The sequence below is a fragment of the Providencia sp. PROV_01 genome, from assembly GCF_053098325.1.
Genome location: NZ_JBRFKD010000002.1, coordinates 2392670 through 2450340, shown reverse-complemented (window position 1 = coordinate 2450340; position 57671 = coordinate 2392670). Strand labels below are relative to the sequence as shown.

General features: G+C 38.0%; 58 protein-coding genes and 3 pseudogenes (1 of these 61 cut by a window edge). 31 read left to right on the top strand and 30 right to left on the bottom strand.

Annotated elements, in window-relative coordinates; genetic code table 11:
• The 7 genes from ACU696_RS11990 to yegS form a co-directional block, all read left to right on the top strand.
• A protein-coding gene (locus tag ACU696_RS11990; protein WP_109912431.1) for an MdtA/MuxA family multidrug efflux RND transporter periplasmic adaptor subunit crosses the window boundary here: on the top strand, positions 1-595 show its 3' portion. Its footprint begins 650 nt before the window's first position; only the last 595 of its 1245 coding nucleotides appear in the window; its start codon lies off the left edge, out of view; it ends in the stop codon at positions 593-595.
• Positions 595-3717 carry an MdtB/MuxB family multidrug efflux RND transporter permease subunit gene (locus ACU696_RS11985; RefSeq protein ID WP_004911400.1) on the top strand — a complete coding sequence of 1041 codons (3123 nt, stop codon included), beginning with the start codon at positions 595-597 and terminating at the stop codon, positions 3715-3717. The genes ACU696_RS11990 and ACU696_RS11985 overlap by 1 nt, the downstream gene beginning before the upstream one ends.
• Positions 3717-6818 carry a multidrug efflux RND transporter permease subunit MdtC gene (mdtC, locus tag ACU696_RS11980; protein WP_447343116.1) on the top strand — a complete coding sequence of 1034 codons (3102 nt, stop codon included), beginning with the start codon at positions 3717-3719 and terminating at the stop codon, positions 6816-6818. The genes ACU696_RS11985 and mdtC overlap by 1 nt, the downstream gene beginning before the upstream one ends.
• Entirely contained in the window at positions 6808-8196 is a 1389-nt protein-coding gene (gene baeS, locus ACU696_RS11975) for an envelope stress sensor histidine kinase BaeS (protein WP_109912429.1), read from the top strand. The genes mdtC and baeS overlap by 11 nt, the downstream gene beginning before the upstream one ends.
• Positions 8193-8888 (top strand): envelope stress response regulator BaeR, encoded by a 696-nt coding sequence (gene baeR, locus ACU696_RS11970; RefSeq protein ID WP_109912428.1) that lies wholly within the window; start codon positions 8193-8195, stop codon positions 8886-8888. Before baeS ends, baeR begins: the two co-directional genes overlap by 4 nt.
• A gap of 128 nt (positions 8889-9016) precedes the next feature.
• Entirely contained in the window at positions 9017-10402 is a 1386-nt protein-coding gene (gene trhP, locus ACU696_RS11965) for a prephenate-dependent tRNA uridine(34) hydroxylase TrhP (RefSeq protein ID WP_110731980.1), read from the top strand.
• 462 nt (positions 10403-10864) lie between these two features.
• Positions 10865-11764: a lipid kinase YegS gene (gene yegS, locus ACU696_RS11960; RefSeq protein WP_004911418.1), complete on the top strand. Its 900-nt coding sequence runs from the start codon at positions 10865-10867 to the stop codon at positions 11762-11764.
• Positions 11765-11810: 46 nt separating this feature from the next.
• Here yegS and thiD read toward each other — a convergent pair whose 3' ends face one another.
• The 3 genes from thiD to ACU696_RS11945 form a co-directional block, all read right to left on the bottom strand.
• Complete coding sequence (gene thiD, locus ACU696_RS11955) at positions 11811-12608, bottom strand: bifunctional hydroxymethylpyrimidine kinase/phosphomethylpyrimidine kinase (RefSeq protein WP_196719472.1); 798 nt, start codon at positions 12606-12608, stop codon at positions 11811-11813.
• A gap of 194 nt (positions 12609-12802) precedes the next feature.
• Entirely contained in the window at positions 12803-13669 is an 867-nt protein-coding gene (locus ACU696_RS11950; protein ID WP_198634837.1) for a YjjW family glycine radical enzyme activase, read from the bottom strand.
• Complete coding sequence (locus ACU696_RS11945; RefSeq protein WP_196719470.1) at positions 13641-15197, bottom strand: YjjI family glycine radical enzyme; 1557 nt, start codon at positions 15195-15197, stop codon at positions 13641-13643. The genes ACU696_RS11950 and ACU696_RS11945 overlap by 29 nt, the downstream gene beginning before the upstream one ends.
• Before the next feature lie 665 nt (positions 15198-15862).
• On the opposite strand from ACU696_RS11945, the gene pagP reads away from it, so the two are divergent.
• Entirely contained in the window at positions 15863-16438 is a 576-nt protein-coding gene (gene pagP / locus ACU696_RS11940; protein ID WP_109912424.1) for a lipid IV(A) palmitoyltransferase PagP, read from the top strand.
• Positions 16439-16515: 77 nt separating this feature from the next.
• Here the strand turns inward: pagP and ACU696_RS11935 are convergent, their stop codons facing one another.
• Both ACU696_RS11935 and mgrB read right to left on the bottom strand, forming a co-directional pair.
• Positions 16516-17892: an amino acid permease gene (locus tag ACU696_RS11935; protein ID WP_117162299.1), complete on the bottom strand. Its 1377-nt coding sequence runs from the start codon at positions 17890-17892 to the stop codon at positions 16516-16518.
• Between the two features lie 230 nt (positions 17893-18122).
• A complete protein-coding gene (gene mgrB / locus ACU696_RS11930) occupies positions 18123-18269 on the bottom strand; it encodes a PhoP/PhoQ regulator MgrB (RefSeq protein WP_004911439.1) in 147 nt (48 codons plus the stop codon).
• A gap of 333 nt (positions 18270-18602) precedes the next feature.
• Here mgrB and ACU696_RS11925 point away from each other — a divergent pair, with 333 nt between their 5' ends.
• Positions 18603-18986 carry a helix-turn-helix domain-containing protein gene (locus ACU696_RS11925; RefSeq protein WP_109912422.1) on the top strand — a complete coding sequence of 128 codons (384 nt, stop codon included), beginning with the start codon at positions 18603-18605 and terminating at the stop codon, positions 18984-18986.
• A gap of 225 nt (positions 18987-19211) precedes the next feature.
• Positions 19212-20024: a sugar-phosphatase gene (gene yidA / locus ACU696_RS11920; protein ID WP_196718345.1), complete on the top strand. Its 813-nt coding sequence runs from the start codon at positions 19212-19214 to the stop codon at positions 20022-20024.
• A 59-nt stretch (positions 20025-20083) separates the two neighbouring features.
• Here yidA and yddG read toward each other — a convergent pair whose 3' ends face one another.
• A complete protein-coding gene (gene yddG / locus ACU696_RS11915) occupies positions 20084-20983 on the bottom strand; it encodes an aromatic amino acid DMT transporter YddG (protein ID WP_196719469.1) in 900 nt (299 codons plus the stop codon).
• A gap of 187 nt (positions 20984-21170) precedes the next feature.
• The gene (locus ACU696_RS11910) at positions 21171-22631 is read right to left on the bottom strand and encodes an alanine/glycine:cation symporter family protein (protein ID WP_004911454.1); all 1461 of its coding nucleotides are present in this window, start codon (positions 22629-22631) and stop codon (positions 21171-21173) included.
• Positions 22632-23213: 582 nt separating this feature from the next.
• Between ACU696_RS11910 and ACU696_RS11905 the strand changes: the two genes are divergently transcribed.
• The gene (locus tag ACU696_RS11905; RefSeq protein WP_004253462.1) at positions 23214-23462 is read left to right on the top strand and encodes a DinI-like family protein; all 249 of its coding nucleotides are present in this window, start codon (positions 23214-23216) and stop codon (positions 23460-23462) included.
• A gap of 379 nt (positions 23463-23841) precedes the next feature.
• On the top strand, positions 23842-24213 hold the full coding sequence (locus tag ACU696_RS11900; RefSeq protein ID WP_004911457.1) for a hypothetical protein: 372 nt from the start codon (positions 23842-23844) through the stop codon (positions 24211-24213).
• Positions 24214-24270: 57 nt separating this feature from the next.
• On the opposite strand, the gene ACU696_RS11895 is transcribed toward ACU696_RS11900, so the two are convergent.
• Positions 24271-24648 (bottom strand): hypothetical protein, encoded by a 378-nt coding sequence (locus ACU696_RS11895; RefSeq protein ID WP_004911465.1) that lies wholly within the window; start codon positions 24646-24648, stop codon positions 24271-24273.
• A gap of 284 nt (positions 24649-24932) precedes the next feature.
• Here ACU696_RS11895 and ACU696_RS11890 point away from each other — a divergent pair, with 284 nt between their 5' ends.
• The 3 genes from ACU696_RS11890 (at position 24933) to ACU696_RS11880 (ending at position 27091) form a co-directional block, all read left to right on the top strand.
• Positions 24933-25172, top strand: a complete 240-nt coding sequence (locus ACU696_RS11890; RefSeq protein ID WP_004911467.1) for a HEAT repeat domain-containing protein — start codon at positions 24933-24935, stop codon at positions 25170-25172.
• A gap of 175 nt (positions 25173-25347) precedes the next feature.
• Positions 25348-25653: a hypothetical protein gene (locus ACU696_RS11885; protein ID WP_447343115.1), complete on the top strand. Its 306-nt coding sequence runs from the start codon at positions 25348-25350 to the stop codon at positions 25651-25653.
• Between the two features lie 286 nt (positions 25654-25939).
• Positions 25940-27091, top strand: coding sequence for a pyridoxal phosphate-dependent aminotransferase (locus ACU696_RS11880; protein WP_164528754.1), 1152 nt, complete (start codon positions 25940-25942; stop codon positions 27089-27091).
• Positions 27092-27136: 45 nt separating this feature from the next.
• Here the strand turns inward: ACU696_RS11880 and ACU696_RS11875 are convergent, their stop codons facing one another.
• Positions 27137-27481: a DMT family protein gene (locus ACU696_RS11875; protein ID WP_109912416.1), complete on the bottom strand. Its 345-nt coding sequence runs from the start codon at positions 27479-27481 to the stop codon at positions 27137-27139.
• A gap of 134 nt (positions 27482-27615) precedes the next feature.
• Between ACU696_RS11875 and ACU696_RS11870 the strand changes: the two genes are divergently transcribed.
• Together ACU696_RS11870 and ACU696_RS11865 are read left to right on the top strand one after the other, a co-directional pair.
• Positions 27616-28107, top strand: a complete 492-nt coding sequence (locus ACU696_RS11870; RefSeq protein WP_123381886.1) for an N-acetyltransferase — start codon at positions 27616-27618, stop codon at positions 28105-28107.
• Between the two features lie 84 nt (positions 28108-28191).
• The gene (locus tag ACU696_RS11865; protein ID WP_123381885.1) at positions 28192-28974 is read left to right on the top strand and encodes a class I SAM-dependent methyltransferase; all 783 of its coding nucleotides are present in this window, start codon (positions 28192-28194) and stop codon (positions 28972-28974) included.
• A gap of 47 nt (positions 28975-29021) precedes the next feature.
• Here ACU696_RS11865 and ACU696_RS11860 read toward each other — a convergent pair whose 3' ends face one another.
• Both ACU696_RS11860 and ACU696_RS11855 read right to left on the bottom strand, forming a co-directional pair.
• On the bottom strand, positions 29022-29498 hold the full coding sequence (locus tag ACU696_RS11860) for a hypothetical protein (protein ID WP_004911484.1): 477 nt from the start codon (positions 29496-29498) through the stop codon (positions 29022-29024).
• A 73-nt stretch (positions 29499-29571) separates the two neighbouring features.
• Positions 29572-29910 carry a GlpM family protein gene (locus tag ACU696_RS11855; RefSeq protein WP_209101604.1) on the bottom strand — a complete coding sequence of 113 codons (339 nt, stop codon included), beginning with the start codon at positions 29908-29910 and terminating at the stop codon, positions 29572-29574.
• Between the two features lie 358 nt (positions 29911-30268).
• Here ACU696_RS11855 and ACU696_RS11850 point away from each other — a divergent pair, with 358 nt between their 5' ends.
• Both ACU696_RS11850 and ACU696_RS11845 read left to right on the top strand, forming a co-directional pair.
• On the top strand, positions 30269-31927 hold the full coding sequence (locus tag ACU696_RS11850) for a methyl-accepting chemotaxis protein (protein WP_109912412.1): 1659 nt from the start codon (positions 30269-30271) through the stop codon (positions 31925-31927).
• Positions 31928-32120: 193 nt separating this feature from the next.
• A complete protein-coding gene (locus ACU696_RS11845) occupies positions 32121-32963 on the top strand; it encodes an MBL fold metallo-hydrolase (RefSeq protein WP_004911498.1) in 843 nt (280 codons plus the stop codon).
• A gap of 101 nt (positions 32964-33064) precedes the next feature.
• On the opposite strand, the gene ACU696_RS11840 is transcribed toward ACU696_RS11845, so the two are convergent.
• Positions 33065-33454, bottom strand: a complete 390-nt coding sequence (locus ACU696_RS11840) for a nuclear transport factor 2 family protein (RefSeq protein ID WP_004911500.1) — start codon at positions 33452-33454, stop codon at positions 33065-33067.
• Positions 33455-33912: 458 nt separating this feature from the next.
• On the opposite strand from ACU696_RS11840, the gene ACU696_RS11835 reads away from it, so the two are divergent.
• The gene (locus ACU696_RS11835) at positions 33913-34938 is read left to right on the top strand and encodes an isoaspartyl peptidase/L-asparaginase family protein (protein ID WP_109912411.1); all 1026 of its coding nucleotides are present in this window, start codon (positions 33913-33915) and stop codon (positions 34936-34938) included.
• 176 nt (positions 34939-35114) lie between these two features.
• Positions 35115-35324, top strand: coding sequence for a hypothetical protein (locus tag ACU696_RS11830; RefSeq protein WP_447343114.1), 210 nt, complete (start codon positions 35115-35117; stop codon positions 35322-35324).
• A 55-nt stretch (positions 35325-35379) separates the two neighbouring features.
• On the opposite strand, the gene ACU696_RS11825 is transcribed toward ACU696_RS11830, so the two are convergent.
• Positions 35380-35598, bottom strand: a complete 219-nt coding sequence (locus tag ACU696_RS11825; protein WP_110731982.1) for a YdcH family protein — start codon at positions 35596-35598, stop codon at positions 35380-35382.
• A gap of 334 nt (positions 35599-35932) precedes the next feature.
• Here ACU696_RS11825 and ACU696_RS11820 point away from each other — a divergent pair, with 334 nt between their 5' ends.
• Both ACU696_RS11820 and tam read left to right on the top strand, forming a co-directional pair.
• The gene (locus ACU696_RS11820; protein ID WP_164528751.1) at positions 35933-36820 is read left to right on the top strand and encodes a PhzF family phenazine biosynthesis protein; all 888 of its coding nucleotides are present in this window, start codon (positions 35933-35935) and stop codon (positions 36818-36820) included.
• A 67-nt stretch (positions 36821-36887) separates the two neighbouring features.
• Positions 36888-37646 carry a trans-aconitate 2-methyltransferase gene (gene tam, locus ACU696_RS11815; RefSeq protein WP_164528750.1) on the top strand — a complete coding sequence of 253 codons (759 nt, stop codon included), beginning with the start codon at positions 36888-36890 and terminating at the stop codon, positions 37644-37646.
• A 53-nt stretch (positions 37647-37699) separates the two neighbouring features.
• On the opposite strand, the gene ACU696_RS11810 is transcribed toward tam, so the two are convergent.
• Positions 37700-38056: an MmcQ/YjbR family DNA-binding protein gene (locus tag ACU696_RS11810; protein ID WP_004911514.1), complete on the bottom strand. Its 357-nt coding sequence runs from the start codon at positions 38054-38056 to the stop codon at positions 37700-37702.
• A 293-nt stretch (positions 38057-38349) separates the two neighbouring features.
• On the bottom strand, positions 38350-38745 hold the full coding sequence (locus tag ACU696_RS11805) for a hypothetical protein (protein ID WP_447343113.1): 396 nt from the start codon (positions 38743-38745) through the stop codon (positions 38350-38352).
• 1094 nt (positions 38746-39839) lie between these two features.
• On the opposite strand from ACU696_RS11805, the gene ACU696_RS11800 reads away from it, so the two are divergent.
• From ACU696_RS11800 to panS, 3 genes are all read left to right on the top strand, one after another.
• Positions 39840-40163, top strand: coding sequence for a helix-turn-helix domain-containing protein (locus ACU696_RS11800; RefSeq protein ID WP_004911517.1), 324 nt, complete (start codon positions 39840-39842; stop codon positions 40161-40163).
• Between the two features lie 40 nt (positions 40164-40203).
• Positions 40204-40455 (top strand): helix-turn-helix domain-containing protein, encoded by a 252-nt coding sequence (locus ACU696_RS11795; RefSeq protein WP_004911521.1) that lies wholly within the window; start codon positions 40204-40206, stop codon positions 40453-40455.
• Positions 40456-41410: 955 nt separating this feature from the next.
• Positions 41411-42322: a ketopantoate/pantoate/pantothenate transporter PanS gene (gene panS, locus ACU696_RS11790; protein ID WP_110731983.1), complete on the top strand. Its 912-nt coding sequence runs from the start codon at positions 41411-41413 to the stop codon at positions 42320-42322.
• Between the two features lie 125 nt (positions 42323-42447).
• On the opposite strand, the pseudogene hmuV reads toward panS, so the two are convergent.
• The 5 genes and pseudogenes from hmuV to ACU696_RS11765 all read right to left on the bottom strand — a co-directional run.
• Positions 42448-42678 (bottom strand): annotated as a pseudogene (gene hmuV, locus ACU696_RS11785) (heme ABC transporter ATP-binding protein); the annotation flags it as partial.
• Between the two features lie 39 nt (positions 42679-42717).
• Positions 42718-43212 carry a heme utilization cystosolic carrier protein HutX gene (gene hutX / locus ACU696_RS11780; RefSeq protein ID WP_109913089.1) on the bottom strand — a complete coding sequence of 165 codons (495 nt, stop codon included), beginning with the start codon at positions 43210-43212 and terminating at the stop codon, positions 42718-42720.
• 11 nt (positions 43213-43223) lie between these two features.
• The gene (gene hutW, locus ACU696_RS11775; RefSeq protein WP_109913126.1) at positions 43224-44558 is read right to left on the bottom strand and encodes a heme anaerobic degradation radical SAM methyltransferase ChuW/HutW; all 1335 of its coding nucleotides are present in this window, start codon (positions 44556-44558) and stop codon (positions 43224-43226) included.
• Between the two features lie 4 nt (positions 44559-44562).
• Positions 44563-45417: a heme/hemin ABC transporter substrate-binding protein gene (locus ACU696_RS11770; protein WP_109913090.1), complete on the bottom strand. Its 855-nt coding sequence runs from the start codon at positions 45415-45417 to the stop codon at positions 44563-44565.
• Positions 45405-47555, bottom strand: a complete 2151-nt coding sequence (locus tag ACU696_RS11765) for a TonB-dependent receptor (protein WP_115167120.1) — start codon at positions 47553-47555, stop codon at positions 45405-45407. Before ACU696_RS11765 ends, ACU696_RS11770 begins: the two co-directional genes overlap by 13 nt.
• 428 nt (positions 47556-47983) lie before the next feature.
• On the opposite strand from ACU696_RS11765, the gene ACU696_RS11760 reads away from it, so the two are divergent.
• Positions 47984-48475, top strand: coding sequence for a glutathione peroxidase (locus tag ACU696_RS11760; RefSeq protein WP_447343112.1), 492 nt, complete (start codon positions 47984-47986; stop codon positions 48473-48475).
• 647 nt (positions 48476-49122) lie between these two features.
• Positions 49123-49329, top strand: a complete 207-nt coding sequence (locus tag ACU696_RS11755) for a hypothetical protein (RefSeq protein WP_004261484.1) — start codon at positions 49123-49125, stop codon at positions 49327-49329.
• Between the two features lie 85 nt (positions 49330-49414).
• Here the strand turns inward: ACU696_RS11755 and ACU696_RS11750 are convergent, their stop codons facing one another.
• Positions 49415-49807, bottom strand: a complete 393-nt coding sequence (locus tag ACU696_RS11750) for a YgiW/YdeI family stress tolerance OB fold protein (protein ID WP_164528748.1) — start codon at positions 49805-49807, stop codon at positions 49415-49417.
• Positions 49808-50233: 426 nt separating this feature from the next.
• Positions 50234-50698 carry an Hsp20 family protein gene (locus ACU696_RS11745; protein WP_004911545.1) on the bottom strand — a complete coding sequence of 155 codons (465 nt, stop codon included), beginning with the start codon at positions 50696-50698 and terminating at the stop codon, positions 50234-50236.
• A gap of 527 nt (positions 50699-51225) precedes the next feature.
• Here ACU696_RS11745 and ACU696_RS11740 point away from each other — a divergent pair.
• Positions 51226-51358 (top strand): annotated as a pseudogene (locus ACU696_RS11740) (integrase); the annotation flags it as partial.
• 111 nt (positions 51359-51469) lie between these two features.
• Here the strand turns inward: ACU696_RS11740 and ACU696_RS11735 are convergent.
• The 4 genes and pseudogenes from ACU696_RS11735 to umuD all read right to left on the bottom strand — a co-directional run.
• Positions 51470-51636: pseudogene (locus ACU696_RS11735) on the bottom strand (NADP-dependent isocitrate dehydrogenase); the annotation flags it as partial.
• A 404-nt stretch (positions 51637-52040) separates the two neighbouring features.
• Positions 52041-53648: a hypothetical protein gene (locus ACU696_RS11730; RefSeq protein WP_209101610.1), complete on the bottom strand. Its 1608-nt coding sequence runs from the start codon at positions 53646-53648 to the stop codon at positions 52041-52043.
• A gap of 370 nt (positions 53649-54018) precedes the next feature.
• On the bottom strand, positions 54019-54498 hold the full coding sequence (locus tag ACU696_RS11725) for a DUF4113 domain-containing protein (protein ID WP_447343111.1): 480 nt from the start codon (positions 54496-54498) through the stop codon (positions 54019-54021).
• Positions 54499-54509: 11 nt separating this feature from the next.
• Entirely contained in the window at positions 54510-54941 is a 432-nt protein-coding gene (gene umuD, locus ACU696_RS11720; protein WP_447343110.1) for a translesion error-prone DNA polymerase V autoproteolytic subunit, read from the bottom strand.
• A 180-nt stretch (positions 54942-55121) separates the two neighbouring features.
• On the opposite strand from umuD, the gene ACU696_RS11715 reads away from it, so the two are divergent.
• Both ACU696_RS11715 and ACU696_RS11710 read left to right on the top strand, forming a co-directional pair.
• A complete protein-coding gene (locus ACU696_RS11715; RefSeq protein WP_209101616.1) occupies positions 55122-55379 on the top strand; it encodes a hypothetical protein in 258 nt (85 codons plus the stop codon).
• The gene (locus ACU696_RS11710) at positions 55369-55581 is read left to right on the top strand and encodes a helix-turn-helix domain-containing protein (RefSeq protein ID WP_209101619.1); all 213 of its coding nucleotides are present in this window, start codon (positions 55369-55371) and stop codon (positions 55579-55581) included. Before ACU696_RS11715 ends, ACU696_RS11710 begins: the two co-directional genes overlap by 11 nt.
• A gap of 271 nt (positions 55582-55852) precedes the next feature.
• On the opposite strand, the gene ACU696_RS11705 is transcribed toward ACU696_RS11710, so the two are convergent.
• From ACU696_RS11705 to ACU696_RS11690, 4 genes are all read right to left on the bottom strand, one after another.
• Positions 55853-56272 carry a hypothetical protein gene (locus ACU696_RS11705; RefSeq protein WP_209101622.1) on the bottom strand — a complete coding sequence of 140 codons (420 nt, stop codon included), beginning with the start codon at positions 56270-56272 and terminating at the stop codon, positions 55853-55855.
• A 2-nt stretch (positions 56273-56274) separates the two neighbouring features.
• The gene (locus tag ACU696_RS11700) at positions 56275-56736 is read right to left on the bottom strand and encodes a helix-turn-helix transcriptional regulator (protein WP_209101625.1); all 462 of its coding nucleotides are present in this window, start codon (positions 56734-56736) and stop codon (positions 56275-56277) included.
• Between the two features lies 1 nt (position 56737).
• Positions 56738-57139 (bottom strand): hypothetical protein, encoded by a 402-nt coding sequence (locus ACU696_RS11695; RefSeq protein ID WP_209101628.1) that lies wholly within the window; start codon positions 57137-57139, stop codon positions 56738-56740.
• 279 nt (positions 57140-57418) lie between these two features.
• On the bottom strand, positions 57419-57671 hold a 253-nt coding region (locus tag ACU696_RS11690; protein WP_447343109.1), incomplete at its 5' end, for a phage tail fiber protein.

Sequence of the window (57671 nt, the reverse complement as noted above, 5' to 3'; positions counted from 1 at the left end):
CTTTATCTCTTCCGGAACCTCAACTCCTCTTGTCGTCATCACGCAAACTCAACCTGCAGATGTCCTTTTTGCGTTACCTGAGGGCGATATTCCCGCGATCCAGCAGGCACAATCCTCTGGTGAGAAAGTATTGATTGAAGCTTGGGACAGAAACAATATCGCGCTAATCGCAAGTGGTGAGCTACTCAGTACTGATAACCAAATTGATGCTGCGACCGGCACGCTGAAAATAAAAGCGCGCTTTACCAATGAAGAAGAAAAACTTTTTCCTAATCAATTTGTTAACGTAAAAATGCAAGTTGAAACGCTGCAAAATGCCGTGGTGATCCCAACCGCTGCACTGCAAATGGGCAATGAAGGCCATTATGTTTGGATACTGAGTGATGATAATAAAGTCAGTAAACACAATGTAACCGTGGGTATGCAAGATAGCCAACAAGTGGTTATTGAAAGTGGGCTCGCGGCAAATACCAAAGTCATCACGGATGGTGTTGATAAACTCACCGATGGCACAACGGTCGAAGTTGTTACCCCTGAAGGCATCGCTAAAAAAGAGCCCCGCAAAGGTAAACCTAATAGCGCGGAGAAAGCGTAATGCGGCCTGAAATGTTAAAAGGCGGTGGGCCTTCTCGTTTATTTATTTTGCGCCCTGTAGCAACCACATTATTCATGGTGGCTATATTACTCGCAGGGATCATCGGTTATCGCTTCTTACCTGTTTCTGCCCTGCCTGAAGTCGATTACCCAACGATTCAAGTTGTTACCCTTTACCCAGGCGCCAGCCCTGATGTGATGACCTCGGCAGTGACAGCACCACTGGAAACCCAGTTCGGCCAAATGTCAGGGCTTAAACAGATGTCATCGCAAAGTTCAGGAGGGGCATCCGTTATCACGCTGATGTTCCAATTAACCTTGCCTCTAGAGGTTGCCGAACAAGAAGTTCAAGCAGCGATTAATTCTGCCAGTAGCTTACTACCTTCGGATTTACCCTATCCTCCAATTTATAATAAGGTAAACCCTGCTGATCCACCTGTACTCACCTTAGCGGTCACCTCTGATGCAATGCCGTTAACGCAAGTACAGGATATTATTGAAACGCGAATTGCCCAGAAGATATCCCAAGTAAATGGAGTGGGCTTAGTGACGTTAGCCGGCGGCCAACGTCCTGCTGTTCGTGTGAATATCAACCCACAAGCCATGGCTGCTAAAGGGCTAGATAGCGAAACAATTCGCCTTGCCATTAATAATGCGAACGTCAACTCCGCAAAAGGGAGTTTCGATGGCCCTACGCGCGCGGTAACGCTGTCTGCTAACGACCAAATGAAGTCACTTGACGACTATCGTCAACTTATTGTGGCCTTCCAAAATGGTGCGCCGGTACGTTTAGGTGATATTGCAACCATTGCACAAGGTGCTGAAAATGCCTATTTAGGTGCATGGGCGAATAATGAGCAAGCGATTGTGATCAATGTTCAGCGACAGCCCGGCGCTAACGTGATTGAAACCACAGATACCATTCGTACGCTATTGCCCGAATTGATTGAAAGCTTACCTAAATCGGTTAATGTCGAAATTTTAACCGATAGAACCAGTACCATTCGTGCATCCGTTAATGATGTCCAATTTGAATTAATGCTAGCCATCGCCCTCGTAGTGATGGTGATTTACTTGTTTTTACGCAATGGAATTGCCACCTTAATACCGGGTATTGCCGTACCGTTGTCACTTGTTGGCACCTTTGCAGTGATGTATTTCTGTGGTTTTTCTGTCAATAACCTCACCCTAATGGCTTTAACCATCGCCACCGGTTTTGTGGTCGATGATGCGATAGTGGTGATTGAAAATATTTCTCGCTACTTAGAGCAAGGCGATAAACCGCTGGTCGCCGCACTCAAAGGGGCTGGTGAAATCGGATTTACCATTATTTCCCTCACCTTTTCCTTGGTTGCAGTATTAATCCCACTGTTATTTATGGGGGATATTGTCGGCCGGTTATTCCGCGAGTTTGCCATTACCCTAGCCGTGGCTATTTTGATCTCTGCTGTCGTCTCATTGACGCTAACGCCAATGATGTGTGCGCGTTTATTAAAACCGGAGTCGCAGCATAAACATAACCGTTTTGAACTAGCGTGTGAGCGCTTCTTTGACCGTATGGTTGCTGGATACGCAATTTGGTTAAAACGTATTCTTAATCACCAATGGTTAACCCTTTCTGTGGCGCTAGGTACCATGGTGCTGACTGTTTTACTGTATCTGTGGATCCCAAAAGGGTTTTTCCCTTTGCAAGACAGTGGAATTATTCAGGGCTCAATTGAAAGCCGCCAATCTATTTCATTTGCAGCCATGGCGCAAAAGCAGCAAGAAGTCGCGTCAAAATTATTAGCAGATCCTGCAGTCGACAATGTCACCACCTATGTGGGTGTTGATGGCAGCAACCCGACATTAAACAATGCGCGTCTCCAAATTACATTAAAGCCTCTTGATGAGCGTGAAGACAGAGTGATGGCGATTATTGATCGTCTCCAGCAATCCGTTGATAACATTGCTGGAGTGAATCTCTATCTGCAACCCATGCAAGATCTCACCATCGATACGCAAGTAGCGCGCACACAGTATCAATTTACTTTACAGGCTGGTTCATTAGAAGAATTAACCACTTGGGTTCCACGCTTGTTAGATGCCCTAGAACAACAACCTGAACTCACCGATGTCAGTAGTGATTGGCAAAATAAAGGGTTAGTTGCCTATGTGAATGTTAATCGTGATACGGCAAGCCGTTTTGGTATCACGATGTCGGCTATTGATAACGCCTTATATAATGCGTTTGGGCAGCGAATGATTTCGACTATCTATACGCAGTCAAATCAATATCGTGTGATATTAGAACATGACACACAAACCCGTGATGGTATGGATGCGCTGAATGATATCCGTCTAAAAGGGACTGATGGTGCCATTGTACCACTGAGTACTTTAGTGAACATTCAAGAAGGTAATGGGCCATTAGCCATTAATCACCTAGACCAATTTCCCGCGGTGACTTTTTCGTTTAATGTAGCGGATGGCGCTTCTCTAGAGTCAGCTGTCAATGCAGTGAAATTGGCCGAATCTCAAATTGCGATGCCAAAATCTATTACAACGCAATTCCAAGGAGCGACTTTAGCCTTTGAAGCGGCACTGAGCAGTACTATTTGGTTAATTGCAGCTGCCATTGTGGCGATGTATATCGTATTGGGCATTTTATATGAGAGTTTTATCCACCCGATTACGATTTTATCTACCCTACCGACAGCCGGAGTTGGTGCATTACTTGCTTTAATGATGGCAGGGAAAGACCTTGATGTCATCGCGGTCATCGGCATCATCTTACTAATTGGCATTGTGAAAAAGAATGCCATTATGATGATTGACTTTGCCCTTGCCGCGGAGCGTGAACAGGGAATGTCCCCTTATGATGCCATCTATCAAGCTTGCTTGCTGCGTTTTCGCCCAATTCTAATGACCACCATGGCGGCCTTGCTGGGTGCCTTACCATTGATGCTGAGTACTGGTGTAGGTGCAGAATTACGTCAACCATTAGGGATTTGTATGGTTGGTGGCTTAATTATGAGCCAAATCCTCACTTTATTTACCACACCGGTTATTTACTTATTGTTCGACCGTCTTTCTCATTACTTTAAAGACCGTCGCCAAGCGAAGAAGGCACAGGTGTCATAATGAAGCGCTTTTTTGCTCTGTTTATTAGCCGACCGGTAGCAACGACGCTTATCAGCGTTGCGATTACTTTGTGTGGTGCCCTGAGCTTTCTGTTTTTACCCGTTTCTCCGTTGCCACAAGTGGATTACCCTGTGATTAACGTGACAGCGTCACTTCCAGGGGCATCACCCGAAACTATGGCGTCCTCCGTTGCGACGCCACTTGAACGCTCTTTAGGCAGTATTGCTGGGATCAGTGAAATGACCTCAAGCAGTGCGCTTGGGCGAACCACCATTACACTAGAGTTCAATCTCGACAAAGACATTAATAACGCTGCACGCGAAGTTCAAGCCGCAATTAATGCCGCACAGAACCTGCTACCCAGCGGTATGCCAAGCCGTCCACGTTATTACAAGTCAAACCCGTCTGATGCGCCAATTATGATTTTGACCATGACCTCAGACACTCTAAATACTGGCGAAATTTATGATATTGCTTCGACGCGTTTAGCCCAACGAATTGCCCAAATTGAAGGGGTTAGTGAAGTTTCTGTGGGGGGAGGCTCGCTCCCTGCCGTACGCGTTGAACTCAACCCAACCGCCCTATTTAACCAAGGGGTTTCCCTTGATGCCGTGCGCTCAGCCATCAGCAATGCTAACGTTCGCCAACCGCAAGGCTATATCAATGATGACGAAAAACGTTATCAGGTACAGACCAATGATGAACTAAAAAAAGCCGCAGATTATCGACCCATTATTGTTCATTATAGCCAAGGTAATGCCGTTAAACTCAGCGATGTCGCCAATGTTAAAGATTCCATTGAAAACGTGCGTGCGGCAGGTATGGCAGACGGTAAACCGGCTATTTTGATTGTCATTCGTCGTGAAGCGGGTGCCAATATCATTGAAACGGTTAACCGTATTCGTGATGAATTACCCGAATTCAATGATATGATCCCCGCCGCCATTGAGTTAAAAGTAGCACAAGATAGGACACCGACCATCCGCGCGTCTTTAGCGGAAGTCGAGCGCGCCCTACTGATTGCCGTTGCCTTGGTGATCCTCGTTGTGTTGCTATTCTTACGTTCAGGTCGCGCTACTTTGATCCCTGCTGTTGCCGTCCCCGTCTCATTGATTGGAACTTTTACGGCCATGTATTTATGTGGCTTTAGTTTAAATAACTTGTCATTGATGGCACTAACGGTTGCGACTGGCTTTGTGGTCGATGATGCGATTGTGGTATTAGAAAATATCTCACGTCATATCGAAAATGGCACAAAACCGTTTATTGCCGCGGTTAAAGGCGTGCATGAAGTCGGCTTTACTGTCGTTTCCATGAGCATTTCTTTGGTGGCTGTTTTTATTCCCCTATTGCTAATGGATGGGCTAGTCGGGCGCTTATTTCGCGAATTTGCTATTACCCTTGCAACCGCTATCGGTATTTCATTGGTGATTTCGCTAACGCTCACCCCCATGATGTGTGCTTATTTACTGAAGAAACGTCCTCGCAACGTCAAAGCCAAACATCGTGGGTTTGGACGTGTGTTACTGCGTTTGCAAGAAAGCTATGGTGTCGCTTTAAATTGGGTGCTCGGACATCGCCGGAGTGTTCTCGCGGTGCTATTTGCCACAATCGGCTTAAATGTTTACCTGTATATCACCGTTCCGAAGACTTTCTTTCCTGAACAAGATACTGGCCGAGTGCTGGGCTTTGTGCGCGCAGACCAAAGCATTTCATTTCAGTCAATGAAAGAAAAAATGACCCGTTTTATGCAGCAAGTTAAAGCCGACCCAGCGACGGATAATGTCACCGGTTTTACTGGCGGTAGCCGAGTAAACAGCGGTTTTATGTATATCTCATTAAAACCACTGGGTGAACGTACTGAAAGTTCAGCTGAAGTCATTAATCGGTTACGCATGAAATTAGCCAATGAGCCTGGGGCTAACCTGTTTATGATGCCAGTACAAGATATTCGTGTGGGAGGTCGACAGGCCAATGCCAGTTACCAGTTTACCCTGCTTGCAGATGAACTTTCAGCATTGCGTGACTGGGAACCCGCTATTCGTAAAGCACTCGGTGAATTGCCACAGCTAACAGATGTGAACTCGGATAAGGAAGACAAAGGCGCGGAAATGGCGATCACCTACGATAGGGACTTAATGGTCCAGCTAGGTATCGATGTCCGTGAAGCTAACAGTCTGCTTAACAACGCATTTGGCCAACGCCAAGTTTCCACTATTTATGAGGCGATGAACCAATATAAAGTCGTGATGGAAGTTGCTCCTGAATATACGCAAGATGTCAGTGCTCTCGACAAAATGTTTGTCATCAACAAAGATGGAGACGCTATCCCACTGTCTTATTTTGCACGTTGGCAACCCGCAAACGCACCGCTAAGTGTGAATCACCAAGGGCTATCTGCTTCATCCACTATCGCGTTTAATGTTGCGGACGGCTATACCTTAAATGATGCCATTGTCGAAATTGAAAAAACCATGACTGCACTTGGCGTACCATCGACGGTAAGAGGCACTTTTGCAGGAACGGCACAAATATTCCAAGAAACCTTACAGTCACAATTGTTTTTAATTTTAGCCGCCATTGTGACCGTTTATTTGGTTCTGGGTATATTATATGAAAGTTATATTCACCCACTGACTATTTTATCAACCCTACCCTCTGCAGGTGTCGGGGCATTATTAGCTCTTGAATTATTTGATACGCCATTTAGTTTAATCGCCTTAATTGGCATCATGCTATTAATTGGGATCGTCAAGAAGAACGCGATTATTATGGTGGATTTTGCCATTCAAGCCCAGAGAACGGCGGGTTTAACCGCCCGAGAAGCCATCTTTCGTGCCAGTTTATTACGTTTTCGCCCTATTTTGATGACAACACTCGCAGCTATTTTTGGTGCATTACCGTTAATGTTGGGTAGTGGTGATGGCGCAGAACTCCGTCAACCTCTCGGGATCACCATTGTCGGTGGCTTAATAATGAGCCAATTGCTAACGTTATTTACCACCCCTGTTGTGTATTTAAGTTTTGATAGCTTGAGACAACGTTGGCAGCGCAAGAAATCAGTAACGCAGCAAATTGCGGAGGATACCCATGAAGCTTAGGTTGAATAGCGTGAGTACTCGGCTTTTTCTGGCTATTTTTGCGACATGCTTGTTGTTAGTGCTGATTATGCACCAAGGCGTACGCATGAGTTTCCAGCACGGCTTTATTGATTATATTAAAGAAAATGATCAACAACGCGTTGAGCTGGTTTCTTCTGCCCTTGCGGAACAATATGAAGAAATGGGCAATTGGAGGTTTTTGATTGGTAATGATCGCATTTTCTTTCGCATTTTGCGTTCTGTAGAACATCAACAACATCGTGGCCCGATGCGCCAACGCTGGCGAACCTTTTTTTGGGTTTATGATACACAAGACCGACTCATTTTCGGGCAAGACACGCCCTTGCCGAGTAAAGTTCTTCGTGAACCTATTGTTACTAGCAATGGCGATACCGTCGGCTGGCTCGTTGCCAGTTATGAAACAGGAATTAGCAGCGCCCTTGACCGCCGTTTTGATACCAAGCAAATGTATACCAGTTGGATCATCGCTGGGCTGTCTTTGTTTGTGGCTCTGATTGCCACATTGTTCCTTGCTCGTAGCTTTTTAAAACCGATTAAGCGGTTACTCGAGGGCACTAACCGGCTCGCCAATGGTGACTTTGCTACACGAGTTCCTGAATCTGGCCGCGATGAACTAGGGCAACTGGCTAAAGATTTTAACCATCTGGCCTCGACTCTCGAAAAAAACGAACAAATGCGTCGTGACTATATGGCGGATATTTCCCATGAACTCCGCACACCATTATCAGTTCTGCGAGGCGAATTAGAAGCAGTGCAAGATGGCGTCCGGCAAGCCACTCCCGAAACAATCAATTCTCTACTCAATGAAACCCAAACTTTAATTAAGCTAGTTAATGACCTCCACCAGCTCTCATTATCGGATAGAGGTTCATTGGTCTACCGTATGCAACTTACCGATATTATCCCTTTAATTGAAATGGCAATAGGCCAAGCCCGCTGGCGGTTAGAAGACCAACAACTTTCAGTTGAACGGAAATTTATTGCAGAAGGCTACGTGTTTGCAGACCCAGATCGCATCACCCAGTTGTTCTATAATTTAATGGAAAACAGCTTACGCTATACGGATCCACAAGGTAAAATTGCCATCCAAATCACACAAGACCAAGACCAGCTCTGTATAATTTGGCAAGATAGCGCCCCAGGGCTTACAGCTGAGCAATGCCAACATTTATTTGAGCGTTTTTATCGCGCTGAAGGCTCACGTAATCGCGCCAGTGGTGGTTCCGGTTTAGGACTGGCCATTTGCTATAATATTGTTGAGGCTCATCATGGTACAATTTCTGCAGCACCGTCATCATTAGGAGGTGTCAAAATTACCATCAATTTGCCGATTCAATTAAAAGATAAAGGGTTATGATCATGGCTGAACAGAGCAATACCCCTATTTTGGTTGTGGAGGATGAACCCAAACTAGGCCAACTGCTGTTTGATTACTTACAAGCTGCAAACTACCAACCTGCGTTAATTGCACGTGGCGACGAAGTCATTGAGTATGTGAAACAACACCAACCTGCGCTCATTTTATTAGATTTAATGTTACCGGGTCTGGACGGTATTTCAGTGTGTCGTGAACTGCGAAAATTCAGTGATGTTCCCATTATTATGGTGACGGCAAAAACTGAAGAGATTGATCGCTTATTAGGGTTAGAAATCGGCGCTGATGACTATATTTGTAAACCATTTAGCCCACGAGAAGTTGTGGCTCGTGTCAAAACGATTTTACGTCGTTGCCAACCAAACATAACGACCAACAATAACCAAACCAAACTTATTATCGATGAAAATGCCTTCCAAGTACGCTATGGCTCACAGTTACTTGAACTCACACCTGCTGAGTTTCGGTTGCTTAAATTTATGTCTGATAATGCAGGCATGGTATTTTCTCGCGACCAGTTACTGGATATCTTGTATGACGACCACCGCGTGGTAACAGACCGTACAATTGATAGCCACGTCAAAAATTTACGCCGTAAATTAGAGTCCCTCGATAACGAAAAAACTTTTATTCGGTCAATCTATGGCCTTGGCTACCGTTGGGATGAATGTTAAGTAACCAATAGACATACTATTCTTGTGGGATATTTGGTTTTTTTAGCAAATAGGAGTAAAATCCCCATCCCTTAAAAACACTCTCTCGTATGAGTGAGTGCTGACTTGACATCAGATAGAGAATAACCATGTTTACACCAGAGCTTTTATCCCCCGCCGGTTCGTTAAAAAATATGCGCTACGCTTTTGCGTATGGCGCAGACGCCGTTTATGCAGGCCAGCCTCGTTACAGCTTACGCGTACGAAATAACGAATTTAATCACGAAAACTTAGCCAAAGGCATTCAAGAAGCCCATGAGCTGGGTAAAAAGTTTTATGTGGTCGTGAATATTGCCCCTCACAATGCGAAATTAAAAACCTTTATTCGTGATTTAACCCCCGTCATTGAAATGGGCCCAGATGCACTGATTATGTCTGATCCTGGCCTTATTATGATGGTTCGTGAAGCGTTTCCTGAGATGGATATTCATTTATCTGTGCAGGCCAATGCGGTTAACTGGGCATCGGTGAAGTTCTGGAAACAAATGGGCTTAACACGCGTGATCTTATCGCGCGAATTATCCCTCGACGAAATTGCTGAAATTCGCCAACAGGTACCGGAAATTGAGCTTGAAGTTTTTGTCCATGGTGCCCTTTGCATGGCCTATTCCGGCCGTTGTTTACTTTCCGGTTATATTAATAAGCGCGACCCTAATCAAGGGACTTGCACCAATGCTTGCCGCTGGGAATATAACGTACAAGAAGGTAAAGAAGACGATGTGGGTAACATTGTCCATATTCATGAGCCCATCCCAGTACAAAATGTGACGCCAACCTTAGGTGCGGGTGCGCCAACAGATAAAGTCTTTATGATAGAAGAAGCCAAACGACCTGGCGAGTATATGACCGCCTTTGAAGATGAACATGGCACTTATATCATGAACTCAAAGGATTTACGCGCAATCGAGCACGTAGAAAATTTAACAAAAATGGGTGTTCACTCATTAAAAATTGAAGGCCGTACAAAATCGTTTTATTACTGCGCTCGAACAGCACAAGTCTATAGACGTGCAATTGACGATGCTGTCGCTGGAAAACCCTTTGACCCAACGTTACTCTCCACTTTAGAAGGATTAGCGCACCGTGGTTATACTGAAGGCTTCTTACGTCGCCACACCCACGATGCCTATCAAACCTATGAATATGGCTACTCTGTTTCTGAAACTCAGCAATTTGTGGGTGAATTTACCGGCAAACGTGTCAATGGTATGGCAGAGGTTGATGTAAAAAATAAATTTAGCGTTGGAGACAGCTTAGAGATGATGACACCTGCGGGTAATATCGTCTTTACCTTAGACGCCTTAACAAACCGCAAAGGTGAAACGATTGATGTTGCACCAGGCAACGGCCATGTGGTTTATCTGCCAATCCCTGAAGATGTTGATGTCAATTTTGGTTTGTTGATCCGTAACCTAGCAGGAACAACCACCCGGGCACCTCATCAAACTCAGCCAGAAAATCAAATTGCAGGCTAATCACCACTTAGTTATTTTTACATAGCTTGTTCACTAAAAGCCAAAAGCTCATCGTTTAATACTTTGATATTTTGGCTTTTTTTAATATATAAAACGATATTATTTCACTTTATATGCTTTTTTCTTATATGATAATCATTCGCGTTATTGACATTTCCATTAAAAAATGCGCTGAATATCCAATTTTATGCAACAGATCACATCAATTGGTTATTCAATATCGTATAGTCACTCTCGAAAACGAAGAACTAGAAAGTCATAAAATAAGACTAGGAACCACCTCCTTGGCTGGCTCAATCTCCCTTGAGCTAGCCATTTCTTTTATCTGCTACTTTATTTCATTTCTCTTGTTAACTCTATTTCTGTAAAAAAACTAAAAAAAGCTCATCAATATTTTATTAATCCATTTATACTCATTTTAACGAATATTTGACATACGTTAAGCCAAATGGATGGGTATTTATGAATCAATATCAGTCAGCCATGGTTATTCTTAATGGTAAACAAGCAAATCACATTGAGCTGCGAAAAGCCATTACTCACCTGCGTAAAGAAGGCCATAAAATTCAAGTCCGTATTCCTTGGGAGCTGGATGATACGCATTATTTTATTTCTCAGGCGATAAAACATGGTGTTGATACCATTATTGCCGCCGGAGGTGATGGCACAGTGAATGCGGTTGCCAGCACCCTGATGAAGTTCCCTAGTGAGTCTCGTCCTGCTTTAGGGGTCCTTCCGATGGGTACAGCAAATGATTTTGCCACTAGCGCGAATATCCCAATGGATATTGAATCTGCCCTAGCACTCTCATTAAAAGGCAAAGCTGTGCCTATTGATATTGCGCAAGTCAATGAGCAATATTATTTCCTCAATATGGCCACTGGCGGCTTTGGGACACGTATTACCACCGAAACACCAGAAGCACTAAAGTCAGCATTAGGGGGAGCGGCTTACGTGATAAATGGCTTACTGCGTCCTGACACACTAAAAACAGACATTTGCCATATTGAAGGGGAAAATTTTAGTTGGGAGGGAGAAACGTTAGTCATTGCTGTCGGAAACGGCCGACAAGCTGGAGGAGGTCAGCAATTGACACCACAAGCACTCATTAATGACGGTGCATTAAATTTACTGATTATTCCTGCAAGGGATGTGATACCCGCATTTTTATCGAATTTATTTTCAGCTGATAAAAACGAACACTTAGTTGAAAAGCAATTATCGTGGGTAAAAATTTCATCTCCTCACGATATGATCTTAAACCTTGATGGTGAGCCACTCTCGGGAGATACCTTTACGTTCTCAGTGCAGCCAAACGCCATTCAGTGCCGGTTACCTCCTCAATGTAACTTATTAACTTAAAGCATAATATGAAAGCCCAAGTATTTGGGCTTTCAATCTTTTAAGGTTACCACCATGCATGGAAGTGATGCACAGGACCAATTCCCTTTCCAACCTCTAAGCTATCCGCTTGTTCTAACGCGGCTTGTAAATACGCTTTAGCCTGCGTAACCGCTTCTTGCCAAGAAGCGCAACGAGGGCGCAATGCAGCTAAAGCTGCTGACAAAGTACACCCTGTACCATGGGTATTTTTAGTATTTATACGAGCTGACGTAAAACGCCATTCACCTTCTGGTGTGATTAACCAATCTGGGCTTTCAGCATCACTTAGATGACCACCTTTCATCAATACCGCTTGGCAACCTTTCTCAAGCAATTTATACCCTTGAGTCAGCATTTGGCTTTCTGTTTGTGCGACTTTTTCGTCTAACAATACCGCGGCTTCGGGTAGATTTGGTGTAATAATAGAAACGAGGGGTAATAACTGTTGACGTAGCGCATCAACCGCATCTGGTAATAGCAACGGGTCGCCACTTTTAGCCACCATTACAGTGTCCAATACCACATACGGAATAGGATATTGTTTCAGTGCATTCGCCACAACTGCGACATTACTTTGGTTAAACAGCATACCGATTTTTGCGCTATCAATTCGCACATCACTGAGAACCGAGTCTAATTGTGCCGCTACAAATTCAGGGGGTAAGTCTTGAACAGATTGCACACCTCGGGTATTTTGAGCCACCAATGCTGTCATCACACTCGTACCATAAGCCTCTAATGCAGAGAACGTTTTTAAATCTGCCTGAATACCCGCCCCACCCGATGGGTCTGTTCCGGCTATGGTTAACGCATTGATCCTCATGTGTGATTCCCCTTTTCGTCGGCTAAAGCAATTGAATAGATTGATAAGCAAGGTTTACTGACATCATTTTAAACCAAACAATAAAACCGCCTTAATTGTCTCATAACATTTAACAAATACCAGCGGTTAGTGAATGAATTTTAATGAGTTAGATAAAAAGAGAGGATATCTCACACAGGAAAAATTGACATGATTTATAAGTACACATTAGGCAAATGAATATGACCAACGCCTCGTTGTCGTAATAGTTGAGCGAATGCCTCCACTTCTGTTTGGGTTGCCGCAGGCCAGCTAGCTGCTTCATTTTTTACGCCATGTTGTTGAAAGGCGTTAATCTTTATCCGTGTGTTTGTAGGCAATTGATTTAGGAAATCAGCAAGTTTATCAATATGCTCTAAGTAATCTGTTTGCTGAGGAATATACAATAAACGCAATTCATACAATTTCCCCGCTTGCCCCAAATATTGAATTGATTGAAAAACACGCTGGTTATCTTTTCCTGTTAGCCTTAAAGCACACTCATCACTCCATGATTTCAGGTCAATCATCACGCCATCCGTATACTCAATCACTTTATTCCAACCCGCAGAAGCCAGATGCCCATTACTGTCAATAAAGCAGGTTAAATGCTTGAGCTCCGGTGTAGCCTTAATTGCTTTAAATAATTCAATAATAAAAGGTAATTGTGTTGTTGCTTCCCCACCACTGATCGTTACTCCATTCAGGAAAATAACATTTTTTTTCAAGTCATTGATGGCGTCATTAACACTTAATGGCACCGTCATCGGGCTTGAATTTTTAGTGCAAGTTTGTAAACAGGTATCACAAAGCTGGCAGGCATCGCTATCCCAGATAACCTGACCATCTACAAACGATAACCCATTGTGAGGACAGGTAAAAACACAGTCCCCACAATGGTCACAAAGCGCCATGGTATATGGATTATGGCAATTCAAACACCGTAAATTGCAACCTTGCAAAAAGATAACATGCCGATTACCCGGCCCATCTACACAGGAAAAAGGAATAACCTTATTCAGCGTAGCGCATCGATTGCTCATGACTAATTACTCGTTGCTGACGGGCTGTAATTTTACAGTTCTTAGTCGCTTCCTCCCCTAACCAGGTAGTGTTACTTCTAGAACCTTGTTCTTTGTATTTTTCGATATCCGACAGACGTACCATGTAGCCAGTAACACGGACTAAATCATTACTCGCCACGTTTGCAGTAAACTCACGCATTCCACAGCTAAATGCCCCTTTGCATAATTGCATTAGTGCTTGCGGGTTTTGTTTAATCGTTTCATCGATGGTTAAAATGTCACTGATCCCAGATAAATAGTGTTTGTGATGAGGAGCTACGGCTTGGATATGCGAAACAGGATCCGGCTCTTCACCGTATGGAATGCGAGCCCCCGGTGTAGTTCCTATATCCGAACTGATCCCAGATTGAGCATGGAGCATGGCTCGGTTTTTATAACCATATTTAACAGGTGTGGTTTCGACAAAGTCTGCCAACTGTTCACTGATTTGATAAGACAGTGGTAAGGCGGGTGAATTTGCTTGATATGCGCCTTTCGCTCCGTCTTTTTCCATGAGGATATTCACGGCTTCGGCTAAACCATAAATACCAAACATCGGGGCAAAGCGTTCTGGTTCTATTAACCCTTCTTGGACAAGAAAACTGGTTTGGAAGAAGTTTGATTCCTCAAATAAAAATGCGCTACGTGTTTCTATGAGTTCCATTTGTAACTCACAATACTTTTTCAATTGCACATTTAAAAAATCAACTGAATTTTGACTGCGTAATGCAACCTCGCGCAAATTAATACGGACTAAAGTGCTTCCTCCACCTGCAACAGGCAATGCATTATAACAGCTGACAATGCCGTAACCTTGTTCATCAAATGCAGCACGATGAATAATATCATTCGCAATATGCGGTTTGCTACATTCACAAATATTTTCAATCGCTTGTAAGAAAAGTGATTCAGGTGTGCGCTGTGGGTGGTAAACAAATGTCAGGTTAGGTGCTACTTGTTTCAATTCCGCATCGATACGTAAAATCAAACGGCAAATCACGTTGTCATCCGGCCCAATATTGGCATGCATAAAGGCATCAGGTAGAGTTCGGTCTAATTGTATCCAAAATCTTTTTAATTTTGGATACAATTGTTCTTCTGTCAACTCACCTACATATGGCATGAGTACTTTATCTAAGTACCCTAAAAATACAGGGAAATTGGTTACCGACGGAACGTGATGATACAAAATCATCAGATGATTAAGCGCATCATCAAAGTCCTCTGCAGGGGCTAATTCTAAGTATGTTGAACCTTGATTGAGGTATTTTACATAGTCAGGCAACACATAGCGCGGCTTATATGGTGCATTTCCTTCATACATATCACAAATAACACGTTCACTTAACGCCTCTGCGAGGGGTTCGCTCACCGCAAGATAGGGAATGTGGCTATCCGCTTCTACCGCTAAAAAATTGGCTTTTTGTTTTGGTGATAATATTTTATCTGTGGCGATAGCCAAGCATTTAGCTTGGTATTCAGTCAGTGGTTCTTGGCGTTTCATCATGGTGATGTTCCTTTTTTCGTTAGAAGCTAACGTTGCTTACAGCAATGTATATGCCATAAACTTTCAAAAACTAGCTCCTAGCCGTGTTGACATGCAGCAACTTATAACCGCCGCCTATGTCCTCCATTTCATCCCATTGAGACAAGTCATTATTTGACGTGCATCATACTTTTTGGATTTGTTTGCACGCTATTTTTCATAAATGTCTGCTCTATCAACATTACTAGTCGTTATCACCTAAATAATACGAAATATCTCTTTATTACAGAAAGTTAGCCACAGCTATAATGAGTGATACATTGGTTTTTCTTATCTTTTTTAACTCAATTCAGCTCATTTATTTTCATCAAGTAATCACATTATCTAATTTAAAAATGGAGTATTCTGTCAATTATTGGTTTTTAGGAGAATTAACCTATTCAATAACCAATTTGATCAGCTAATATCCCTTTCTACTGTCGGTTATCCCCCTTAAAAATAGGCAAAATTAAACAGTTCTAATATGACCAGCGAGTTATTATCCTTAACTATGTAATTAATACTGTTATATTCTGTACATCTTAATTAAAATAATTGAGCTCAAAATTATAATAATAATGCTAATCTGATAATCATTAGCGAGCTAATCATCATTTTTATATCTGCGATACAGAACTGGATTTACAATGAGAGTTTATAAAAACATACAGTTGGCTGTAGGTGCTTCGCTACTCATGAGCGCCTCAATCTGCATATCATCGCCTGCCGTTGCGCAAGAACAATCGGCAAATTTATGGGATAAATTTAAAAATAATGTCAGTACCACATGGGACTCTGACAAATATGAGTTATATGTTCCAGCGGTGACTTGGCACAACCGTGCAATGTACGACAAGAAAAAAACGGATGAGTATAACGAGCGACCTTGGGGTTTTGGCCTTGGTAAATATCGTTATGATGAAGACAATGACTGGCATGCTATCTATGCAATGGCATTTAAAGATTCACATAATGATTGGGAGCCAATTGGTGGTTATGCATTCCAAAAAATGTGGATCCCAGGGGACATTGATGGTTTTCGCATGGGAGCAGGTTTCACTCTGAGTGTCACTGCCCGTAGGGATATGTACTATATTCCAATCCCAGCACCGCTCCCGCTAGTATCAGTGGAATATGACAAGCTTTCGCTGCAAGCCACTTATATTCCAGGGACTTATAATAACGGTAACGTATTATTTGCTTGGCTACGTTGGCAATGGTGACCTAACGACTTCATCGCAGTATAAAAAGACCGGTCGGGTATTCCCACCGGTCTTTTTATTATAAGAAAAAACCAAATCTAACTGAATTGTTGGCTTTTGGCTAAGTCTTGTTTTTTAGCCCCTGAGAATTGGTATCCAACCCATAGAACTGCTATCCATAATGGCATAATTAATACTGAAATGCGCAAACCGTCCATTGTTAGGATGATCCCTAAAATCAGCAGTAAAAATGCTAAGCACAGATAGTTCCCAAATGGATACCAAATGCTTTTAAATTTCGTTTCAACACCTTGTTTGTTCATTGCTGCTCTGAACTTCAAATTTGACACACAAATCATAATCCAGTTTAGAACTAACGTTGTCACGACCAATGACATTAACAATTCGAAAGCTTTACCTTCCATCACAAAGTTAATTAAAATCCCGCCAGAAGTCGCAATACCTGAAACCAATAAAGCCATGACGGGAACGCCACCTTTATTCACTTTCGCAAGAAATTTAGGTGCGTTACTTTGTTGTGCCAAGCCATATAACATACGGCTTGTCGCGTAAGCCCCACTGTTATACACCGACAACGCAGCGATTAGAATGACAACATTCAATGAATTAGCAACCAGTAAGTCCCCTAATTCATGGAAAATTAATACAAATGGGCTTGTTTTGCCATCAAGGTCAACCCAAGGATATAATGCGAGTAATACCGCTAACGAGCCAATATAAAAAATTAAGATACGGTATACAACTTGGTTAATCGCCTTTGGAATGCTTTTATCTGGGTCTTCTGCCTCTGCGGCGGTAATACCGACAAGCTCTAATCCCCCAAATGAAAACATAATAATTGCCAAAGCCATTATTAGCCCATTAAAGCCATTAGCAAAGAAACCACCATATTCCCATAAGTTACTGACTTTCGCTTGTGGGCCGCCATGACCGCTGAGCAGTAAGTAGCAACCAAAAATAATCATAGCAACCACTGCAATGACTTTGATTAATGCAAACCAGAATTCCGTTTCCCCATAAGAGCGCACATTGACCAAGTTAACCGCATTCACAGCAATAAAAAACACCGCGGCAGAAACCCATATCGGGAGTTCAGGCCACCAATGTTGCATATATTTACCTGCGGCGGTGAGTTCCGTCATCCCAACAAGGATAAACATGACCCAGTAGTTCCACCCTGAGAGAAAACCCGCAAAGCCACCCCAATACTTAAATGCAAAATGACTAAACGAACCCGCGACAGGTTCCTGAACAATCATTTCTCCCAACTGGCGCATAATAAGAAAAGCAATAAACCCACACAGTGCGTAGCCAAGTAAAACCGATGGCCCTGCCATTTGTATGGTTGTTGCTATTCCAAGGAATAACCCTGTACCAACAGCGCCTCCCAAAGCAATCAATTGGATATGCCTGTTTTTTAATCCCCGCTTTAGCGTCTGTTGCTGTTGCGCCATAACTTTACCCTTTCGTCCTCTTACTTGCTTTTTATCGTCCAAAATAATGATAATGACACAAGTTTATTTGAATTTTCTTATTAACACTACATTCTTCTGGCGCTGTTTTTACCATATCTTACGGCCCAAAAGCAGGTGCTATTAGTTATTTTTTTTCATCACATAACAAAATGATACAGCGGGATAGCTACCCCAACTCAATATCATGGATTGTGCATTAAAAAGCAAATTCAAAATGGTAACAAGTCAGTTACACGACAAATACCAAAAATAAAGTTTTCTCCTCCCTGATCACACAGGTTGTCCATCGCTAAGAGATAGAAAAAAAGACACGCTAAAACAGCACTTACAGCAATAATTAATTTACGACCAAACACCGACAATTCCTTCATATTTCTATGATGATTTTATTTTTCAAATGATTACAATATTAAGGTACTGCCATTTTATGATAGATATCATTTATGGCATTGCACGTAATGCGTTTATAGAATAAATGGTACTCTAATTTAGAGCGTCAAATTTGAGGAAAATATGCAATTAACCTCTTTTTACAAAAATTCCGCTCATTTTAGGTGCTATTGGCCAGTAACTTATTCTGATTGTGCTTTTTTTACCCTAAAAATGGGAAATACCGCACAAGCAGCCTTTGTCATCATGAAATGAAGTTGTGTATACTTCTGCTACCGTAAAACTAGAAAACATTTGAGATGCCACAAGATAACCACTTAGCACTTGTTTATGCTTTGAGTAAATGGATAGAAGAACACTTAGGGCGCGTGATCCACTTAGAAGAGCTCGCGGCTTATTCAGGCTATTCACTTTGGCATATGCAAAAAATCTTTAAAGAAGTCACAGGGATTTCACTGGGTAAATATATCCGTCAACGCCGTCTTGCTGGTGCGGTTAACTTACTGCGCAATAGCAGTAAGTCTATTTTCGATATCGCTCTGGATTTTGGTTTTGGGTCACAATCCCACTTTACCTATATGTTCCGTAAAGAATATGGCATTACGCCATTTGATTTTAGACAGAATGACCAAATTCAATTAGATGTGAAGCAACCGCTTCATTTGATTCATAATTATGAGTGAGAATATTTTAGCCGCATTAATCTATTGATTCACATGCTAATGCTATAAAACATTGTCATTTCAAGCTTCGACTATTGAACAGAGTTCCTGCCTTGTATTCTGTTCAATTTCAAATCAAACACCCATTATTCTATTGTGAATAAAATTATAACTATTTGTATAATTTACATTCTGAATAATTGGAGTAAGGTATTGGCAGAAAGCACGCATTTTAGGAGGCATTGGATGTCAATCAAACTGGTCGCCATTGATTTAGATGGCACATTACTTAACTCCCAACACCAAATATCTCCCGCAGTAAAAGAGGCTGTCACTCAAGCCAAACAAAAAGGTGTACATATTATTTTAGCCTCAGGTAGGCCATTTTCGGGGATCTCCCCTTACCTACGGGAACTAGATTTAAATACCGCAGATAACTATTGTATTAGTAATAATGGTAGTGTCATTCACCAAGCCAATGATGGCAGTCATCTGGCAGAGAATTTGTTAGATTTCGCTGACTTCCAATATTTTGAGGAACTGGCTAGAAATGTCGGGGTTCACATGCATGCTCTTGCGGATAACAGCATGTTCACGGCAAACCGCCATATTAGTCACTATACAGTTGCAGATGCTTATTTAACTCACACTCCGCTTATCTATTGCCCCGTTAATGAAATGGACTCTTCTTTGGAATTTACTAAATTTATGATGATTGACCATCCAGAGAAATTAGATATTGGTATCAGTTATCTTCCAGAGAATGTCTTCGATAATTACGCTTTAACCCGAACAAGCCCGTATTTCCTAGAGGTATCAAATAAAACCTCAAGTAAAGGCGCGGCATTGCAATGTATCTGTGAAAAACTGGGTATTACACCTGACAAAGTCATGAGTATTGGTGACCAAAATAATGATATCCAAATGCTACAATACGCCAGTGTTTCTGTCGCAATGGGCAATGCTTTAGAGCCAATTCGCCAAATGGTTAAATTTGTGACCACAACTAATGATGAAGATGGCGTTGCCGTCGCCATTAATAAATTTATTAATGTATAAGCCCGCAAAAATTCACTTCAGTTTCTGTTGCAGCGCTTATCTGGGACGCGCTGCACCTTTTAACCGCGTATTGGTTTTTGCCTCGTCGCTAAAAAGCAAATCACCGACCCCATTGTCACCATTAACACACCTTGCCAAAAACTTAACGTTAATGCCGTGCTTAATAACATAGACGCGAATGCAGTTGATATAACTGGGGTAAAATAAGAGAGTGTCCCTAAAAAAGCCACATTGCCCTTGATAACCGCAAATGTCCATAATGCATTCGCACCGCCAGTCGCAATTGAGGCCACCACTAATAATAACAGGCTTTCTTTATTGATAATAAACGGTGTTGGAGTACTGAAAAAATACAATATCCATAACCCAATAGAGGTCATGATAAAGAATAGTACCATACCATTGTGACCTCCAGAAATACGCTTAGTGACATTGCTGTAAAACGACCAAACAATAGCCCCAATAAAGGCTAAAAAATAACACAGTGGATTACTTTGAATATTTGCCCAAATACTTTGCACCGACAATGGTTGATTTCCTGAAATTACCCAGATCAACCCCATAAATGCTAAAACTAAACCTAATCCCAATAATAAAGTGAAACGTTGACGGTTAAAAAATACAGCCAGTGCGATAGTAAAACTTGGCCACAAATAATTCACCATACCAAGTTCAATAGCTTGCTGCCGGCTATTGGCTAAGCCTAACGCTAATACAAAACAGATTTCATAGCTAACAAACAGTGCCGTTCCCCAAAGCAAGTAGCGTTTGGGATACTTCGTTATTTTAGGCACCCCCATGGCAAGTACTAACACAAGGGAACCGACTGTATAAACTAATGCTGCACCACCGACAGGCCCAAAATTTTCACTTACACTGCGGATCAGTCCTACCATTGTGCTCCACAACAAGATTGAAATAACTCCATACAGCGTTGCGGCGTACTGATTCAATTTCATAACTCTCTCGGCTATTTAAATTAGAAAATGATATATATTGTGATAATACATTTATTTTATCATCTTAAAAAACCTTATAGCTCAAAGAATTATAAAACAAACATTTATTCTTATTAAACCTTGATAATATTTCATAAAAAAATTCTCAGGCTTTCACCTAAGAATTTTATGCTTTACGTTTTTTATATTAGCGAGATGTTTCTTTCTCAACCCACTTATCGACTTCTTCTTTTTCCCATATCCCCTCCTCAAACTGTTTCTTTAATTCAGGGTGCTGATTAATATCAAAAGTCGGTATTTTACCTGCAACCAATTGCTGGTTATAATCTTTAGCGAGTTTGAAAGCGATACCCGATAATAAAAGGATCGCGATTAGATTTGTTATTGCCATTAACCCCATGGATAAATCAGCAAGTTTCCAAATAAATGGCATTTCAGCAAGTGCGCCAAACATCACCATACCTAAGGCAGCTAAACGGAAAATAAATAAACCCGCTGTGTGGTTATTTTCTAGAAAAATCATATTGCTTTCAGCGTATGCATAGTTAGCAATGATTGATGTAAACGCAAAAAAGAAGATAGCAATCGCAATAAAGGTACTTCCCCAGCTACCAACGGCAGAAGATAGCGCAAGTTGTGTCAATTCAATGCCATTAATGTTATCCATCCCACTTTCTAGAACACCAGATGACAAAATAATAATTGCGGTCGCACTACAAATAACAATGGTATCCATAAAAACACCAAGCATCTGCACATATCCTTGAGATGCAGGATGAGGTGGATAAGGCGCTGCAGATGCCGCTGCATTCGGTGCTGACCCCATCCCGGCCTCGTTAGAGAATAGCCCTCGCTGAATACCTTGTGTCATAGCCTGAGCAACACCATAACCAACAGCACCACCCGCTGCCTCTTGCAAACCAAATGCATTTCGGATTATCAGCATAAAAACTTCAGGTAATCGTTCAATATGGTGCCCAACAACCCAAAATGCCAATAACAAATAGGCTAACGCCATAACAGGAACAACTAATTCAGCAACCCTCGCAATGGATTTCAATCCACCAAAAATAATAATTCCACTTAATAAAACTAAGCCAATGCCAACATAAATTGGATTGAAATCAAAGGCGACTGCGGTTGCTTGAGCGATAGAATTAGCTTGTACTGCATTAAATACCAAACCAAAGGCAATAATGAGGAAAATTGAAAATAACACGCCCATCCATCGTTGGTTTAAGCCTTTTTGCATATAATATGAAGGCCCACCGCGATAATTTCCTTTATCATCTTTGGTTTTGTATAACTGTGCTAAAGTACACTCCACAAAAGACGTTGCCATCCCGAGTATAGCAACGACCCACATCCAAAAAATAGCACCCGGTCCGCCAGCTGTTAGCGCAATTGCGACCCCGGTTAAGTTTCCTGTACCGACCCTAGCGGCTAAACTTGTACATAGTGCCTGAAAAGATGAAATACCTGCGCTATCAGATTGTTTACTGTTTTTTAAGACACTAAACATATGGCCAAAATGCCTAATTTGAATAAACCCTGATCGAAGCGTAAAATACAGGCCTGCTCCCAGTAATAAATAAATAAGTAACGAACCCCAAATAATATTAGTTAGTGAGTTTATAAATTCTATCAAATTACACTCCTTTTTTATTAGAACGATTAATAATGTATTAATCGAAAATCAAATCCTCACATTTAAAACATAACTCCAGAAAAAGGAGTTTAGCCTACAAAAGCCAAATCATCTTAATATGATTATCAGAAATTATATTTTTTTCTCTTTAATGTAAATTAATTTCCGTTTCATCAATCGTTAACTACATTGTATTTTAATTAAAACAAGTTAGATACTCACAAATAAACACATATAACACCTTGAAAAACCTAACCAAGAAAAAATTCTTTATGATTAAGTAAGAAATAAATCAAATGATTGATTTTCAGTATTTATTTTAACCAAAAAGTTACTTAAATAAATAAAAAACCATTATTCATTTTATCACTTCAATCTTAATTAACTTATTTCTTAACAAAAATATTTGTAATATTTATTTTGCTTAATTCATATATTATTTGGAATATCTAATCAATAAATGAGGTTAATTTATAATCAAAAAGCCCATCACGTTACAATCGTCACAATTAGATAGTTGCTTATACTTTCACTTAACAATAAACTGAGCCTAATTAAATTTTATAGACAAGAGGTTAACGTATGGAAATTAATATCAAGTTATCTGATGACCCACTTTCTCAGCTCCCTGAAAAATCATATGAATCCTTCATTGCTGAGTTGAAAGCACGTGTTTTAGAAGTTTACCCTGGCAGCTATCTTTTGATTACTCATGATAATGGCCCAACAACCTTTCAAACTAAAGGCTTCCATGATGATAACGAAGCCCATATTGTCTTACATGAACTTGTCGAAGATGTCTTAAAACATGGCCATTGGTTAAAACAGTAATCTCCGTGTTAGGTTACATGAACAAAACCAGCTATGAGTCTACCTGACCTCTAGCTGGTTATTTTTTATTTCTCCCATATTTCGATAACACGCCTCTAATATGGGTTCAAACTCTGATCAAGATCATACTTAATCTTAACTTTCACCAAAACAAGTTAAAATCGCTTTACCTCACATCGTTATATGATACTGTATATAACGTAATTTTCATTTACATTGCTTTTGCTAATTATAGCGGCCAGTATTTATACTGGCTCTTTTTTATGAAATCATGCTAAAACCCTCTTCTTCATCCCCCATTTTAGGCCTAATCTGCTATAGTATTTTTCTAGTACCAGATAGAGTTATTATTCATTGTGTGCAAAATAGAGGTATGACTATGAAGCGTTTGTTACTGGCTTTTTGCCTGGCTCCAGCCCTTGTTATGGCTGATAATGCCCCATTAAATATTAGTGAAATAGCCAAAGATTATTGTGAGATCACTGGTCAAGCACTAAGTGAAGCATACAGCACTGACAAAACTAGCAGTGAATTAACCCAATCAACCATTGCTAAATTGAAAAGTGAAAATGTCGACCTCAAGCAATTAGCCACTGTAGAGTCAGACCTCCGCGAAAATCTAACATCAGCGATTGACACCGTACGTAGCAATAAATCTAAGTTTGCTAATGAAGCTGACTTCAATAAATCATTAAATGACTCCATTTCAGCTTGTAAGATCCAAACTGAACTACTTTTGAATAAATCTTAATCATTTAATTTTTAAAAAAAGAAAAAGCGCTCAAACTAAAATTTGAGCGCTTTTTTATTAATTGGTTGTTTTTTTAACACACAACTGTTCAATCGAGAATTGTAATTCAGGTGTTTCACTAATAATCAATTGCCCATGCTCAGAGAAACGCCCTTCTTTAATGCTGACATTTGCAACAAATGGTAGCGAGCTATCTTGGCTCGATAAGCGGTATAAGCCGCAAACCCGATAACTCTCTCCTTCCTTAAACTCGCTTTTTTGCACTATATCCACATCACTGAACTCAATTACTGATGCATTTCCTAGCTTTTTTTCCACCATGCTTTGCGCTTCATTTTTAACATCTGAGTCACCAATACTGGTATAAGAATGGTATGCAAATACGCCTAAAGCCAATAGCAATACAATTAATAATTTTGTTTTTATACGTTTCAACGCATCACCTTTCTACTTTATGATAACTTAACCTAGTATAAATGTATTATATCAATTTGAGTAAACAATTTGAGCTTTTGCCTTACGCATTTACGTTTGTCCTAACCAGTTGACACTACTTTATAAAAATTAGTTTTTAAATTGAAAACATAACCAATGTCCTTCCTATTATTATTGATTCAATCTATATCTATTAAATTAACATTAATAAAAAAAACATTTTTTATTTATTTATTTAGTTTTATACTGGCCTATATACTACCTGACTGATTTAATATATTTTTATGAAAGAAAAAATCGTTAAAAACCTTGTTAGCCTAACTCATGGTACCAACAATGATGTTAAAATAGCGGCGATAAATGCATTAGGCGATTATATTTGTTCTATTGAACAAGAAGATGCTATCGATAGACTATTAGCTTTATGTGAGGATTATAATAAAGATATTGCTGTAGCATCAATTGTATCAATTAGCAAACTAGCTAAATTCTTCCATGAAACCCAACAAAACAAAACCAATTAAAAAAATAACGATTTAACGTAAAATTCATTTATTTAACAAATGATTTGCATTATGAGAAAATAAAGGAAGAAACATGACTGAATTATGGTTTATTCATTTAGATAAGTAAATTCAATTGAATTAATTAATTCCAATGGCAGAATAATAATCAATAAATATCTAAAGGAGATATAACATGAATATATTAAAACCATTAATTCTCAGTGCAAGTTTAATCGCGATTAGCTTTTCAACATTCGCTTACCCAGGAGATGGTAATGGTTCATGGCACCGCGGAGGGTACCAAAACCAACAGCAATATAATGATAGGCCTTGCGATAATTACCGCCACTCTAATCATGCAAATCGTCACCGTGGTATGATGCAGTATTCAACATCAATTCAAACTACTCAACCAGATGAAACACTGAAAAAAATTGCTGCAGATGCTCCTAAAGGAGAAAATGGTAAACAATATATGGTTAAAGTTGCGGTTGTATAAATTACACCTAACTTTCCAGTACAAGGCCAATAATTTTTACCAAGGGTAGAATAAACTACCCTTTTTTGTTTATATGACTTCAATGGTTATACCCCCCCATAATTGATCCCCCTTACTTTGCTATCTTGGCATGACATGTTTCTTTTCTTATTTACCGTAGATAAATTTGCAATAGTTCAGAAACTAACCAGATGAATAAGTAATCATAAAAAGTAAATAATTATTTACTTTGGAACTATTTTGAGTAATCTAATACTTTCAAAGATAATAATTTCAGGGAATAACTATGGATCGCCGTTCGTTTCTTAAATCCACATCACTAGTTGCAGGTGGAATTGCACTTAACTCACTTTTTAATCAAGCCATTGCGCAAACAAACAACATAAATATACCAAGTGAAAAACAACCTCTCTTGCTGAATTTTAATGAAAATTCATTAGGGATGTCACCGAGTGCAAAAGAGGCCATTATCAAAGCGTTACCTAATGCATTTCGTTATCCGGATGACGCTCGTGCTGAATTACAGCATAATATTGGTGAGCTCTACAGTTTATCTAATAAGCACATTAGTATGGGTAATGGATCATCTGAAACGATTCAAGCTGTTGTCGCTATGTTGGCAAATAAAGCAAACAAACTCGGTAAAAAAATTCAACTAGTCACCCCTGATCCAACGTTCAATTATGCAGAACTTTATTCTCTGCCATTAAGTATTAAGATAACCAAAATTCCTTTAAAAACTGATTTATCATTTGATCTAGAAGGAATGGAAAAAGCTGCTAATGATTTTGACGGTTTATCAATGGTCTATATTTGTAACCCGAATAACCCGACAGCAATGATCACGCCTTATAGCCAGTTGGTTAAATGGATGAGTAAAGAGTCTGACAACACATTTTTTATCGTTGATGAAGCTTACGCCGAGTTTGTTGAAGACCCAAATTTTACGAGTGCTATTCAATTAGTCAAAAAAGGCCAAAATAACCTGATTGTCACACGTACTTTCTCAAAAATTTTCGCCTTAGCAGGTTTAAGAGTTGGCTATGGTGTTGCGACCCCCGAAATTATTGCTGCTGTAGACGAATTTTTATCTATTGATAATACCAATACAGCGGGAGCAGTCGCTGCAATAGCGTCTCTAAAGGATAAATCATTTATTGAATACAGCCTAAAATCTAACAATATTTCGAGAAAAATCGTAGAAAAAGCATTAAATGAGATTGGGTTAGAATATGCCCCATCACAGGCTAATTTTATTTTCCATAAAGTTAAAGGTGACGTAAAAACCTATCAACAACGTATGGCTGAAGCTCATGTTATGGTTGGCCGTGAATTCCCACCTGCCATTGGCTGGAATAGACTCACACTAGGAACCCCCGAAGAAATGCAGCAATTTGTTGTGATATTAAAGCAGTTTCATGAAAAAGGATGGGTATAAATTAAGTTCTCTCCAAAAAGAGCAGTTCAAGCTGCTCTTTTTACATTAAAATGGCCCCTTAAAGATAAAAAAGGCGCCTGCAAAAATAAAAATAAAACCAATTAAATGGTTAATGGTAAAATTTTCACCTAAATATAATACCGAAAAAAGAACAAAAACACAGAGTGTTATCACCTCTTGCATTGTTTTTAATTCAGCCGCACTGTAATACTGATGCCCTAACCGATTAGCTGGCACTGCAAAACAGTATTCAACCAATGCAATTAACCAGCTAAAGAAAATAACAACATACAACGGCTTTGTTGTGAACTTTAAATGGCCGTACCAAGCAAACATCATAAATACATTTGAAATAATAAGTAAGAATACTGGATAAAATTTAGTTAACATGCTGATTCAATAGACAAACAATAAATAACCGATATTATGAGGTTAGAATTAACACACGACAATGTGCTCCCATAAATACCCCTGCGCTTCATATCATAAATTTAAACGTATTTAGCAATCATTACGAGGTAATAATGAATATTAAATATGAATTAATGACACAACCAGATTGTCCTGCTGTCGCTCAATTATTGCAATCTAATTCTGAATCCCAACAAGGTGGATTACTCGGTGAATACCCTCAAGCCAAAGTCAATGCAATGTTTGCAGGAAGTCTGACTCCCGTTGTAGCTCGAGATGGAAATAAAATTATCGCTGTCGTATTTAGCTTTGACCCTAATTCCTCATCCCTACCCCCTATAGCACATTTGATCATTAAACAGCATGCAGAAATTGTACAAGGCAACTGGTTCTATGGTCCTGTTTGTATCGATAGTGATTATCGAGGGAGAAATATTCTCAAATCACTTTTTGATAAAATTTGTTCGTACAACCAAGGAAAGCCTATTGCCTTTATTAATGCAGACAATCTCAGATCGCTTATGGCGCATCAAAAAATAGGCATGAGCAATGCCACTAACTTTGAATTTAATGGCATCACATATCATCTAATGGTAGGGAGTTAATTGTGTACCAATTGGTACATTTTTATTTTAATTTGCTTATTTTTTGCTACACTGTGACAAATTATTGTATACAGGAGTCATTTTATGACAGATTTCATTAGTGCAAATCAAAAAGCATGGGATAAACAAGCTGAATCACAACTTGCTTGGTCAACCCCCGTTGATTCCAAAACTATCAATGATGCCAAACAGGGAAAATGGCAAGTTCATTTAACACCAACTCCTGTTGATGATACTTGGTTAGGGAATGTAAAAGATAAAAAAATTCTTTGCTTAGCTTCTGCGGGGGGGCAGCAAGCTCCGGTACTCGCGGCAGCAGGAGCAAATGTGACTGTTTTTGATTTTTCTCAGAAACAGCTTGAACAAGACAAAATGGTGGCAGAAAGAGATAATTTAACCTTAGAGATTGTTCAAGGTGACATGCGATCATTACACATGTTTGCTAATGAAACATTTGATATTATATTTCATCCTATTTCTAATCTGTATATTCCGGATGTTAACCCTGTCTGGCAAGAATGCTACCGTGTTTTAAAACCAAATGGACGACTGTTATCCAGTTTTTTTAATCCTGTTGTTTTTATTGGGGAACGAGATAAGCAATATGACGAACAAGGTATAATAAAGCCAAGTTACACTATGCCTTACTCCGAACTATCTACTTTATCGGCAGAGCAAATAGCACAAAAGCAGGCAAAGCAAGAAGCTTTTGTATTTGGTCATTCACTGACAGATCTCATTGGTGGGCAAATAAAGGTAGGTTTTCATATCACAGGCTTTAAAGAGGACTGGCAACCTAATCCACGCTTTGTCGTTGACAATTATCTACCCACATTCCTAGCGACGATGGCAGTTAAATCAAATTAATATTAGTGACGCTCGTTTTGCTAGCAACTCAACGAGCTATCATTAATTTAGCTTCTTTTACAATATCTATCCCACACAGCTTCAAATTGTTCTGCGGGAATAATATCATCTGTTTTTTCTACAAAAGGAATGGATATCATTACTTTTCCAGCTCTATTTTTATGAAGCCTAACGATAAATCTTTTATAGCCATGGGGTAACTCATTTTCAAAACCAAAGACTTCACCGCAATAATAGCCCGTTTCATCCCCTTCTTCATTTTTCGTCAATACATAATATTGAACATTTTTATAATTTGCAGCCGAAGGGTAAGCAAGAAAATCTTCGACAGAACTTTTCACTCGGCTTTCAGTATCTAACTCAGCATCAAGTTTAACTTCAGTCATAATTCCTGCAATATACGCACAGCCAGCAACTAACAGTAATACCAGGGTTCTTAATAACATTTTAATGGTACAGCTCAATAGAAAACATTGCTTATCATTATAGTTAATACTTAAATTTTTGCGACTATAGCCAACCATGTTTAAGCCGTCAGCATATCGAGAGAGTTTAGTTTTATGATGTTTTATAGCTAATTATTTTACTCTATGTTATTTATTGAGTGAGTTGCCATATATAAACTAATATTGCCGCTGTTATTATCCAAATAGCGGTTGCCATACTTAAACTTCCCCAAGCGGTCATTTTCGTTGCTAATAAATATACCGTTAGTAAATACATTGCATAAGGAATGAGAGACCAGAGCCCAAACAGTGCAGTTTTTCTGAGAGCTTCTGTTCCTTGTTCTTGAACGACGATAACATGAGCAATTAATGCAAATGTAGGAAATAACGGAACTAAACCTGCAATATAGTAAATTTTACTACGTGAAAATAGTGCAATAATCAATACGGCTAAAGCACCTAAAAGGCATTTAAAGAATAAAAAAAGCATACCGCACTCTAGGCTCAAATTTTAAACGTTGACTATTATTATCACAAATCACTCGTAAATTAACTCTCTTGTAGGTAGCAATCTACAACAATTATTTCCTCTTATTCCCTCGTTATCAGTAAAAGTTGCCTAATCCCTTTCAATTTTATGAGCTAAGTCAAATTGTTGAATATAAAGTATCCAGAATTAGTGCCGATACATTTACTTAGTCCCTACGCCTGATGCTTTCGCGTGACTACATATAACTTTTTAGCTATCGGACAGCTTCGATTTGCTCATGGTTAATAACGTTATGTTTAGAAGTCGTTCTTAGTATGCGTACAAACATACTACTCGATGGTATGAAAGGAAATAATCAATGATGTCTGGTAATTTAAAAAAAATTAATTTTAGTTCAGCTAAATTCTCTTTTTCTGGTTTTAAGACAACAACCCTAGTCTGGTTTATTTCAGGCCTGCTTATCGCCCTTCTTCTTTCAACCTGTTGGTTTTTCTTTAGTTCTTTAAAACAATATCAAGAAACATTAACCAAGCTCGATACTATCTATAACGAACAAACACAGTTGAATAATACATGGCAGTCTTTATTACAGGCACGAAATACTTTAAATCGTGCTAGCTCTCGCCATTTGTTGATTATCAATAAGATGAAAACTTCAAATACTGACATAGATAGCCTTATCGAGTTTTATCATAAAAAAATGGCAGAAACAGGTAATTATTGGGATGCATTCACTGCCACCTCACTCTACAAAAATAGCGATAAATTTGCTGAGTTAGAAAAATCATATAAAGCGTTATATGCTGCATTGAATGAACTTTCAGTCTTTCTAGTTCAAGGAAAAACATATGACTTTTTAAACCAGCCGACTCAAGGATTTCAGGATACATTTGAGAAAAACTACGTAAGTTATCATCAACAATTAAATAGTAGTTATCATGATATTGCTCTTGCAAGTGAGCAACTGTATAAACAAAGTTTGATTGGTTTAATCATTACTATCTCAATAGTTATCCTCTTAGCTCTATTTATTCGATTTATTCTACAACTTTTCTTTATTCGCCCACTAAACCAAGTTATTGATGGTATTGAAAAAGTTAGCCAAGGCGTTTTATATCACAGCTTTGATAATAAAGGGTTATATGAGATCAAGTTACTTAAACAGCATGTGTCTAATATGCAAAGTAAACTGATTGATATCGTCAAAAATATTTATGACAACACTCACCATATAAAAGTTGAACTTGGTGACATCACTCAAATGAATCACGACCTTTCTATTCGAGCAGATCAACAGGCCGCAGCCATTGTTGAAACAGCAGCCAGTGTCGAAGAGCTCGATTCCTCTTTTAAATTAAATACGGCCCACACTAACCAATCGTGTCAATTGATGTCCGAGACGAGTGTAACGATTGATAAAAGTAATGAACTTATTTCTGATGTTGTAGAAAACATGGATGATATTGTCGATTTTTCCAAAGAAATCAGTAAAATCACCTCCACCATCGATAACATTGCTTTTCAAACTAATTTATTAGCATTGAATGCCGCTGTAGAAGCTGCCAGAGTGGGTGAACATGGCAAGGGCTTTGCGGTTGTCGCAAATGAAGTACGCGAATTATCAATTAGTTGTACTCAGGCATCCAAAGAAATTAAGCTATTAATTAATAATTCAAACGATAAAATTAATCACTGTTTCCAATTAGCTGCGGATGCAAATGATAATATCGTTTCAATTGCACAAGACACATCTAATATCAATGAAATGATCCAAAGTGTTGCCCTTGCTTCGAATGAGCAAACCCATGGGGTAAGCCAAATACACTTAGCAATTAATGAGTTAGATAACACCACACAAGCGAATGCAGCTATGACTCGCGAATTGCAATCATCCTTAAAAGCGTTAGAGTCTCAATCAGATTTATTAGAAGATATTATTTCTATTTTTCACACAGAACCGAAAAGTGACCATGAAGTTGACAGTGATATTCACTACGAGGTGAAAAAAGTAAAATAATTTGTCTAAACATGTATTATCTTGTATCGCAATTTATTTAGGAGGTTGGCTTTAGATAGTCGCCTCCGATAATTTTCTCATATCCCTCTCATTCCTCCAATTTTTGTTACTATGTTTTATCGCCATTTAATAACTTTTTACAGTTTATCTGATATAACAGATTACGATTACTTCTATTAAACATGAGTTCATGATGACAATAAAAATTACTGTTCTTGTAGATAATAATACCCTAATTGATAGCTATTTTTGCGGTGAACCCGGTGTTTGCTACTATATCGAAGCTGATAATAAAAAAATATTATTCGATACAGGCTATTCAGATATATTTATTGATAATGCACATATCTTAAATATTGACCTTGCTGAGATCACTGATCTGGTTCTTTCTCACGGCCACAACGATCACACATGGGGCTTAAGTCACTTAATTCAACATTTTGACCGCCGTAACATTGAAACACAAGAAGCTAAGCACCTGATATACCATCCAGATGCCCTAATTCCAAAAAAATTTCAATCTAAAGTCATCGGAGCGAATACACCTAAAGAGTTTTTAGCTTCTTATTTTCATTGTATTGAAACGACTAAGCCATATTATCTTTCTGAAAATATTATATTTTTAGGCCAAATTCCTAGAGCCAATAGCTTTGAAGGAAAAGACCCCATTGGTACTACCCTCGACTTCAACCATAATATCGTTGACGACTATGTCTTTGATGACTCTGCACTTGCCATTAAAACATCGGAAGGCCTAATTGTGATAACGGGTTGCTCTCATTCTGGAATTTGCAATATTACTGAATATGCAAAGCATGTAACTGGCATCAATAACATTGTTACTGTGATAGGCGGGTTTCATTTGCAGCAAGCCTCAGAAGAAGTTTTAGAACAAACAGGTAATTACTTTCGCCAGCAAGATTTAAAATTTATACACCCATGTCACTGTACCGATCTTAACGCCAAAATACATTTAGCGAAATTTGCGCCCGTACAAGAAGTTGGCACAGGGTTACAGTTAACTTACTCAAGTTAATATAAAACCAGTTAACACAAAATAGAATAAAGTAAAACCTAGTGTTACATTAGGTTTTACTTACACCAGTAATATTAAGCCCTTACAAAAACAATCAAAATTTATGTTCTTGAACCCAAATCTTCATCCGTATTACTGCCTTTAATCATTCTTGTCATTTCTTCGCAACGGATAATTTTCCCATCTTCTATTTGAAAACAAGCAAATACCTCAAATTCACTTATTGAACCATCTTTTTTAGTCGCTTTTGCCAGATGCTGAGTATGAACACAGCCATCCCCTTCTGCGATCGATTTTATAGTAATAACGATTGATTCAGTGGCTTCTTTCAATACCTGCAAATGGGCAATAAACTCATTAAAATTAATTTGTTTTCCATCAACAACTTGGATATATTTATCTGAAAAATATTGCTTAGCCACAGACAACGAACCTATATCCTCGCCCAATACCGCATTTAATGCTTGTGTTACCCACTGCGCGTTAGTCATATTTTATCCCTTATCATAAAAACAGCTTTCATCATTGTTATGGGAGTATTATTTTGTATTTCAAGTCAAAAACCAATTTATTATCTTTTTAATTTTATTCTTATACTATATTTCAATAATTTCTTATTTGTCCGTAATTTAATCTACAAAATACCACTTAATTTACCATTTTTATGATTACTCTGATTTGGATTAAGCACTAATCACTGGTATTATCTAATGGTCTATCTAAGCAATAGACACCTTATAACAATAACTATAAATATACATTTCCATTAGATACCCCTGCATGCAGGGGCTTTTTTTATTAAATAATTTCATCCCCCAAAAAACCATTATTGATAACCTGTGACTTTTTCCTCATTTTACGACTCTCCTAATTGCTAACATCATACTCCAATCCCATACTTTTTAAGCATTATGAAAATATCTTAGCTAACCACCTAAAGAGGTTAATCATGAAGTTACTTTTGTTAGGATGCATACTTACTGCTTCTTTTTCTTTGCAAGCAATTGCCGCTACTGAAACGCCGATCCGGCTAGTTATCCACGGTGGTGCTGGTACTATTACAAAAAATACAATCACGCCTGAACAAGAAAAAGCATACCAAGATAAATTAAATGAAGCGCTAAAAGCAGGTTATAACGTATTGAATAAAGGAGGTTCTAGCCTTGATGCAGTACAAGCTTCCATTAATGTAATGGAAGATTCGCCTTTGTTTAATGCAGGCAAAGGTGCGGTATTCACTCACGATGGAAAAAATGAAATGGATGCCTCAATTATGGATGGTAGTAACCTGAAAGCAGGCGCCGTTGCTGGTGTTACCAATATCAAAAACCCAATCAATGCCGCCTATGCTGTTATGACAAAAAGCCCTCACGTGATGATGGTTTCTAAAGGTGCTGAGCAATTTGCTGCAGAGCAAGGCATTGAAATTGTTGATCCATCTTATTTCCGTACTGATTTTCGCTGGGAACAATTGCAAAAAGCGAAAGAAAAAGAAAAAGTCGTATTAGATCATGATGGGAAAACAGCTGCACTATTTGTAGACCCTATGTTATACGATTATAAATATGGCACTGTTGGAGCTGTTGCTTTAGACAAACAAGGTAACCTTGCAGCTGGTACATCAACAGGGGGTATGACAAACAAACGGTATGGTCGCGTTGGTGACTCGCCTATTATTGGTGCAGGAAATTATGCAGATAATAATACCGTAGCTGTTTCCGCAACAGGCTCTGGAGAAATGTTTATTCGTACAGCAACGGCTCATAATATTGCAGCACAGGTAAAATATAATAAAGCCACCCTTTCTGATGCATCTCGTAATGCACTCGATGACGTTAAAGCTATCGGAGGCAGTGGCGGTGTAATTGTATTGGATAAATCTGGCAATTACGCAATGGAATTTAATTCAGAAGGTATGTACCGTGGAACTATAGGTGATGACGGTATCCCTCATGTATCTATTTATAAAGAATAAACTTTAAATAAACAACAATCCCTCAGACTTAATTAATAAGTATTGAGGGATTTTTATTTCTATTATGACAATATTAAGATGAATGACAGTTACAATCTTTAACTATTTGTAAAAGAAATAAACATGCAATTAGAGTAGGTTAATTAATAATTATAACTTTTATAAAAGGTATTTTTATGCAATTTAATCTAACTCAAGTAAATATATTAGAAGAAAACACAAAGGTTACAGGGTTACATATAACTTTACTCGGTGATGATAGTTCTGTTCATACACTTAAAATGGATATAAAAGGTTTGGATACCATGAACATGAGTTTAAGAGATATAGAAAAATATGCTATTAAACAACTTAAACATAACTTTGAACATTGTTCTAATGGTTAAATTTTACGATTACTTCTAGGCAATAATAAAATTTATTGCCATATAAATAAAATTTTTATTCTTCATCAGGATTTTTAAGCACTTTATATATTTCTTCTTTTAATCGTAGTTTCTGTTTTTTTAACTCAACCACCTCATCGCCATACCCTCTTCGGTCTGAATGTTCCAATCTTGCAATTTCATGGTCTAACTGATTATGTTTTTCAAAAAGAGCACGAAAATGAGGGCTTGATTGACGAAGTTGAGAAATTAAATCGCGGTACTCTGGAAACATAAGTTATTTCTCCTGCGTTAGTATTATCAGCACATAATCTAATCATTTTCACCTAAATCAAAAATAATATCATCCACCTTATATCAAATTTACAACCGACTTCAACTAAATTCCATGTCATTTCGAGTTAAGCATCATCACTATGTTAGCTTAAGCAAGTTATTAATACTTTATTTATGGGTTCATTAAGTTATCAATAAAAGACAGCATCATAATGACTCTATTACACAATGCGTTAATGTTAATATAGCATTTCTACCTCTCATGAAATTTAAACCAATGAGTAAGGTGCACTCAAAAATTTAAGATATCTATTTAGAACTCGGGAAAATAAATGCAAATTAAAAATACCGGCGAAATTGAGCAAGATATTCAGGTATACCTTGTGAATTCTTTCACACAAAATAATACTGGTGGCAACCCTGCTGGTGTTGTTCTCAACCCGCCAGCACTCAGTACTTCACAAAAAATAGCTATTGCGCAACAAGTCGGTTTTTCAGAAACAGCATTTGTCTATAATGGTGAACAAACTGATTTTGAAGTAGATTTCTACACCGCTGAAGGTGAAGTCGATTTTTGTGGTCATGCCACATTAGCGGTGTTTTTCACTTTAGCGTCACTTAAGCTGATTTGCTCTGGGTGTTACACCCAAAAAACCAAGGCCGGTATTCTAAGTGTGTCTGTTAGCCCGAACAATATCGTTATGGAGCAAGCGCTACCCATCCTGCGAGATGGACCTAATATCAATGAAGTTGCAGCAGCCCTTGGCATAACGAGTGACATTATCACTGAAACAAGCTTACCTATCATGATAATTTCAACTGGGTTACCCGACATTATTATTCCCGTAAAAACAGGTTATTTAAATTTACTACAGCCTAATTATGAAGCAATAGCGAAACTAAGCCGTGAATTCAATACGATCGGCTTCCATGTATTTGAGTTAAATCAAGACACATCAATCACAGCACATTGCCGAAATTTCGCACCGCTCTATGGAATAAATGAGGAATCGGCAACAGGCAGCGCTAGCGGAGCGCTTGGCTGCTATTTGGTCAATTATGTCTTACCAAATGAAACTCAATTTCTATTTGAGCAAGGTCGTGCCATGGGATGCACCTCATCGATTCAAGTAAACATTCACTCACAAGCGAAAAAGATTACTCAAGTGAAAGTTGGCGGCCAAGCCGCCATGATGGGAGCTCGAATAATACATATTTAACTAGAAGTACAATATGTTAGGCCATAGATTATGATTTAATTATTCAATAAAACAATGAGGCTAGCACATGCAAGATTGGAACCCTGATTTGTATCTGCAATTTAAACAGGAAAGAACTCGCCCATCATATGACTTAATCCGCCATATTCATGCCGATAACGTATGTAATTTAACCGATTTAGGTTGTGGTCCAGGTAATTCAACTCAAATACTTCGTGAAATGTACCCATTAGCAAGAATAATTGGGGTCGATAACTCTCCTGCCATGCTAGTTGAAGCAAAAAAGAACCTTCCTGACTGCCAGTTTATAGATGCAAACATTGAAACCTGGGTTCCTGAAATCAAACAGGACCTTATATTTGCCAATGCTTCGTTACAATGGTTACCTGATCACAACCTATTATTCCCTCATCTTGTTGATCAATTAAAAAGCAACGGTATTTTAGCCATCCAGATGCCAAATAATTGGAATGAACCCACACATGCTTTAATGCGCAAAGTGGCCAGTGAGCAAGCGATTTCCGCCGTCAATAGAACAGCGCTTTTATCAATAGCTGAATATTATGATTTGCTTTCAGCAGCCCATTGTTCTGTTGATATATGGCAAACGACTTATTATCACGTCATGCCATCGATTGATTCAATCATTGATTGGTTAAGCGCGACAGGATTAAGACCCTACGTTGAAAACCTAGATAAAAAACAAACCGAACAATTTCTCGCTCGTTACCATGAATTATTAACAGAAGCTTACCCAGCACAAGATAATGGCTATGTTTTAATGCCATTTCCTCGATTGTTTATCATCGCAAGAAAGCTTAACTAGTTAGTATGGAAATTTTTCCCATGGATGGGATAGTCTAGCAATATAATGAAATGCTAAGCTGTTAGCCTATAACTATCTTCGATTAACTCCTTGAGTTCATCATCAGTAAGGCGCCCTGGCAACTTTATCGTAATCCAATGCTCTTTATTCATATGATACGCTGGATAAATATCATCTTTTAACCGCAATGAACCAATAAGTTCAGGGGGAGCTTTAAGGTTGATAATATTAATTACCTCCTCATTTTTATTTATTTCTAATTTCTTAGATGAAATACGCATAATAACTGCAAACCACTTTGCGTTGTTTTTTCGTCTAAAAACAATATATTCAGGGTACTTCATCCATGGAGTTTCAGGCTCCACACCATAATTATGCTGAATATAATCAATCAATTCACTTCTGTTCATTTTATCATTCCATCTCATCAATGATGATTAAATAAAATTACTTACCTACGGAATTATACGCCTTCTCGCTCGCTCTGTAACAATATCTTTATTTCATACAGTTATACTCAAAGGAGTTTTCTTTTACTAAAATTCTTATGGCAACATGAATATCACCAGTGAATCTTCTAGAGGAACTATTGAACCGAGATTTATTTTTCGAACGATAAATTAACAAAGAACAGTTACTAAATAGAAATCACTTTAATGATCCCAAGCAACCACAAGACCATTATAGTGAATAATGTGCTTAATTACTGACATCGATTATCCCAAATCTTCTGAAAATCCGGCTCAGAGATCATTTCCCCCTCGAAATCAAATAAAGGAATGGAAAACACGCACTGGCCTTCATGATTAGCAGCAACTTCAACAATAAACCGCTTATACTTATATGGTAAATCATCTTTAAATGTAAACACTTCACCACATACATCCCCAATAACCTTATGACCCATCATTGAACCATGTGAATAGAATTTAACATTTCTCATGTTAGCAGCTTTCGGTTGGTGCATAAAATCCACTACTGTCTGTTTAGCGCCATCAATAAGGGTTGGTTTTTTACTAAAGTTTATTGAAACACCTATGATAAAGGCTAATAATATCAACAACAAAACACATAGAACTCGCAAAATTTTGGTGTACACAACAAGCTACCACTCCTGAAATTAATTGCTTGTAATGTATTCCTAATATACGTTTAGGGCAATCATAACCCCCATTTAGCGTGTGATTTGCTTAAGTCCTTTGAAGAAAACCATATCTGTTTTGCACTTACATGAACCCTTTTCTGTTAAAACTCGCTATTATCATTCGATGTTGTATCTATCATGGCAGATAAAATCTGATACAAAAATTACAACTGATAAAACATCAATTATGTGTATTTAATCAATCTTGAATATGTATATTCACCCATTATTTTATAAGAAAATTAATATTTGAGGGTGCTAATTTTTACATTTAGTTAAAAATGCACCAATTCAATTAACATAGGAAGCAATTATTTAAAGAATATAACAATAAACACTAAAGACAACCTTTACCTTTGGAAATACGAATAGCTATACTGTTTTATTTTTCAGCAGTAAATAAATAATAAACGCATGGTTCCATATTGAAACGAGACATGAAAATTTCACCCTTCACAATTAATTTACTCAAGTATATAAAACCACTGCCGATATTCTAAATAATCACGACTAGATTTAATATAGATCCGTTATTACTCATAGTAAAATCAGTACATAATAAAATTCCCTGGACTGATTTATTATTATCCAATCAATTAATTTGTAACAAAACATTTCAATTGATAATATTTTATTACCAATATGATACAGCATTGTAAATAAGGATATTTATATATGTATAAATTAAATAGAAATATAGAATAAAAAAATAGAATAAATAAAATACTAAACAATAAGCATAATTTAATCATTAAAATTAATATTCAATGTATCATATAAAAATGAAATCGCAAATACTCTTTATACGAGTAAATGCAATTGTCAATTCATTTATCTCGCAATATTGGAAAAATAGCAAAAACTGATTTAATTGCTATTTATCAATATGTTGTTACAAGCTGAAAATTAAAATCAAACGATTGACTTTTCTCTTTCAATCGATTACGCCTATGAAAAATATATCATTAAGCGTTTTAAACGATTGTACTTAATATTATTATTTGATTAATTTTTATCTCAGAAAATTCTTACTCACTATAGGGGTTAATATGGATCGTGCTATTTTAAATAGCAAAGTAAACATCTTAATTGGAAATTATTTAAGGCAGAAACGTATCGAAAATGATCTGACAGGAGAAGATATAAGCAAATTACTTCATGTCAGTCAACAACAGGTTTCACGCTACGAAAATGGTGTTAATACTATATCATTCAGTCTAATTTTAATGTTTTTAATACAATTAAACATTAGCGTAGAATCCTTCTTCGTTTCTTTATTAAAAGAATTGGAGAGCGAAGGTGAAATTATTGATTTGGGTTTAAATTTATATTCAAATTCATTACCCAACAGAAAACAATATCTTTATTTATAATAACATTCATTATCAACAAAAATACTGCACCAACACCAATATGCTAGAAAAAGAAATAATAAAGAAAGAAATCACACAAAGGAATAAGAACCTTGGTGAATATATAAAAATTATAAGAGTGAAAAATAAAATATCAACTCATGAAATGGCAATTAATTTGGATATTACAGAAAGTCATTATATAGAGTATGAGCATGGAGGCACCTCAATTTATGCAGATCATTTAATAACCATATCTAAAATTTTTAATATAAATATAAATGTATTCTTAAATGTATATATGAAAAACTAGATATTACCACCTATGTTAAAAGGCTTGGCTGCTGCTAGCCTTTTAACCTTTTCCCCCTGATTTGTCTACATGCTTAAACTTGAAACTAAGCCATCGAGTTGGGCAAAAACCTATGTTATGACCGAAGAATTTTTCTAAATGCACAAACGGGAGTTTTAAGCTCTCGTTTTTCATCTCATAATACCAAGACTATGTAATGCACTACCCTTAGGGTTTATTAACAATTTATTGAATTGACAATGATTATTATTCAGTGCTAATTATGATTATAATCACTAAGTTTGAACATTTTTCTTTACGCAAGATTAGTAAGTTAACCAAATACCCTGTAGGGCGTAACATGAACAATTACTGCTTTTTTATCAAGTCGGAAAAAACCTAAATCAAGCGAACAAGAAATACAAAAGCTGCTAGCTATATACAGCAATTTGAAGAGGTTGAAGCCCCTTCAAGCAAGAAAACACTTGAACGTTTTGCCGATACTCGCAGTGAAGAAGTTAAAAATATCTATGCCTTTGCTGGTGCTGATATCCTTTTAGGCATCGTTGGCGCTGTCGCAATGGTGTTTAAATAGCGTAGGCTGAAGATTACAAAAGTAGATGCTGAGAATATATGCATTCAATTTCCTCATAGCGTGTTTGCTTCTATCCTGATAAGTTTACTAGGTTGTTAGTCCGTATCTGATTCATTATATCCACACGAATTTTCAAGCAAATCGTGGTGAACAAATAACTACAAATATAATAACAACAAACTTTAAAAATGCGCTAAATAAGTCCGGTTCTGATTGTGGAGAAAAAACGCCAACTTTATTCTATGAGCGACGCTCTTTATCAGAAGGCTATATCTCGAATAGAGAGTTGATACATTAAACTCAAATCAATCCTCTCCATGATATCGACTCGTTCTTATTGGAAAACCTAACCACTTAAAATAGATAAAAAGGAATGTCTTAATGTTGTCTAAAGTCACTCGATTATTCCCATTATGGGCTCTACTCTTATCCATATTTGCTTATTATACACCAAACTCATTTACAGGGATCTCCCCGTTTATTAGCTACTTACTGATGCTAATTATGTTTACTATGGGAGTAACACTTAGAATTAGCGATTTTAAACGCGTCGTGACAAGACCCGCCCCAGTGATTATTTGTACCTTTATTCATTACTTGATTATGCCCCTAGCAGCTTGGCTTTTGGCTAAAGCTTTTGATATGCCAGCTGATCTTGCCGTTGGAATGATATTAGTGGGTAGCGTGGCGAGTGGAACGGCTTCAAACGTGATGATCTATTTAGCGCGCGGGGATGTGGCATTATCTGTTACGATTTCATCGGTATCTACCTTGGTTGGCGTATTTGCAACACCTTTATTGACTCTGTTATATGCAGATACATCAATTAGTGTAAATGTCATGGGTATGTTGCTGTCTATCTTACAAATCGTAATTATCCCTATCATTGCAGGGTTAGTCATTCATCATCTTTTCAGTGAAATAGTGAAAAAAATTGAACCATTTTTACCTTCTTTATCAATGATTTGTATATTAGCAATAATCAGTGCTGTCGTTGCAGGTAGCCAAAGCCATATTGCTTCTGTTGGATTTATGGTCGCTATTGCTGTTGTATTACATAATGGAATCGGTTTAATTGGTGGCTATTGGGGCGGGCGTTTATTTGGTTTTGATGAGTCAACTTGCCGAACTTTGGCAATTGAAGTTGGCATGCAAAACTCAGGGTTAGCAGCAACTTTAGGAGCGCAATACTTTGGTGCTATGGCTGCTCTTCCAGGCGCATTGTTTTCTGTTTGGCATAACTTATCGGGCTCTTTACTCGCCGGATATTGGCAAGGAAAACCAACTAAATAGATACTGTTTGAATACTTAATATCCCCATTAAAAAATTGAGCTACCCAATAATTTGGGTAGTTCCAGTAAAAAGACCATTCCTTGTCATATAGAGGACTAAAGATTTAATATAATGAAAGTTACTCCGCAATAATTTGCCCTTGATGCATTAAAATAATGTGCTCAGCAAAGCGAGCCGTAAGGTTTAAATCGCGTAATACACAACACACATTTATTTTTCGTGTATTGACTAGATGCCGTAACAAACGAAAAAGATGTTGTTGGTGGTGAATATCGAGTACTGATGTCGGTTTATTCAAAAATAACCATTTAGATACAGGTTCATCTCCCCAAAGCTGAGCCAATAATATTGCCAACACCCTGCCCAACAGTGCCAAAAACTAACCATCTTGCCATTAATTATTCTCTTTAAGTTGCTTAACTAATAAACGAAAAGCTTCAAGTTGTTCCTGTAATAATTGACGGTGTTCATCACGCCCTAAGAAAATTTTAAACATGGCATCTCCTGATTGATTAAAAAATAAAATCGAGGCGGTATCCATTCCCATAAATTTTCGTTCAATTAGTGCAATATATGTACAATTTTCAGCTTTGATATGCCCTGTCATGCCTTTTTTACCACGTAAATTAAAATAACCATGGCGATGAAAACCTGAAGGCAACTCACCTGAAAATTCTAGAATAACATCCTGCGTATGAACTAGCGTGGTGACATTACCCCATGTGTGGACAGCATCCCAAATCAAGTCAAAATGTTTTCCTATCGTCAAAGCCATATCGGGCAAATGTCTTACTACATCCAATAAGGTGGTATCATATTGTTTTGCAATAGTTTCTAATGTTCCATCGGGCTCTGTTTTCAAAAAATCAGCTAACGCTACATTACTCATTAAATGTTCCTTTACGATATTTTTTCTTGCGTGAATTGGATAGAATTAAGATTCACGATAATCTCTTGAAGTGATTGAAGAATATTACTTGCCCAAAAACGGCCTTCATTCGTTAGTCTTAAATCAGTCGAAGTATCTTGTGTTAATCCTGACTGATACCACTGCTGTAAGAGTGGAGACAGCATTTGCGCATGAGGGGTAAATTGTTCAAGTACAACTCGCGCTGTTTCAATACCAGCCTGTAAGCGATGGCGCCATTGATACTGCGGATCGGTCGTCTGCATCATCATCATGAGCGGTTTTCTTTTCGCATTAATTGCTTCATAATACGAGGTCAGATTCCTCTCCCCCATCCATGAATATCCATTGAGAGAGCCCCCGGCACCAGAGCCAAACGCCAAGCAATCAGCCCCTTGTTTAATCAACAAATTATATAAATTGCGTTCCCGTGTTGTCCGCGCCCAGTGGCTATTACTGATGCAGTGCCAGCCTTGTTTATCCATAAATTCGCAGCCTTGTAAATACAAGTCACGACGCTTGGCAGGATCAGGAACTGTGACTCGATTATTTTCAACCGCTTTACCAAGTGGCGTACTTGGGATCAAATTAAGTGCATAAAGGTCGACACCATCTAGGCCAATCTCACTTGCAATTCTCAGGTCTTCACCCCAAAACTCGGTTGTCTGCTCAGGTAAACCAAATAACAAATCACAAACCACCGCCGCTCTATCTCGATGGCACAATTTTTCCATAAATTTCCGAGCTTCCTCACCATTTGATGTCCGGGCCATTTTTTTACGAATTTTACTATTAAATGACTGAATACCAATTGAAAAACGATTTGCTCCTGCATCTAAGCATGCATCAATACGTGCATCATCAAAATTAAGAACTCTCCCTTCAATGGTTATTTCACAATCAGGAGCTAATGGTAAACGAAGGCGTAACACATTAATAATACGCGCTAAATCATTAGCAGAAAGTGCAGAGGGTGTTCCACCGCCAAAATAAACAGCATGGATCGGGGCAGACTGGTGTAATACGTTGTCGGCTTCCGTTTCAATCTCCCGGATCAAATACTCTGTATAAATATGGCTTTCAGAGGCATCATAGCGATTTTGGTAGAAACCACAGAAAGTACAATGTGTTGCACAAAAAGGAATATGTAGGTATACCAATCGCTTACGTGGTTCGAACGTCGAATTGATTAATTTCTGCCATGTGTCTTGTCGTTTATCAGCACTAATTGGTACCGCCCCGCGCCAAGGCATTGTTGCATGCCTATCTTTAAATGGTTGATGGCCTTCTAATGCAAAATAAGGCGATAAATCAATATCATATTTCATATTATCACTCACTATCCGTTTCATCTGGCCAAATATTGTGGTGTAAAATCTCAACGGCATCCGCAATTCGAGGCCCCATACCTAAAATGAGTGCCTGATCGATACTCACAATGCGTTTATTTTTCCAAGCAGAAGTTCGGGTAAGTCCGGGAACTTGTTCTAGCTGGTTAAGGCCCTTTTCTACCATCTGGCTGGTTACAATGATCACTTCAGGGTTTGCCGCAATCAAACCTTCTGCGCTATAACTTCTGTATTGTGTGTGTTGCGCAAGATTGTTCGCACCAGCCAGTGTCAAAATGATATCGGCAACGCTACCTTTCCCTGCAATTTGTGGCGCACTACTACCCGCGGAAAGAATAAATAGCACATTGATTTTTTTGCCTTTCTTTTCATTTATTTGAGCAATATTATCCAATCGGCTACGTAACTGATTAACCAACGCATTCCCCTGTTCCGGTTTATGTAACACCTCCGATAAGGTATGAATATTGAGATACATTTGTTCAACCGTAGCTGGTATTCGAGGTAACGTTAATACACTGACTTTTTGCAGTTTTAGCTGATCAAAAACCAATTGAGGGCTTGCATCTTGCCAAGTGACAAACAACGTTGGATGCAAAGATAAAATTCCTTCGGCACTTAACTGTTTCCAATAACCAATATGAGGTAATTTTGCTGTTTCCACTGGCCAACTTGTTGTTTCATCAACACCAATCACTTGGTTTCCAGCGCCTAAAGCGTAAACTAACTCTGTGAGAGAGCCTCCTGCCACAACAATTCTTTCACTCGCAGCACTCACTATTGAAAAACTGAGTACAAATAGTGCAGCTATTATTTTTTTCATTTTTAGAATTTCCATACAAAGCCTGTTGCAGCGCTAAAACCAGAAGCAGGGATTGATTCGTGGGCAGTTTGGTATTTTTTATTGGTTAAGTTATTTAACGATAAGTTAATTTGGTACTGATCGTCTGAGCCAAATTCTGTATTAAACGCAAGGTTAAGAGTGGCCCAGCCTGCTGTGCTCGTTGGCTTTTCACCCGTTTTATCCTGTGCTTTTGCAGCAGCTCGAAGATATAAATCTGAGGTTAAGTTCACTTGGTCTAGAATCAATTGATGTTTAGCTCCAAAGCGCCCACTAACATTAGGCTCTCCGGTATCCCAAGTTTTTATATTCACACCATCAAATTGACGACGTAAATAATTCCCTGTGGCATAAGGAGTGATATCCCATCCTTGGTATTCGACGGTCATTTCTAGCCCGTATGTTTTCGCACGATTGATATTGTCATAATAGTGATATCCTGTTCGTGAAGAATTACTGTTTCCACTGCATATTGACTGCCCTGAACATGTGACTAAAGCGATATAATCCTTCGCTTCAGAATAATATAAAGCGCTATCGATATACCATTGATTACCGTTATAACGCGCACCGATTTCATAGTTGTTAGAACGCTCTGCTTTTAGTCCCTCATTTCCATAATTGATACTTCCCCCCGCTGAGGTTTGCATAAATAATTGGCTCAATGTTGGAAATACATAACCTTGAGCGAATGCGATACGCAGCTCTGTATTCTCAAACCCTGAATACCGTAAGCTTGTTGATGTAATAAATTGATTATCATGCGTTTTTGAGCTTTTAAGGTTATGATAAGTGTTCCCCGTTGTTGAGTGATTTGTATTTTCAAAACCACTTAACAACTCCGAACTTAACCAATATTGCCGCGCCCCTAATGTCCACTTCCAATCATCTGCAAAAGCATATTGATTTTGAGCGAATATCGACCAGTTTGTTTGCTCTGTTCGATTATGTGAATCACTGGTTTTTGTATAATTGACGGCAGGAGGGAACTGCGTTGAGCTTTGGGACTCTGTTGAACTTTTTGAAGACTGCTTTACACGGTCGCGCTGAAGCTGAGCTCCCACAACCAGTTGATTATTCGCGGGTAGTGTAATATCTGTTTGTAGTGTGATCCCTTGAGTATATTGTTTGTCATTCGATTGAGTCTGATTAGCTACTCGTAAATCGCCAATCATTGGGCTCCCTGTTGGTGTCACAACCGCCAGCTTATTTTCAAAATCACGCTCAATAGTTTGTTCATAAGCATCTAAATGAATATTTTTAATATATTCACCATCCGCTTGATAATCATAAAAAAGACCAATTTTTTCACGAGTTAAATCAGGAATTTTGACACTGAAGTGTTCATAGCTTGGGTCTTCATGCCATGTTTGTGTCGACAATTTATATCTATCAAGGGAAAGACCAAATTTATGTTTACCTTCGGTGTAACCTAACCACATACCTTGGCTATTATTGCGATGGTTCGTATTTTTTAGGCGCCCCTCGGGAGTATCTCTGTCACCTTGATCGGAGTAACTTCCGTTGAGCCGATAATCAAACTTACCTATGCTCCCCCATGCCGCTGCTGACTCTTCCCACCCTGTCGTTGCGGAGTTATATACCGCCTTAACAGTGCCTCCCAATGGCTTATTGCCACCTTTTTTGGTTATGAAATTAACGATACCACCAATAGCTTGAGAGCCGTAAAGTACTGAATAGGGGCCTTTCACCACTTCAATGCGTTCCAATGCGGATTCATCAATAAGCAGCCCAGCACCATAATCTTGCCCTGCCCGTTGATAAGTGACTTCTTGCCCATCAATTAAGATCAATACTCGAGAAGATGCTTCCCCACGAATGCGAATTTGTTTACGTCCCGCTAAGGCATTATCGGTAATTTCAACACCTGGAATATCGCGTAAATCATCTGCTAGCGCTATGTTTGTCGAACTATCAAGCTGTTGCTTATCAATGACTTGCATTGTTACTGGGCTATTCCATAAACTACTTTCACTTCGAGTTGATGTGACAACCATCGTTTCACTGGCATCAATATGGGCACGCGGTGGAGGCGTTGATGCAGAGAAGGCTCCTTGACTAACAAAAAGCGCTAATGAGCTGAGTAAAAATGTTCCATTAATATCCGTACGCATAGTTAACCTTTATGATAATAATAATCAGTATCATTACCATTTATAGTTTAGGGACTAATTAATGGTCAATTAATAAATTGCAAATAGCATGCAACTTTGATTTAAATCAAAAAAGCATAACGAAAATTATAAGTCCACCCTCCAGCAATCCGCTGCTGCAGTGCGCCGAACTTATTCACCCATAAAACTGGAAGGGGAAATATTGCTCAAGGTTGCCCCTGTTCCTGAAAGAAAGGTCGTCAAATTCTCGCTGGAGCTTATTAAGTTCATAGAGGTTATGATTATCACAAGCTGTAATTTCTTAAGCTTTATGACAAAATTCGGGATGGCAATTGCGAATAATTATTTATGTAAATAATAAAATTAAAGCACTAAACTGTACCATCAATATCTTCAATGCTACATCGCACACATTTGAGGACTAGAATATGAGTACCTTTTACCAATTAACGGCTAGAAGTCTTAGTGGCCAGCTTGTCTCTATGGCAGACTACGCAGGTAAGGTGGTTCTAGTCGTTAATACAGCCAGTCATTGCGGTTTTACACCACAATACGGTGGACTTGAATCTCTCTACAAGAAATACGCCGCCCAAGGTTTGGTGGTGCTTGGTTTCCCCTGCAATCAGTTTGGGAAACAGGAACCTGGCAACGCTGATGAAATCGCACGGACCTGCTATATTAACTATGGTGTGAGTTTCCCGATGTTCGAGAAAATAGAAGTCAATGGAGCCGCTACACATCCAGTGTTTCGCTATCTTAAGAACGAACTGCCCGGTTTGCTAGGTAAGAGAATTAAGTGGAATTTTACTAAGTTTTTGATTGGTCGTGACGGCGCCCCGCTCAAGCGCTTTGCACCCAATACTACCCCTGAAAAAATAGAAACGGCAATCTTTGCAGCACTTTCGAAAGAACAATCATAATTAAATATCTACATCACAGGAGATTGATTATATCTGTTATCTTGAAATAGCGAGAAACGGAATCCTTTTCTACCTGTAGTCTTCCCAAGAGTTTTCTTTGACGCCAAACTCAATATTCGCTTCCAATCCTTTTATCTTCTTGATTATAAGTGGGATAAATTGTGATATACATCGCGAATAATAAATTTTCTATCGCCGATATTTTCCTTTTCCAAACAACTCAATAGGCTTTGAATTTAGAATTCAAAATACCTCAAAATATTATTAACCATCATGATAATTTAAAATCGAGTCCCGCTTACCTGAATGCAATTACGAAACAAAACGAAGCAATGAAAGCAGTCATAGGTAGTTAATCTGGTATACCAAATTCTACAAATACTACTCAATGCATAGCATTTGTAGAATTAAATAAAAACAATCTCGAAGTATTCTAATGAGGGAAAACACCGAAGTTATAAGCACTGTAGATAAAGTAAGGATTAACCAATAATCCAAAGTAAGGAGTTTTTGACAGGCATACCACTTGAAGTTACCTTATTGTTATAGAAAACAAAAACCACACAGCACAACCTCATGGATTTCTTTGCGCTTTGCACTTAACCTTTGTAGCCTCAGAATACCCCCTTTAAAACAGGATAGACAGTATGCATAAAAACAAAGCTATATTAGTATGTTTTGTTATCGCTTTAGTAACAGCTTGTTCATCAAACACTAAACCCCAAACTAAGTCAGATACTTGCGAGATAAAAATGGATACTCCCGAAGGTAACTTACCTGGGAAAATAGAACAGTCCAGTGGAAATAGTCCCGAATGTAAAGCGATTGAAAGAGCGATAGATAAAGCTATCTAACTAACATACGAATTAGACAGAAGCTAGCAAGCGGAGTTTTCATTGCAGAAAAGCCCCGATCATGGGGCTCATTAAAGATTTACGATTATTTATTGATAATAGTTACTCGCTTCACATCAACTTCTAATGAAGCCCACTCTTTATCAATTTCACCATCTAAACGAACTTTTGTTTCAGGCGTCACAACCTGTCCACGCCAGCGTCTATCATCAATATCTACAGCGATTGAGCCAGTACTATCTTTAAATTCGTAAAGCTCTTTACCAATCTGTTTAACAATATGACCTTCAAGTGAAACCCATGCATCATCAGGAAGCTCTTTCGCTTGAACGACAGTTGTCACTGCTTGAGCCGTTGCAACAAACCCACCTTTTGGACCAACAGAACCATCATTCGAAACTAATCCGCCAGCATGGTTGTTAGCTAACACGCCAAATGAAGCTGCTGATAATACGAGCGCAATAATTGCCTTATTCATAATAATTCCTTTTGTCTGTTAATTTTTTATAGTTTATCGATTAAATCTTAACAGAATCTTAAGGCAAATAATTAACACTTTAGAGGGGTTATTGCACATAACTGCACATGTAACTCTGACCAATCGTGACGATAAATCTTATGTTTATTTTAACTATAAAAAAGACCGCCTAGGCGATCTTTTATGGATAACTGATATAGCGCAGACGAACCGTTTAAATTAGGGCTGCTCAAATATCCAAGCACTACTGTGCGCTTGGTTCTCTCAATAACACTTACATCATCTTTATAGAAAATGGTCAGGTTCAGCACAAAACCAGAAATTAACGAAAATAATTAGATGGTAATATTAAATATTCCACTTGTGATATGAGCTGACTCTTAAAAAAGAAAACCCGCCATTGCTGACGGGTCATAAATTATAACTCTATGATTTTATATCTTTATTTTCAATAGCTATAACTCGAGGTTTTTCTTCATCTGGGATTTCGTATTCAATGTCCAAAGTAAGTAAACCACTAGATAACTCAGCGCTTTCAATCTTTACATTCTTACCGAGATTAAATTCAAGCGAAAATTTATTTTGAGTGATTCCTTGATGGATCCATTTCTCTTTCTCTGAGTCATTAACTAATTCAGCTGATTGCTCACCTTGAACATACAATTTCCCACCTTTTAAGGATACGCTTAAATCATCTTCCTTATAACCTGGAACACTAATGGTTAATTGATAACTCGTTTCATTTATTTGTTTTAAATTATACGGATGTTCTGAAGTTAAAGGCCTATTACCTGTAAGTTGACTAAACAGACGATCCATTTGGTCAAATCTGTTAGAAAGTAAGCTATCCGATAATGTTGGGAATAATGAAAAAGATCTAATGTTAGACATAATTTCTCCTTCAATATTTTATATATCAAACTAAACACACACTACTCATGCACCATTAATTATGTACTTAGTGTAGAATAATGTTTTATCTTGGTGCATTTCTTATATAGTGTCTCTAACTAGAATTTCAAGCTTGCAATTACATTTCTTTACAAATTAATAGTCATCGTCATAGAATAAAGGACACACCATAGCTGACAGGCCTACACCGTAATCCTAAGGTACTGATCGATATCTTCGAGAGATATAAAGGTAACAGATGAGCTGCATATCGACAGTTACAACAGATAATGCCATAAGCGATTAGAAGCTCGTTAATGATACCATCAAATTTATGGGAGAGAATGTCGGGGAGCCCTAGTTGCTTTCGCTTCCACTTGGCTTTATCACCTTGTAATCCTCCAAACTCAGCGAGCCACTTCCGAATCTTTATGACTTTTTTTATTATTTCTGCCACGTGTTTCTTATGCCAAAAATTAACAAATTAAAACGCAAGCGCTCAGCTATCGGCTGAATAGGGAGAGCTTCAACACGCTTTATCTGAAAGGTTATATAAAACAAGGCATCGATACTAAAAGTTTATCAGGCCATAAGAGTCAAGCGATGACTGATAAATATAATGATGACCGAGGTAAAGAATGGCAAATTACCGCAATCTAAATAGCCTATTTTTTGAGCCGTTTTGGGGAGGGGTTTTGGGGAAAATTTTAATTGAACAAAAAATAAACGGGAATTTTTAGGCTCCCGTTCCTAATCACACCATGTAATAAATTACATGTGTTTAATGATTGCGTCACCGAACTCGCTACATTTCAGTAATTTAGCGCCTTCTAACTGACGTTCAAGTCATAGGTTACAGTCTTAGCTTCGATTGCGCCTTCCATACCTTTAACGATTAGGTCAGCCGCTTCAGTCCAGCCCATATGGCGCAGCAGTATATATCTACATTAATCATAACTTACTGATAGGTTTAATATTATTGATAATATTTTCACTAAAACACAGTCAAAATCGTGTTTTATAAGCCATTGATTATATAAAATATTAATCTAGTTTTGATAACTACTATTTCTTAAACATTGAACACAAACCAATCGATTTTCACACACTTAAATCCTATCCTTCCACCTAGCGTTCATAGAGAATATAATCCAACCAATTAATGTTTTGTGTGTCTAAATTTTAAGCGGAATAAAACTGAGGTTAACCCCATCACAGCAATCGTCTTTTCTAATTGCTCGAACTCTCTATGTTCTATATAAGACAACTAAACCTGACGGCCTGATCTGAGCGAGGAACGGATGACCAGAACCATCTTGTTATCCCCTTTCAACAATCTTTGTTAGGATGATTTATCATTTTTTTCAACATTTAATCGCATTATTTCTTTAAATAAAAAAGCCATATTTAGTAATAACTGGTCAAATTCGGCTTGAAAATCATTGTGATCAATATTCAACCTTGAAATAACTTTTTCGTAATCAGTACCTTTTCTGTGTGCTACACCAGTTGATCTTACAGATTGAATGCCTCGTAATAGGCTTATTTGTTCTTTAAGGTTATCTGATTGTAGCTCAGTAAGAAGAGCTTCTATTAGTCCTATTGACTTGATGTTTGAATCAGTAACCTCAAGATATTCTCTAAGAGATTTTACATTTATTGAGTCTATCGTAACTTTTGTTAGTGCCAATATTTGAGCATCAAATTCTGATTGCTCTTTTGTAAGCATAGATCTTAAAGAGTTGAAGAAATGCTCATCCTTTTGAGTTAGAGGAAGGAATAAGCTCCACCCATAATTGTTACTCCAGTAATCCTGTAGGCATTTAAATTCCTGTTTAAATTTATGCTCTGGATTCTCTGCATCGAAGAAATTACCTAAAAAGCTGCGTTCAAAATTTGTTCGGCTAATTTTTCTTTCTTCAGGGATTAAGTTAAAGCTTTTCCAGTAGATTTGCTCTTTTTCAGGCAAATCTCTACCAAGGTCACCAAGAAAAACAGATACATGATTGGGAGAGTTATTATCGAATCGAAGACCCCAAGCACCATTTCTATAAAGATATCCATCTGTAATTCTATAGTCAGAAGAGTTATAATACTTTTGCATTACCTCTTTACGGAAAAATATCGGAGTCAAATAGTGGGGAGCTTCAGAATTAGCACCGAAATAATTAGCAAGTAATTCTGGGTTACATGAATAAGTTTTTGGTTCATCGCTGTCACCATCTATAATAAAATCTTGGAAATTTTTCTTTGCTTCAAAGGGCCAAATACCACTCTTATCTATTTTCTCACAAGTAATGAGTTTTTTGCCTAATATTCTAGAGAAGGATATATAACCTTTGGAATATGATTCTCCAGAATATATGGTATAAATAAGTTCTTTGTGATTTTCATCACTTGAGTAATTCAATTTTTTCTTGTAATGCCTCGTTAATTCAAAATAAAGCAGAAGATTCATTTGACATGCAGCCATAAAGGAGCGCAAATATCTTTTTCGGATTTTCACCTCATCATTTTGTACTTTGATTACTTCTACTTCATCACCGGAATCATCGAAACTAAAGTATGATCCACTTTTAGAATCATGATAAAGATTATGAAAAAGGCGAAATTCCTCGAGGATTTCTATGTAGTTATCTTTTCTGCCATGAAAGTCACGAATAAGAACAGGTCTCAAGAATCCTTCATCTGGATTCTTATAGTAAGTGGTAAGACTTTTTCCATTTTCATATGACGTACAAAACCCAGGACCACCACTGCCAATCATTAGATCCCATACATGTGTCTCCATCGCTTTCTTTGTTTTTTCTTTGCTAACTAGAGCGCAATACATTCCTCCGTCGTGATCTGAATTGTTGATTTTTTCAGTCTTATAGACTGTGATCCATATTTCTTCTCCATGCTGATTAGTTATAAATTCTATAAAATCTTCAAAAGGATTTTGAGTCATAATTAAAGCCCCCTTTATCAATCTTTTTAATAGGTCTATTTTAAATCTTGATGCATTGCCACATATAAAAAACCCCATTGAATTTAAGCGACTTAGGAGCCTTGTTCAATTAATTTTCCTATTAAAATAAGCTATTAAGATTAGAATATACACTCAAGCCGCTGATTATTTCATCATCCCACGATGATTGATACATAGGCAAAATTCAACTTCAGCTTTTGGCACAAAGCAGCCAATTATATTCAATTTAGCTCTGTGCCCCAGTTGTGTCAGGTCAAAAAGTAAAGTCCATATTGTTTGTACTTCACAGCTCCTCTCCCTACCCTTTTTTACTTATTCAGCAATACAGTTAAAACGTCCAGCCCATTTCTTAGCTTTTAACCACTCGTAATTCATCAAAATTTGTCGTGTAAGCAGGCGACAACATTTCTCTTTTCATTTTGTATCCACTATCACCGCCCTTACTTGCAAACCACACTTTACCCTGCCCGCTCTTATTAATGGCGTCTAATGTTTTCATTAACTCATCGCTATTACGAAATGGCTTTTGTGTTGAAAACATATCAAGCTGGGTAACAGCTGAATCGGTAAAATCAGATAGTATGATGCCTGCTTTATAATACCGGTAACCGTCACACCAAATAATATTTAACCCTCGCATTGCTGCATTGATAATATCTCTGGTGTCGCTGCTGGGGTATTCGAGTTTTATATTAATGCTATTCGCGTAATCTTCGCCTGATGCATGCCGGCTAGTTTGAATAAACAACCCAATAATTTTGCAGCGTTGCTTTTCTTCTCTTAATTTTTCTGCTGCTCGTTCTGCATAATCACAAACAGCCTTACGCATTGTTTCTATATCTAAAACTTTCTGGCCAAATGAACTGAACAAAGAATTTGTTGTTTTATTTTTCGGACTTCTTCTAATTCAATACATGGCTCACCATTGAGTTCTCTCAATGTCCTTTCTAATGTAACCCCAAACGTTTTGAGGTGTAGTTTCTTAACCGTAAATTCGCCCTCGAAGCTAGCTATAACGATATCCCCCTCTTTTGCTGTGACCGCGCTGTCAACAATAACAACATCACCATCATTGATATTTGCATCAATCATTGAATTGCCTTCGACCCTGAGCATGTATGTGCTTTCAGGGTGCTTAATGAGGGCGCTATTTAAATTTATGCGGTCTTCAACATAGTCCGCAGCGGGTGATGGAAAACCTGCTGGCACTCGGTCAAGAAAGAGAGGGAAGCTTGCTAGTAAATCATCTGTTTCAATTAATCTTAGTTTCATACGACACCAATAATACTGTATAAATACACAGTATTATTTGATCATTTTATGCGTATGTAAAGCCCTATTTTTACATGCCTCTACATCATACTAGCAAGCAAGATTTATATTTTTCCGACTGTTCTTGATATAATCCACCCTGTGGCTCACATATCATACGACCTCATAATCGGAGGTTACATGAACAACAATCAATTACTTTTACTTGCACTAAACTGTATCAACGAAAATAGAGAGCCATCTCACACGGAGCTGTCAAAGATTTACGTTTTTTATAGAACTGAGATAGATTACAAAGGTATTTCAATTGACGAGTTTATGCTTGGTCAAAACTGGGAACTCGTGGACGAGAAAAGGATTCATAAAGTGATGAACTTTATTGAAGAGTATCTTCATCTGTCATCAAAAAAGGCTAAAGATAGAAAACATGTCGAATAAAACTATTGGTGAATTTATTAAGGAATTGCGCTTATCAAAAAATATATCAACTTCAGAAATAGCAAAGAATCTCACGATTTCCGAAGCTAAATATATAAAGTGTGAAAATGGTGAGTCATCTATCTACGTAGATGATTTGAAGAACATTGCTAGTATGTTATCAGTTAATGAATCAACCTTGATAGAAAAATACATTGATTAGGCCTCATTTTGGCCTTCCTGCTCTACCCTTTTCGCTTATTCTTCCGTTAAGACCTCTATCTAAATATCGATGTAAACTGGAGTAATCAAGATAATATGTCTATTGATAGTCTTGGGAAAAATGAAAAGAAAATATATATTGAGGAAACACTAAAATAGGTATTTAATTATGGAGATTGGATGTCTGAAATTCAAGAAGCTGTGGGTGTAATATCTTTATAGCAGTGTTGCGCAAGCCAAAAACAAAGGCTTGCACAAATATAAACGCCCTATCAAGTAGAATATGGTATATTTAATCCTTTAATATCAGTTCTATCTAAAATCATCGAAGCATCCATCTTAAATTGATGATTTACAAAATTTAAAAAATACCATCTATTTTCATCTATAAAATCAGGGGTAATGGAATCTATATCTATAGAATTGTCTACAGAAAATAAAAAGTTATATTTTATTTTTATTTTAAACGAATACTGCTCTTTGTCTTCATCATTTATGCCCATGACCTGAGGTGCGGCTGTAATTTCAATGACATTGATATCTCCCTTATTTGGAGTTTCAACAACGCCAACCGAGACCTGAAATTTGGCCACCCCCCCCTGAAAAGTACCTTTTTTTTCAGAGTCAAGATGCTGAAAATCACACTCTTGTGTTAGTATATTTACGGACATTAGCTTTATCTTTTCTAACATAACTAGCACCCCTGCTGTAAATCTGTATACAGCATAATGGTATCTGTAGAACTATTATCAGAAATAAGAATTTTTATGCTCCTCTTTCCTCTAATAACTGGTGCTGTATTAATAAACTTATCATCACCATACATTCTCTTATAGTTCAAGTCAGGAACTTTTTCATGAGATACATCAGCATTATTTGCATCATATATATTAATTGTAGGCTTTAAGTCTAAGGCAAAGCAAATATTAGACAGTGTCCTCAGTGTCATATTGCGCTTCCCATTCAATATTTGCGACACAAATGATTTACTTTTGCCCAATATAGTAGCAAGCTTATGTTGCGTTATTCCTGCATCTTCCATGGCAATCAAAATATCTTCTGTAACGTTAAAAACCAAGCGTTCATACGATATTTTTTTCTTTTCATCTTCTGAAAGCTCATGCTTCACAGGATAAAAAAGTGATTTAGATTCCATTTTAGCCTCGTTCAATTTTATTCCAATTACAATGTATGATGTTGATATCTGATTGACTTAATTTATCAAAATCTTTGTAAACATAATGACTTACAAAACAAGTACTTGGATATTTATCTGAATACCAAAAGTATGCTCTGATAGGTATCTTTTTTAAAGCCCAAAAACATTTAGGTGTTTTCCCTACAAGACAAGGAAGGTCACCTTCCTTTCTAATAGTTTCAGAAGATAGCCTTTTACCCTCTGATAGCCTCTCCAAATGAACCATGAGCTGCCTTTTATAGGCTTCAGCTTTATTTTTTCTCAATTTTTTTAATGCTGCATCGAGCGTTTCTTTTGCACCATCACAATGACAGATACGAAAACAGCTTCCTTTAAATGTAGATGAAACATTGTCGCTCACTGCTATCTCCGTTTACTTATAAGTTATCATATAACCATTTTTCAGGGCAAGTTAACTTTTAAGTAAACCTGCTTTATCGCACAACAAGATAAACATGTCGTCAGAATAACAACAGTCAAGATAACACTAATTTAATATTTATTTGAATAATATCAATATTGCTTAAGGAACGTGAACTGGTAATTTGATCAGGGATTGTGGTAATTGCACATAATAGAAATCACTCATCCTTGAGTTACTATTAGCGTTGATTATATAAACCAGAACTTTGCTAGCTTCCTATTCTATCCTTTCCGCTTCCTCTGCTGCACGTTTAGCTTCTTCTTGCGCTAATCGCTCTGCTTCTATCTTAGCGAGTCTCTTTGCTTCAGCTTGCTTTTGATTGTAGAGTGAGTTAGGTGGCATTTCGACACGCATGTCTATCCAGCGCGATTCAGGTACGTCACAAGGTTCGTAGTTTTCGAAGTAAACAGGCACGCCTTCTTCATCAAAGTGCTTAATACGCTTGTTCTGGAAACGTTCAGGCATGTCC

Coding starts and splice junctions, on each gene's coding strand:
- ACU696_RS11835 (WP_109912411.1), top strand. CDS start 33,913: ATGAAGTTACTTTTGTTAGGATGCATACTTACTGCTTCTTTTTCTTTG.
- ACU696_RS11985 (WP_004911400.1), top strand. CDS start 595: ATGCGGCCTGAAATGTTAAAAGGCGGTGGGCCTTCTCGTTTATTTATT.
- ACU696_RS11840 (WP_004911500.1), bottom strand. CDS start 33,454: ATGACTAACGCGCAGTGGGTAACACAAGCATTAAATGCGGTATTGGGC.
- ACU696_RS11825 (WP_110731982.1), bottom strand. CDS start 35,598: ATGTTTCCAGAGTACCGCGATTTAATTTCTCAACTTCGTCAATCAAGC.
- ACU696_RS11865 (WP_123381885.1), top strand. CDS start 28,192: ATGACAGATTTCATTAGTGCAAATCAAAAAGCATGGGATAAACAAGCT.
- ACU696_RS11705 (WP_209101622.1), bottom strand. CDS start 56,272: ATGTTAGAAAAGATAAAGCTAATGTCCGTAAATATACTAACACAAGAG.
- ACU696_RS11765 (WP_115167120.1), bottom strand. CDS start 47,555: ATGCGTACGGATATTAATGGAACATTTTTACTCAGCTCATTAGCGCTT.
- ACU696_RS11830 (WP_447343114.1), top strand. CDS start 35,115: ATGCAATTTAATCTAACTCAAGTAAATATATTAGAAGAAAACACAAAG.
- ACU696_RS11795 (WP_004911521.1), top strand. CDS start 40,204: ATGCTAGAAAAAGAAATAATAAAGAAAGAAATCACACAAAGGAATAAG.
- ACU696_RS11755 (WP_004261484.1), top strand. CDS start 49,123: ATGCATAAAAACAAAGCTATATTAGTATGTTTTGTTATCGCTTTAGTA.
- ACU696_RS11820 (WP_164528751.1), top strand. CDS start 35,933: ATGCAAATTAAAAATACCGGCGAAATTGAGCAAGATATTCAGGTATAC.
- yddG (WP_196719469.1), bottom strand. CDS start 20,983: ATGAAATTGAATCAGTACGCCGCAACGCTGTATGGAGTTATTTCAATC.
- ACU696_RS11700 (WP_209101625.1), bottom strand. CDS start 56,736: ATGGAATCTAAATCACTTTTTTATCCTGTGAAGCATGAGCTTTCAGAA.
- hutW (WP_109913126.1), bottom strand. CDS start 44,558: ATGAAATATGATATTGATTTATCGCCTTATTTTGCATTAGAAGGCCAT.
- baeR (WP_109912428.1), top strand. CDS start 8,193: ATGATCATGGCTGAACAGAGCAATACCCCTATTTTGGTTGTGGAGGAT.
- ACU696_RS11890 (WP_004911467.1), top strand. CDS start 24,933: ATGAAAGAAAAAATCGTTAAAAACCTTGTTAGCCTAACTCATGGTACC.
- ACU696_RS11760 (WP_447343112.1), top strand. CDS start 47,984: ATGAGTACCTTTTACCAATTAACGGCTAGAAGTCTTAGTGGCCAGCTT.
- ACU696_RS11710 (WP_209101619.1), top strand. CDS start 55,369: ATGTCGAATAAAACTATTGGTGAATTTATTAAGGAATTGCGCTTATCA.
- trhP (WP_110731980.1), top strand. CDS start 9,017: ATGTTTACACCAGAGCTTTTATCCCCCGCCGGTTCGTTAAAAAATATG.
- panS (WP_110731983.1), top strand. CDS start 41,411: ATGTTGTCTAAAGTCACTCGATTATTCCCATTATGGGCTCTACTCTTA.
- ACU696_RS11715 (WP_209101616.1), top strand. CDS start 55,122: ATGAACAACAATCAATTACTTTTACTTGCACTAAACTGTATCAACGAA.
- ACU696_RS11850 (WP_109912412.1), top strand. CDS start 30,269: ATGATGTCTGGTAATTTAAAAAAAATTAATTTTAGTTCAGCTAAATTC.
- ACU696_RS11725 (WP_447343111.1), bottom strand. CDS start 54,498: ATGCGTAAGGCTGTTTGTGATTATGCAGAACGAGCAGCAGAAAAATTA.
- ACU696_RS11870 (WP_123381886.1), top strand. CDS start 27,616: ATGAATATTAAATATGAATTAATGACACAACCAGATTGTCCTGCTGTC.
- ACU696_RS11945 (WP_196719470.1), bottom strand. CDS start 15,197: ATGATGAAACGCCAAGAACCACTGACTGAATACCAAGCTAAATGCTTG.
- yegS (WP_004911418.1), top strand. CDS start 10,865: ATGAATCAATATCAGTCAGCCATGGTTATTCTTAATGGTAAACAAGCA.
- mdtC (WP_447343116.1), top strand. CDS start 3,717: ATGAAGCGCTTTTTTGCTCTGTTTATTAGCCGACCGGTAGCAACGACG.
- ACU696_RS11905 (WP_004253462.1), top strand. CDS start 23,214: ATGGAAATTAATATCAAGTTATCTGATGACCCACTTTCTCAGCTCCCT.
- ACU696_RS11750 (WP_164528748.1), bottom strand. CDS start 49,807: ATGAATAAGGCAATTATTGCGCTCGTATTATCAGCAGCTTCATTTGGC.
- ACU696_RS11925 (WP_109912422.1), top strand. CDS start 18,603: ATGCCACAAGATAACCACTTAGCACTTGTTTATGCTTTGAGTAAATGG.
- yidA (WP_196718345.1), top strand. CDS start 19,212: ATGTCAATCAAACTGGTCGCCATTGATTTAGATGGCACATTACTTAAC.
- baeS (WP_109912429.1), top strand. CDS start 6,808: ATGAAGCTTAGGTTGAATAGCGTGAGTACTCGGCTTTTTCTGGCTATT.
- umuD (WP_447343110.1), bottom strand. CDS start 54,941: ATGAAACTAAGATTAATTGAAACAGATGATTTACTAGCAAGCTTCCCT.
- ACU696_RS11730 (WP_209101610.1), bottom strand. CDS start 53,648: ATGACTCAAAATCCTTTTGAAGATTTTATAGAATTTATAACTAATCAG.
- ACU696_RS11900 (WP_004911457.1), top strand. CDS start 23,842: ATGAAGCGTTTGTTACTGGCTTTTTGCCTGGCTCCAGCCCTTGTTATG.
- ACU696_RS11885 (WP_447343115.1), top strand. CDS start 25,348: ATGAATATATTAAAACCATTAATTCTCAGTGCAAGTTTAATCGCGATT.
- hutX (WP_109913089.1), bottom strand. CDS start 43,212: ATGAGTAATGTAGCGTTAGCTGATTTTTTGAAAACAGAGCCCGATGGA.
- ACU696_RS11845 (WP_004911498.1), top strand. CDS start 32,121: ATGACAATAAAAATTACTGTTCTTGTAGATAATAATACCCTAATTGAT.
- ACU696_RS11875 (WP_109912416.1), bottom strand. CDS start 27,481: ATGTTAACTAAATTTTATCCAGTATTCTTACTTATTATTTCAAATGTA.
- ACU696_RS11770 (WP_109913090.1), bottom strand. CDS start 45,417: ATGGAAATTCTAAAAATGAAAAAAATAATAGCTGCACTATTTGTACTC.
- ACU696_RS11860 (WP_004911484.1), bottom strand. CDS start 29,498: ATGGTTGGCTATAGTCGCAAAAATTTAAGTATTAACTATAATGATAAG.
- ACU696_RS11810 (WP_004911514.1), bottom strand. CDS start 38,056: ATGAACAGAAGTGAATTGATTGATTATATTCAGCATAATTATGGTGTG.
- tam (WP_164528750.1), top strand. CDS start 36,888: ATGCAAGATTGGAACCCTGATTTGTATCTGCAATTTAAACAGGAAAGA.
- ACU696_RS11745 (WP_004911545.1), bottom strand. CDS start 50,698: ATGTCTAACATTAGATCTTTTTCATTATTCCCAACATTATCGGATAGC.
- thiD (WP_196719472.1), bottom strand. CDS start 12,608: ATGAGGATCAATGCGTTAACCATAGCCGGAACAGACCCATCGGGTGGG.
- ACU696_RS11855 (WP_209101604.1), bottom strand. CDS start 29,910: ATGCTTTTTTTATTCTTTAAATGCCTTTTAGGTGCTTTAGCCGTATTG.
- ACU696_RS11935 (WP_117162299.1), bottom strand. CDS start 17,892: ATGGCGCAACAGCAACAGACGCTAAAGCGGGGATTAAAAAACAGGCAT.
- ACU696_RS11880 (WP_164528754.1), top strand. CDS start 25,940: ATGGATCGCCGTTCGTTTCTTAAATCCACATCACTAGTTGCAGGTGGA.
- pagP (WP_109912424.1), top strand. CDS start 15,863: ATGAGAGTTTATAAAAACATACAGTTGGCTGTAGGTGCTTCGCTACTC.
- ACU696_RS11950 (WP_198634837.1), bottom strand. CDS start 13,669: ATGAGCAATCGATGCGCTACGCTGAATAAGGTTATTCCTTTTTCCTGT.
- ACU696_RS11800 (WP_004911517.1), top strand. CDS start 39,840: ATGGATCGTGCTATTTTAAATAGCAAAGTAAACATCTTAATTGGAAAT.